The sequence below is a fragment of the Streptomyces blastmyceticus genome (assembly GCF_039521185.1).
GTDB classification, from domain to species: Bacteria; Actinomycetota; Actinomycetes; order Streptomycetales; family Streptomycetaceae; genus Streptomyces; species Streptomyces blastmyceticus.
On sequence record NZ_BAAABW010000013.1, the window covers coordinates 345,764 to 403,434 of the forward strand.

Consider the following 57,671-nt stretch of genomic DNA (forward strand, 5'->3'; position numbering starts at 1 on the left):
CGGCACCCGGCCTCATCCGACCGGAAACCGACTCCTCACCACACCAGTCATGCCCCGATCAGCAAGGTGAACCCGCGCGAAGGCTCGCAGAACGCCCACTTCAGAGGACCCGGGGAGACCAGCCACCCAAGCCTTCAAGAGCTGGCTCTGGGCGGCCCTCCCGTGCTCGCCCCCGTTCCCGCCGCACGGGTCGGCGCCCTCATCGGGTACGCACGGGTATCCACGAATGGGCAACTGCTCGACCGGTAGGTCCGCGCCCTCCACCTCGCGCGCCGTGCACGCCGTGAGAGGCGCATGCCTGCTGCAATGCGGCGCCGCCGGCGCCCTTCAAGAGTTGCTGATCCGCCCCCTGTAGCTCCTTGCTCCCTCCCTGGTCCGCACCTAGCCTTGCGAGGGTGCGCCGGAGGATATTTCGGTCAGCATCTACGTATAGAGCCGCAATTCGTTCGAGGCTCGCGCTTCCCAGCACCGCATTCGCGTGATGTTCCGCAACTGATGGCTGTCCCAGGCCGCGACCCCGTGTCGGGCTGCACGACAGCGCCGCCCTCACCCGCCGGAGGAAGAAGTCGGCATGGATGCTGAGCCCATTGCCTTGGTAGGAATCGGGTGCACGCTGCCCGGCAAAGTGCACGGGCTGGAGGACATGCACACCGTTCTGCGGGAAGGGCGGGACTGTGTCGAGGAGATCCCGCCCAGCCGGTGGGACGTGGACGCGCTCTACGACCCCGATCCCCTGGCCGCAGGCAAGACCTACGTCCGCCACGGCGGTTTCGTCGACGAAGTCGACCGTTTCGACGCGGCGTTCTTCGGGATCTCGGATGCCGAGGCGGTCCGCATGGATCCGCAGCAGCGTGTGCTCCTGCAGACCGTGTGGCACGCCCTGGAGCACGCCGGGCAGGACCCCGACGAGATCAGGGGCAGCAGCACCGGCGTCTTCGTGGCGATGATGAACAACAACAACTACGCCCTCCTCAAGCGCGACTTGGGGGGCCTCGCAAGCCTCACGGCCTACGACACGATGGCCGACGAGATGAGCATCAGCGCCGGCCGCATCGCCCACTTCCTCGACCTGAAGGGGCCGTGTCTGGCGGTCGACACCGCCTGCTCGGGGTCGCTGACCGCGCTGCACCTGGCCCGGCAGTCCATCCTCACCGGCGAGTGCGACTCGGCCATCGTCGCCGGGGTCAATCTGATCCTCGCCCCCGATGTGCACATCTCCTTCTGCAAGCTGGGGCTGTTCTCCCGCGGCGGGCAGTGCCGGGCGTTCGACGCGAAGGCGGACGGCTACGTCCGCAGTGAGGGCTGTGTGGCCGCGCTGGTGCGCCGTCAGTCGTTCGCCGAGGAGCGCGGCGACCCCATCCTGGCCAGCGTCGTCGGCACTGCGGTCAACCACGACGGGCGTACCCCCGCACTGACCGCGCCCAACGGCCGGACCCAGGAGCAGGTGATCCGCTCGGTGCTCTCGCGCACCGGTGTCGACCCCGCCCAGGTCGGCTACGTCGAGGCGCACGGGACCGGGACCCCGGTCGGGGATCCCATCGAGATGAACGCCATCGCCGGCACCTACGGCCGCGGCCGCACCGCGGAGCGCCCGCTCTACGTCGGGTCGGGGAAGAGCAACTTCGGTCACACAGAGGCCGCCGCCGGGCTCCTCGGCGTCGTCAAGGCCGCCCTGTCCCTGCACCACGAGACCATCTACCCCAGCATCCACCTCGACCGGCTGAACCCCAGGATCGACCTGACCGGTGCCGCGGTGGAGATTCCCGCGGAGCCCGTGCCCTGGCCCCGGGGGGACGTCCCGCGCCTGGCCGGCGTCAACTCCTTCGGCTACAGCGGCATCAATGCCCACGCGATCCTGCGGGAAGCACCGCAGCCGCGGCACAGCGCCGGTGACACCGTGCGGCCGCGCCCCGCCGAGCTGCTGGTGCTGTCGGCCAAGTCCCCGGAAAGCCTGGACGCTCTGGCCGGCCGCTGGGCGGAGTACCTGTCGCGCAGCGTCCAGGAGGCCCTGCCGGCGGCCGTGTTCACCGCGGCCGCCGGGCGCGCCGCGCACCGCCACCGCCTCGCGGTGACCGGGAAGGGAGCCGTCGGGATCGCGGGCGATCTGCGGCTGTGGCGGACCCGCCGGACGCCCGCGTCGGTGAGCAGCGGGCATCCGGCCCGGCCCGCCAAGACGGCCTTCGTCTTCAGCGGGCAGGGCGTGCAGTACCCGGGTATGGCCCGCGAACTGTACGGCAGTGAGCCGGTCTTCGCCGCCGCCGTCGACCGGTGCGCCGAGGTGCTCGCCGCCGAACTGCCCGTGCCGCTGCGCCGGCTGCTGTTCGAGGAGGGGCCTGCGGAGGCGCTCGACGACACGCAGCTGGCCCAGTCGGCACTGTTCGCCGTCGAGTACGCGCTCGCCGCCCAGCTGCGCTCCTGGGGAGTCGTCCCGGACGCGGTGATCGGGCACAGCATCGGCGAGATCGCCGCCGCGTGCGTCGCCGGCATGCTCTCCCTGGAGGACGCCGCCCGCTTCAGCGCGCTGCGCGGCCGGCTCATGGGCGAGCTGCCGCGCGACGGGGTGATGCTGGCCGTCACCGCGGACCTGGAGACCGTGCAGGAGTGGGTCTCCGGGCGGGAGGCCGACATCTCGGTCGCCGCAGTCAACGGCCCGCACGCCGTGGTCGTCTCGGGCCGGACGGAGGCCGTGGAGGAGGTGGCCCGCCTGGCCGGGGCCGCGGGTGTCCGGACCGCCCGGCTGCGTACGTCCCACGCCTTCCACTCGCCGCTGATGGAAGCGGTCCTGCCCGAGCTGGGCAAGGCGGCCGCCGGGCTGTGCCCGGCCGCGCCGGCGGTGCCGGTGCTCTCCAATGTGACGGGCGAGGCCCTGACCGGGGCCGAGGGGCCGGAGTACTGGAGCCAGCAGGTCCGCCGGCCGGTCCGGTTCCACGACGGGATGCGCGCGGTGGCCGCCCTGGGCGTCACCGTGGTCGTCGAGATCGGTCCGCACCCCGCCCTGCGGGCGTACATCCCCGAGGCGTTCGGCACCACGGGTGTCACGGTGGTCCCCACGCTGCTGCGCGACGGGCACGACGTGCGCAACCTCCTGGCCGCGGCGGGCGCCCTGTTCACCTCCGGTGCCGCGGTCGACCTGCCCGCGCTCTACCGGGGCCCGCGCCACCGCCGTACCCCGTCCGCCCCGCAGTACCCCTTCCGAAAGGACCGCTACTGGGTGATGCCCGAGCCGGACATTGGGCGCGGCGAGCCGGAACAGCTGTCCCCGCGCCGGGAGTTCACACCACCGGCGGCCCTGGAGGGGCCGCGGCCCGCCGCCCGGTCCGTCCACCGGCAGGAGGTGCGGCCGGGCACGCCGTGGGCGGACCACCGCATCCTCGGCTCGACGGTCTTCCCGGCCACCGGCTATCTGGACCTGGCCGTGAACGCCTACGCCTCGGTCAACGGCCACGGCTCCGCGCCGGTCGAGCTGGCCGACGTCGGCTTCGTCCGCCCGCTGCTGCTGGCCCCCGCCAGGAGCAGCGCCCTCCAGGTGGACCTGGAGGGCGACGGGCCCGCGGCGGAGGGCCGCTTCCGGTTCACCGTGGCCGGGGCGGACGGCGCGCCCCGGTACTGCCGGGGGAGGGTCGGCCCGGCCCCGCGGCAGGGCAGGTCGGGCACGCGTCCGGAGGAGCTGCGTGCGGCGATGCCCACGGCTCTCGCACCGGGGCGGCTCTACGGGCTGCTGCGGGAGGACGGCATGGAGTACGGCGCGAGTTTCTCCACCGTCCGCGAGGTGTGGCTGGACGAGGCGGGCGGCCAGGCGCTGGGCCGGATCACGGCGGCTCCCGACGGGGCGTCGCGCGTGGGCCATGAGCACCGGTTCGCCACCATGCTCGACGGCTGTCTGCACCTGACGGCCGCGGCGGCGCGTGGCGGTGCGGTCCGGGGCACCTTCATCCCGGTCGGTGTCGGCCGCATGGTGCTGTGCGGCCCGTTGCCCGACCAGGTCTGGGGCCATGTCCGGCTGCTGCGGCCCGAGGGCGGCGGGAGCGCGTTCACGGCCCGGCTGCGCGTCCTGGACGATGCCGGGAGCGTTCTCGCGGAGCTGGAGGACGTGGAGTTCCGGCGTGTCGCCTCGCTGACCGACACCTCGGCGGTCCCGGCCCCACCGGCCGGCCCCCGCTCCCGGGAGGACGGCGGCTCGCGGCAGGAGCTGCGGGAGCGCGTCGAGGCCTTGCCGGTGGGGGAGCGGCGGCAGGCGGTCATCGGCTGGCTCACCGACGAGATCGCCGACACCCTCGGGCGGATGTCGGCCGAGCTGGAGGTCGACCTCGATCATCTCGACCCCTCCCTGGCCCTGCTGGAGATCGGCCTGGACTCCCTGAGCATCACCGAACTCCAGCGGCGCATCCAGGAGAAGCTCGACTTCCGCTTCCAGGCGATGGAGGCACTGGAGTACCAGAGCATCGACGAACTGGCGGAGTACCTCCTCCAGCGGGTGATCCTGGCGGAGCCGGCCGGCGCCCGGACGGACTCCTGAAACCTCTCCCCGCCACGCCCGGCGGACCACCCGGCAGATCCCACCCAGAGGGGAAGTGCCCGCAACCGTGTTGAGCCCCGACTTCGTCAACAGCTACCTCGACAGCCATCTCGGCGAGCGCCAGGTCAACAAGATCCAGCACAGTTTCCCGTCACCGCGGTACTGGAACGAGCTGTCCGTGCCGCTCGACGAGCTCGACGAGGACCGCCGCCGACTGCGCGAAATGTACGGCAGTTCCCCGGTGTTCCTGTACATCGGCGTGCCGTACTGCATCAAGACCGACCCGGGCAAGTGCGGTTACTGCCTGTTCCCCGTCGAGGAGTTCCAGGGCAACGCCGCCCTGGAGAACTACTACGGCTACGTGGAGCGCGAAGCCGAGATGTACCGGGAGCAGATGGAGGGCACCGTCCTGACCGGGGCGTACTTCGGCGGGGGCACCTCGAACCTCTACAAGGCCCCTGTCTACCACCGGATCATGGACATGGTGCGCCGTCTCTTCCCCGAGATCTCGCGGGAGGCGGACCTCACCCTGGAGGGCATCCCCCAGCTCTTCACGCGGGAGAAGATGGAGGCGATCGCCGGCTCCGGGATGAACCGGATCAGCATGGGCGTCCAGCAGGTCAACGAACGGCTCAACAGCCTCAGCGGGCGCAAGCAGACGACCAAGCACGTCATCCAGAGCCTGGAGTGGGCCCGCGAGTTCGGCCTGTCCGTCAACGTCGACCTCATCTTCGGCTGGCCCCAGCAGACCGTGGACACCCTGCTGGAGGACCTTGAGACCCTGGTCTCCTGGGAGGTCTACGACATCACGCACTACGAGCTGAACGTCGGCGGCCCGACCGACTTCGCGCTCAACCGCTACCACGAGCTGCCCAGCACCCTGGCCAACCTGGAGCTGTACCGGGCGGGGCGGGACTTCCTGCTCGAGCACGGCTACCGACAGCTGTCGACGTACAACTTCCGCCGCCCGGGCGACCCCGCGGCCCGGGGCTTCCGCGAGGGCTACAGCACCACCCGCTTCGAACACATGGACAACCTTGGGCTCGGCTACGCGGCGATCAGCTTCTTCAACGACCCCGCGCTCGCGCCCGGCCGTTCATGGTCGTTCATCAACCACCGCAGCCTGCCCCGGTACAAGGCGGCGATCGACGAGGGCCAGTTCCCGGTCGAGCGGGGCTTTCGGCACGCCCCCGAGGACTTTCTGCTCACGGTGCTCTTCCGCAGCCTCATCAGCACGGAGATCGACCGGACCCGGTACCGCGCCGCCCTGGGCCTGGACATCTACGAGAAGTTCGCCACCGTCTGGGACGCCCTGGCCGAGCGGGGCCTCGCGGAGATCACCCCGGAGTGGATCAGGCTGGTCGGCGACGGCGCGTTCTACGCCCCCATGATCTCCTCCCTGATCGCCGAGGAGCGCTACCGCGAGCTGCGCGAGGAGGCGGCACAGCGCAAGAAGGAGGCGCGCCGACCCGCCGTGACGGGCGTGACGACGCTGCCGGTGCCCGGGGTGGGCAGTGGCGGATGACCTCCCCCTGGCGGGGCGCGGCTGCATCGTCACCGGCGGGTCGCGGGGCATCGGCGCCGCGGTGGTGCGGCTGGCGCTGGCGCAGGGCGCCGACGTCGTCTTCGGCTACCACAGCGACGAGAAACGGGCCCGCGCCCTGGCCGAGGAGCTGAGCGCCGCCCACCCCGGCCGGGCCTGCGTCCCGCTGTACGCCCAGGTCGCCGACGCCGGGGAGGCCGGGCGCTTCGCGACCGCGGCCCTGGGGCACCTGGACCGTTTCGACGTCCTCGTCAACAACGCCGGCGTCACCCGTGACACCCTGTTCGCCCGCATGGGCCCGCAGCAGTGGCACGAGGTCATCGCCACCAACCTCGACAGCATGTACACCGTCACCAAGCCGCTGCTGATGCCCCTGGTGAAGCAGCGCGGCGGCGCCATCATCAACATCAGCTCCTCGTCCGGGCTGCACGGCATTCCCGGCCAGACGGCCTACTCGGCCGCGAAGGCGGGGGTCATCGGTTTCACCAAGGCGCTGGCCAAGGAGATCGGTGCCCGGGGCGTCACCGTCAACGCCGTCGCTCCGGGGCTGATCGCCACGGACATGACGGCGGCGATACCGCAGGACAAGGCCGAGTTCCTCAAGTCCTTGATTCCCGGGCACGCGTTCGGCTCCCCCGAGGATGTGGCACACCTGGTGTGCTTCCTCGCGTCCGACCGGGCCCGCTACATCACCGGGCAGGCCATCGAGGTCTCCGGCGGCCTGGTCGTGTAGCTGTGCGGCGTACGAAGCCCTCAGCCGGTGCCCCCGTGGCCGCTGCTCACCCGGATCAGGCCCTCCTGGGCCAGGGTGGCCACCAGCACCCCGTCGCGGGTGAAGACCCGGCCCAGGACCAGTCCCCGCCCTCCGGAGGCCACCGGGCTCTCCAGGGCACAGAGCAGCCAGTCGTCCACGCGGAAGGGGTGATGGATCCATACGGTGTAGTCGACGCTCCGGCCGCTGACGTGGAACCACGAAACGCCGTGCCGGACCAGGACGGTCTCCAGCATGGTGACGTCACAGACATACACCAGCAGGCAGGCGTGGAGCAGGCGTTCGCGGTCGGCACTCGCCCCGGTCGGCAGTTCGACCTTGGCGCGCACCCACACTTGGGTTCGCGAGGACACCAGCGCCGGGTCCTTCTCCGCGTCGAAGCTCAACGGGCCGACGAAGCGCAGCTCGTACGGTTTCCCGAGAGGCTGCATCACCTCGCCGAACGCCTTGGCCAGCCGCTCCTCGTAGGCCGGCAGGCCCTTCGGGCCCGGGGCGGGCGGCATCGGGTCCTGGTGGCCCAGGCCCGGCTCGGGGCGGTGGAAGGAGGCGGTCAGGGCGAACACCTCCCGGCCGCGCTGGGTCGCGTGAACCTGCCGGGTGGCGAAGGAGGAGCTGTCCCTCACCCGCTCGACCCGGTAGTCGAAGGGCACGGCCGGCAGGGCGGGACGCAGGAAGAAACAGTGCACCGAGTGCATGGGCAGCCCGGCGGCCACCGTGCGGCCGGCTGCGGCCAGCGCCTGGGCGGCCAAGTGCCCTCCGTACACCGGGGCGGACTGCTCCAGGGGCGGGCGCCCGAGGTAATGCTCCCCGTCACCCCGGTCCGGCGCGGGGTCGGGATCGAGCAGGCCGAGCAGGTCCGGCAGTGCGCGTTCCTGGTCCATGGACCCCACTTCACCTCGGCGTCACCGCACGGGAGACAGTATCGCCACCGCGGATCCGGCCCTCAACCGAAACGACCGGAAGGAGCAGCCGAGTTGCCGACGGCAGGACGCGGGCCTGTGCGGTACCTCGGAACCACGCCTGGTGAAAAATCACTGTGAACACGACCACGCCGTACGACCGCAGGCCCGCGCCTCGGCAGACCGCTCGACCGGGGAGGTCCCGTCATGCCCGACCGCCTCAGCGCGGCGCTGTACCGTCGGCGCGCCGCCGTACTGTGGGTGAGCGCGCTCGCCCTCGTCCTGGCCGCGATCGGCGGTCTGGGCGTGGAGCACCGGCTGCTCCACGGCGGGTTCTCCGATCCCCACGCACAGTCCTCCCGTGCCGAACGTCTGGTGGCCGAGCACTTCCCCTCCGCAGGCGACGACCTGGTGCTGCTGCTGCGCGGCACGAGCCCGGTCGACTCACCGACGATGACCTCCCTCGGCACCACCCTGACCCGGCGCGCCTCGCAGGCCCCGGGTGTGCAGGCGGCCACCTCGTACTGGACGGCGGGGCGCGCGCCCTCGCTGCGCTCCCGCGACGGCTCCATCGGGCTGATGTCGCTCTCCCTGCGCGGTGATGAGGACGCCCGGGCGAAGACCGCCGAGCGGCTGGTGCCGGACCTCCGGCGGCATGCGGAGCAGCTGACGGTCATGGCGGCCGGCCCTGCGCAGGTGCAGTCCGAGATCGGCAAGCACACCACACACGACCTGCTGCTCGCCGAGGCGATCGCCACACCGATCACCCTCGTCCTCCTCCTGCTGATTTTCGGCAGCGCGGTGGCCGCCGCCCTGCCACTGGTCATCGCGCTGCTGTCGGTCCTGGTGAGCCGGGCCGTGCTCAACGCCCTGGCGGGCGCCGTGCCGATCTCGGTGTACTCGATGAACTCCACCACCGCGCTCGGGCTCGGCCTCGGCATCGACTACAGCCTGTTCATCCTCGCCCGCTTCCGGGAGGAGCTGCGCGGCGGCGCGACGGTGCAAGAAGCCCTGGGACCCACGGTGCGCAGGGCCGGACGGACGGTCGCGTTCTCCGGGCTGACGGTGGCCCTGTCCATGGCCGCCCTGCTGGTCTTCCCCCAGTTCTTCCTGCGGTCCTTCGCCTACGGCGGCATCGCGGTGGTGCTCTCCGCCGCGGCAGGGGCGGTCTTCGTCCTGCCCGCGCTGCTGGCCGTCCTGGGCCACCGGGTCAACCGCTACGACGTCCTCGCCCGGCTGCGCGGTCCGGCGCGGCGGGCCGCCTCCGGTACGGCAGGCCCGGCGGCACCCGAGAACGGCCGCTGGTACCGGTTCGCCATGGCGGTGATGCGTCGTCCGGTGCTCTACGGGGGCGGCGCGGTGGTGGTGCTGGCCGTCCTCGCGTCCCCGTTCACCCGGACTTCCCCCGGCCTGTTCGACGACCGCTCACTGCCCGCCGACTCCCAGGTGCACCGCGCCACGCAACTGCTGCGCAACCGGTTCGACGCCGACGTGCTGCGCACCGTCCCCGTGGTGGTGCAGGGCGTGGGGCGCGACCGGCCCCAGGCGCTGGAACCCTACGCCCGCGCCCTGTCCGCGGTGCGCGGCGTCCGCCAGGTCACCGCGGTGCCCGGCACCTATGCCGCCGGTCGCCAGGTCCAGGGGCCGGGCCCGGCCAGTGCCGCGCTGGTGGACGGCGACAGCGCACTGCTCTCCGTGGCCTCGTCGGCCGAGCAGGACTCGTCCGCCGCCACCCGACTCGTCGGCCGGCTGAGGAAGGTGGCACCGCCGGACGGGGCCACGGTGTCAGTGGGCGGACAGGCCGCCGAGGTCGAGGACAGCACGTCGGCCATCGCCCGGGCCACTCCGGCAGCCATCGGCATCGTCGTGGGATCCTCCCTGGTGCTGCTCTTCCTGTTCACCGGGAGCGTCCTGATGCCGGCGAAGGCCCTGGCGCTCAACACCTTCAGTCTCAGTGCCACGTTCGGGGCGATGGTGTTCGTCTTTCAGGAGGGCCACCTGTCGTTCCTCGTGGGCAGCCCGCTGCACACCGGCACCCTGGACGCGACCATCCCCATCCTGACCTTCTGCGTGGCCTTCGGCCTCTCCATGGACTACGAGGTGTTCCTCCTCTCCCGGATCCGTGAACGCTACCTGCGAACCGGCGACAACACGGAGTCGGTGGCCTTCGGCCTTCAGCACACCGGCCGGATCATCACGGCCGCGGCGGTCCTCGTCGCCGCTGTGCTGTTCGTCTTCGCCATCTCCGGGGTGACGCTGCTGAAGCTGCTCGGCGTCGGCCTCGCACTGGCGGTGGTACTGGACGCGACACTGGTCCGCGCTGTACTCGTGCCCTCTTTCATGCGGCTGGCCGGACGGGCCAACTGGTGGGCCCCCCGGGCCGCTGCGCCGTCTGCACGACCGTGTCGGGCTGCGCGAGGATGCCGGGGGCTGAGCGGTGCCGGTTCGGTGCTGACGGGCGAGGGCGAAGCTGTTCGAGGGGATGACTTCTCAGGTATGCCGGGAGAAGAAGGCGACGAACGCGATGTAGCTGATGGCGGCGGTGGCCACGAACCAGTAGTAGGGATCGCCGCTTCGTCCGGATGCCAGTTCGCCGATGAAGGCGCAGAGATTCCCCACGGTCAGCACGACGCCGGTGCCGGCCCAGGCTCGTCCTCCGATCCGGGCGAAGCGCTCGTCGGGATCTTCGGTGAGGCCCCGGTAGGTCTCGCTCCGGCGTCCGAGCAGGGCCAAGGCAAGGCTGCAGGCCGCCAGGAACCCGAATATCACCAGACCGAGAGCGAGGCTTCCGCCGGCGGTTGCGGCTGAGAGGCAGCCGACTCCGACGCCGAGGAAGAGGCGGGGGACCGTCCGCCTGGCTGTGTTACTGGTTTTCTGCTGGGCTTTGGTCGGCATGGAACATCTCCTCAACGCTGACCTTGAAGAACTTGGCCATGGACAGGGCGAGTGGCAGGGAGGGTGTGTACCGCCCGGTTTCGATGGCGTTGATCGTTTGCCGTGAGACTCCGAGGGCTGCGCCCAACTGGCCCTGGGAGAGCCCTCGTGACGACCGCAGTTCCCTGACGCTGTTTCGCACGTGTAAAGCTTACTTGTCACCCATCAGCGGCTGTCAAGCTCGCTTTACAGGAAGGGCAGGGGTCACACGGTGCCTCGGGCACCGTGTTCACCGTGCTGGTGACCAGCCGGGTATGGAAGGGCGGCCGGCCTGACGCAGAAGCAGCTCGGCGACAGGATCCCGCACTCGCAGGCCATGATCGCGGGGGGGGTGAACTCGGGAACGAGATCTCCACCGCACCAACCGGAGACCCGCCAGGAACATCCGTCTCATCGGCCCCGCGCCCGCCTTCAGCGCAGGTGCACCTGCGCTCTGTACCCGGGGCGTGGCGTCGTGGGACGCTGCGGCGATGGCCCTGGTCCGGCACCGCACCGCGAGCCTCTCGGCAGGATTCGGCGCCGTGCTGGAACTCGGCCAGCCACGCCGTGCGGGGCGTAGCCTCGGCAAGCAGCACGTCGAGAGGGGTGCGCAGGACGTTGCCGGTGGTGAAGTCCCCGAACCGTGGATCGGTGAACCCGGCCAGCTCAGGCGGGATGAGGGCCACGCTGCCGTCGTAGGCCACCCTCGGTAACGGGTCCCAGGCCAGGTCGGCATCGATGAGGGACTGACCTTTGAGGGCGGCTGGTGAATCGCAGAACCCTTCGATTTCGCGCACGCGTATCGCCGGATCGGCCCGCCAGGCATCCGCGAGGGCCGTCCTCCACTGCGCGGCCCGGGCTTGATCCGGCTGGGGCGCATGCGTATGGACGCCCTCCTGCTCCTCGACGTTGACCTCGAGGGCACCACACCCCAGATCAACGAAGAACCGGTAGGAGTTTTAAGCGCTTCAGCTGGCGAATTAGCGAGTCAGTTGGCGAGCTGAGCCTTGACATCGTCCGGCCGTCGTCCTGATCCGCCCGCTGGGGCTCACTGCTCCGGCGGCTCCTGTCGTTCCGGTTCGTCTCGCAGTAGTTCGGCCTCAGGATGCCCGAGTTCCTCAAGAATGCGCAGCGCGCGCAGGCGGTGACTCCTGGCCTCCTGGTGCCGCCCGAGGGATGCGAAGGAGCTGGCGAGGGTCCTCAGGCCGAGGCCTCGCCGAGCTGGTTGCCCACCGCCGCGTGGAGGGCCGTTGCCTCCAGACCTGCTTCGATGGCTTTGTTGAACCGTTCTGCGGAGAGGTGGGCGGCAGCCAGCCTGTCCAGCACGAGGGCCTGTCCGAAGGGGTAGGCGAGCATCCGGAAGATCGACAGCGCCTCATCGAGTGACGCGACGGCCTTCTCGGGCTGGCCCAGCCTCGAGAAGGCCAGACCCAGGTTCTCCAGCGTGTGGGCGATAAGCCATAGATCGTTGGACCGGCGGCCCTTGCTCAGCGCGGGCTGAAGGTACTCCACGGCTTCGCCGAAGCGGCGCAGGGGGATGAGTGAGGCACCGACGGCGTTCAGACATCAGCCCTCGTCCACCCGCAGACGCTGGCTCAGTTCCAGGGCCCGCATACCGTACTCGTACGATGCGGCGTACCTGCCCGAGTAATGGTTTGCCGAAGTGAGATCGCGGACGGCCACCAGTTGGGCGCGTTCGTCCTGCAGGGCTTCGGCGACGGCCAGCGCCCGTTCGCTGACTGTCACCCAGTCCACCGTGGGGCGGCTGAGCTGGAAAAAGGACCTGAGGGCCGCGGGCAGCTTCCAGGCGATCGACGGGTCTCCACTCTCGGCCGCCTGCTCACACGCCGCGCGCAGATTCTCGAACTCGTCCTCGCACCAGGCGACGGCCGTCGCACGTGAATTGACGGACACCATGCGGTCGGCCGGCGGAAGCTCATCCTCGGCGATCGTGAACGGGGCCTCGCCGCGCCGTGTGCCGAGGGTGACGCCGACCTGATATCCCGTCACAAGGTAGAAGCGGAAGAGGCGGCGAAGTGCCTGGGCGCGCTCCTCCTCGGTGTCCTCGGCCCAGCCGCACTCGCGCGCGTAGTCCCGGATCAGATCGTGAAAGCGGTAGCGGTTGTTGGCGGCGATCTCCAGGAGGTTCGCGCTGACGAGGCCCGACAGGATACGCAGTGTCTTCGGTACCGACTGGTCGATCAGGGCGTCGGCGCCCTTGAGGCTGATGTCCGACCCGAGCGGAAGGCCCAGCAGGCGGAAGGCGCGGGCCGGGCCGGGAGCAAGATTGCGGTAGGACCAGGAGAAGGCCGCACGGATAGCGGAAGTCTCATCGTCGTCGTAGGTCGCCAGAGCATCCAGTCGGCTAAGGTCCCGGCGTCAGGCATCCGGGGCCGACCGGTAAGGGCCCGGTCGACGGCGATGTGCAGTTCGTGGCTGGTGGTGCAGGCCGTACCGTTCCCGGGGTTCGGTCGGTCACCAGTTCTCCCTACCGGCTGTGCTCCGGCTTCGCAATCATGGCCGCATTGCCACGACCGAGGGAGCACCATGAGCAGCGACGACCTTCCCCACCAGCCGCCCGCCCCGCCGCAACCGGCCCTGGGGCCCGAGCGTCGGCCGGGGTTGTGGGAACGCCTCAAGCGGGCGTGGCGCGGGGAGGACGACTGACCGTGCCCGGTGTGCGGCCCGCGCCCGGACGTGCGGAAGTTCCGGCCTCAAGCGCTTGATGTCCCTTCTCGTGAGATCTTCCCTCTGTCTCACTTGACCTTGTTCGGTTGGCGCACTGGGAACAAGGTCAAGTGAGACAGCCCAGGTCAGCGCGCTGCCGATCGACGGGCATCGCACGCGGAAACGCAGTTGGCCGACAGTGTCAAGTGAGATGACGGGGCGTCAGAATCTCACCGCACTTTGTCTCTCCGCAGGTCAGCGCGTAGCGCGGAGGTAAGACCGAACGAGAAGGGACACCAGTCCGGTCGGCGTGCGGGTGAACAGTTCCACGCCGAATTCCCGTTCCAGGCCGCGGATCTGCTGGGATACCGACAGTTGCGCGACGTGCAGCAGCTCCGCCGCCGTCACCGAGCCTTCCTCGGCAACGACCAGGGCGTATTCGAACTGACGAGGCTCATCGGCTTCCGTTCCCTCCCTGCGATGGATCGCGGTCCACCCCGTTGCACCGTTCGCCACTACAACCACGTCGGCCTGTTGCCCGAGCCCGGGCGCGATGTGTCCGTGTGGTGCGTCGGCCTGGCCGTCGCGGAGGCTGTCGTGTGCCGGCGCCGGGCGGGGCATCCGTCAGGGCGGGTTCTGTGAGCGGGCCATCGGCAGCGACCAGGCAGAGATTGAAGATCAAGCAGGGAGATCGAACTGCTCAAGCCACTCTTCTGGGTAAGCCCCCGCTCCTCCGGCGGGAACGGAGGCCCAGGGCCGGTTCATCCTCCGACAGCGTGGTCACCCACTCGCTGTAAGCCATGTGGGTGCCGATCTGCACTGGCTCAGCCGGGTTCCTCTCTGATGGGGCCCGTCAGCGCGCTGCACAACGGAGGTGACGCGATGCGGACGGTGCCACCGTGGCAGTCGGATGTGGAGACGTCGGGGCTGCCGGACGCCTGTGCGGGGGAAGAAGAGGTCCATGAACGAGGTGACCGCGTGTTATGTGGAGCAGTGTCGCAAAGACGGGCGTGGGCTGGGCCAGGCAGTGGCCGAGGCCAGGCTGCCGGTGTCCTTGCGTGATGCACGGCTGCTGGCCCGGCCGCTGTTCATCGAGGAATCGGTACTTCGGGCGACAGCGGATGACCTGCTGTCCTTGTTCGACATCCTGGCCTCGCTGCCCGACCGCCTCTTCGACGGCGATGTCGAGGCGTACTGGGCGGCGTTGGGCGGCGAGCCGCGTCTCGCCCCTTTGCTGCGGTGTTTTTCGTCGGGGCGGCCGACGGCCCGGTTCGGCCGGGCGGACCTCTACCGCGACGGGCATGGCTTTTCCCTGCTGGAGTTCAACGTCGGCGGGGGAGTGGGCGGGATCGAGCTGGGCGAACTGGTGCGCCCGCTTTTGGCGGTGGAGTCCTTCGCCCGGTTCGCCGAGCAGCACTCGCTGGGCCACGTGCGCACCGGTGAGGAGGTTGCGAAGACGCTGCGGGCTGTGGCGCCACGCCCGTCCCCCGTGGTGGCACTGGTGTTCGCCCCGGGGGCTCTCGCTCGTTACCGGCGGCCGCTGGCCCCCACCGTCGAGGTGCTGCGGGGCCACGGGCTGGAGGTGGTCCTCGGCGAGCTCGGCGACGTACGGGGCAGCGGTGGGCGCCTGCTCGTCGGACCTGCCCGGGTCGACGTGGTGCTGCGCCACTTCGCTGTCGACGACACAGTCGGGTACGAAGACCGCCTCGATACGATCATGCGTGCCCACTGGGCGGGGAACGCGACCCTGTGGACCGGTCTGGAGAGCACCCTGCTCTCCAACAAGGGCGCCCTCGCGCTGCTGTCGGATCCGAGGTGCGACGCCGTGCTCTCCGCGCGGGAGCGTCGGCTGACGGACCGCATCCTGCCGTGGACCAGGCTGCTGACCACAGCACTGGTCGACCGGTGTGTTGCCGAGCGCGAGCACCTTGTCCTCAAGCCGTGCCGGGGATTCGCGGGCGCGGGAATCGTCGCAGGGTGGGCCTGTTCGGAGCAGCAGTGGGCCGACGCCCTGCGCCGCCACGCCGGTCAGGGACACACCGTCCAGCGGAGGATCGTCCCCTGCGTGGAGCCGGTGGTCGATCCCGAGACGGGAGCGACCGAGGACTGGGTGCCCGTATGGGGCCTGTTCGTCACCCCGTACGGGTATGGGGGCAACGCCGTCCGTGCACAGCCCGCCACGGGCAGCGGCATCATCGGATACAGCACGGACACCGCCACCCGGGCCACCGTCGCGTTCAGCTGTCGTGCCGCCGATCACTCGGTCCCGCCGGTCTCCGCTGTGGTGGCCCCATGAAGAAGGCTGGGGTGCCCCGCCCAGTACGGGGCGCGCAGGGCGGTCTTGTCCACCTTGCCGATGGGCGTCAGCGGCAACGCGTCGACGAACTCGAAACTCTCGGGGAGGAAGACAGGGCGCTCCAGCTCGGCCAGCACGCACCTGCGCAGCTCGTCGGGGTGGACACGGGCCCCGGGGGCGGTGACGACGACGGCGTGCACGGCCTGGCCGTAGAGTGCGTGAGGGACCGGGATCACCGCAGCAGCCCGCACCGCAGGGTGGCTGGTGAGAGCGTTCTCCACCAGCGGGGAGTACACGGTGGACCCCGCCTCCCCGGTAATGATCACGTCATTGCGGCGGTCCATGAGGTAGAAGTAGCCCTCCTCGTCCCGGTACCCCAGGTCGCCGGTGCGCAGCCAGCCGTCCGGGTGGAACGCGGCGGCGGTGGCCTGAGGCTGATTGAGGTAGCGCTCCATGACACGGGGCCCCCTGGCGCAGATCTCCCCGACCTGTCCCGGCGACAGGGGCAGCCCTTGTTCGTCGCGGACACTTGCTTCCATGTCGGGGAAGGGGAGCCCGACCGAACGCAACAGCCTGCCTCCGTCGACGACGTGGTCGGGTGAGCCCAGCGCGGTGATGCCGAACGCCTCGGTCATGCCATAGAGCTGCCACAGCACCGGCCCGAACCGGTCGAGGGCCTGCTGAGCCCGGTCCGGAGTGATCGGGCTGGCCCCGTACATGATCCGACGCAGCCGCGAGCAGTCCACGTCGGCCAGCGCGGGGTGGTCGAGCAGCCGGTACAACGTCGGGGGCATCAGCATCATCGCTGTGATCCGCTCGTATGCCAGCGCCTCGACCACGGCCTCCGGTGTGAAGTGGTCCAGCAGCACGATTGTGCTGCCCTGGGCCAGGCTGGTCAGCGCGTACAGGCCCCCGACATGGGCGATCTGACTGGTCACCAGCAGTCGTACCGGCTCGGACAGGAACGGATGGGCCAGGATCGTCCGATACAGGCGGTGCCGGTGCAGGATGCACTTGGTCAGCCCCGTGGTCCCTCCGGAGCACAGCACGCTTTCCACCTGCTCAGCCCCCACCCACCCCGAGTCGGCGACCGAGCGCGCCTGCCGGGCAGCGGTCATCAGGTCCTGCGCCGGCCCCCCGGACCCCAGCGACCACAACCGCGCCCCGGCAAACGCGGCCGTCACCGCTTCCGCGCACGGTTCCGAGATCCGATCGTCCACGATCAGTACGTCGGCGGGAGCGTTCGCCGCGATGCTCGCGTACTCGGCAGGTCCCCGGTCCGCGGGCATCGGCAGAAACCGTGCCCCCACCAGATGCGCGGCGAAGGGCACGCACACCGCCTCAGCCCGATTGCCACTGGCCAGCGCCACCGTGGCTCCCGGCTCCACACCGAGCGACCGGAACACCGTGGCAATGCGCCGGATCGTCTCTCCCAATTCTCCATAGGTCATGCGGTGATCCCCGTGAACCACAGCCTCACGGGTCCCATAACGGGGGAATTCCTCATCCACCAACCAGGCGGCATAGCTGAGCCCTGTCACATCGCCTGAGAGGCCTATGGACCGCCCCTTTCCCATCGACTGAATTCACCGTGCTTCCAACGTCAACGTGTCTCACGTATGACTCGGGGGAGAAGGCCCGACTTTCGGGTTCTGTCGTCAGGGTCACTCAGGCGGGTGATGCGGCATCAGCTGACGGCCGTGGATGGCCCGGGCGCCGGGCCGGGCGACTGCCCTCCGCGTCCCTGCCAGGGGCCTCCGGTCACCGCCGGCCCGGGCTGTCGAACTGTGCATCGATGTGTCCGACGCGGACGGTGACTCGGCTCGGGTCGACCGCTGTCACGGGGGCACCAGCCTGACCGGCGACGTCTCACCGGCAACGGCCTGATACGGACCGCACACCAAGGGGGTCGGAGACCGGAGCTGCCCTGACAGGCGTTGATGACCATGCCGCTGCTGGATGCTGTACCACGCATCCGCGGGCTGCGCGGCCGGCCCCGCCACTGGCCTCGGAAGAATCAAGGCGTGCCGCGTCGCCTACGCGAGTACTTCAAGGCCGAGTCCGCCAGCCGGCGGTCCCGACGTGTGACGGGGGCACCCAGCGGGCAGAAACCTGGCCCACTGCTGGGGGTGCCCCTCGGTGACCGGTCGGCGTCGTTGTCGGCTACGAAGGGAAGGACGAACTGATCGTGTCGAGCATGCGGAGACGGTCTGCTGAGTCGGTTCCGGGAGCAGCGCCCTGGAAGATGATGCGTTGGCCCGGGTCGTCGGACACCCGCAGGCTTTCTTCGTGCAATTCGAGGGGTCCGACGAGGGGGTGGTGGTAGTGGCGTGTGGAGTGTCCGCATTCGGCGACGGGCTGGGTGGCCCATATGCGGGCGAACTCGGGGCTTTTGATGCTGAGTTCGCCGACGAGGTCGGCAAGCATGGGGTCGTCGGGCATGTCGCCGGTGGCCATGCGCAGGTAGGCGGCGGTGTGGACGGCCTCGGTGTGCCAGTTCGGCATCAGGTCGGCCATGGCCGGGTCCAGGAACATCAGCTTGGCCAGGTTGGTCGGCCGGCCCGGGGTGAGGCCGTAGAGGGCATAGCCGAGCCGGTTGGCGCCGAGCAGGTCGAAGTAGCGGCCCACGACGATCGCCGCCTGGTCGATGGTGCTCTCCACCAGCGCGAGCACGGACGGGCGTAGATGTTCGGGGCCGTAGGGGTGGCGTGTCTGCCGGGCCTGGGCGGGGCGGGCGAGGCGGAGCAGGTGGGCCCGCTCGTCCACAGTCAGGTGAAGCGCGGTGCCCAGCGCTTGGAGCACGGAGTCCGACACCTGGTGGCTCTCGCCCTGTTCCAGGCGCGTGTAGTAGTTCACGCTGATGCCGGCCAGGCGGGCCACCTCGTCGCGGCGCAGTCCCGGCACTCGGCGCGGCATCCCGTACGTCGGCACGCCGCTGTCCTCGGGGGCCAGCGCGGCGCGACGGGCCCGTAGGAACTCGCCCAACTCCTCAGCCATGCCCTCATTGTCGCCCCACGGGCCGACGCGCTGCCACCCCCTGCCATGGGTACCCAGCGCAGGGGCACGCGCGAGGGGAGAAACGGTGTCAGCGTGGAGGAATGAGCGAACACAAGACCATTGCAGTGGTGGGCGCGACCGGTGCGCAGGGCGGCGGCCTGGTGCGCGCGATCCTCGACGCCCCCGACAGCGGTTTCACGGTCCGGGCCCTCACACGGGACGCCGACTCCCCGAAGGCGCGTGCGCTGGCCGAACGCGGTGCGGAGGTGGTCCGGGCCGACCTCGACGACGAGGCTTCGGTGCACCGGGCCTTCGCGGGCGCCTACGGCGCGTTCGTGGTCACCAACTTCTGGGCGCCGCTGACACCGGAGCAGGAAGCGGCCCGCGACCGTGCCCGGATGGAGATCGACCAGGCCCACGTCGCCGCCCGTGCCGCGAAGGCGAACGGCCTGCGGCACGTGGTGTGGTCCACCCTGGAGGACACCCGGCCGTACTTCGCCCACCTCGGCCGTACGGTGCCGGCGCCGCTCGGCGCGTACGCGGTGCCGCACTTCGACGCCAAAGCGGAGGCCAATGCCGCCTTCACGACGCTCGGCGTGCCGACGACCTTCCTGCAGACCACCTTCTACTACGAGGCGTTCGCCCAAGGGCAGGGCCCGCACCGCGACGCCGACGGCAAACTCGTCCTGGCCACTCCCATGGCGGCCAACCCGCTGGCCATGATCGCCGCCGATGACATCGGCCGCACCGCACTGGGCGTTCTGCGACGAGGAGTGGAGTTCGTCGGCCGCACCGTCAGCATCGCCGGTGAGCATGCCACGGGCGATGAACTGGCGGCCAAGTTCACCGAGCTCCTCGGCGAGCAGGTGACCTACCGGCCGCAGACCTACGCACAGGCGCGCGCCGCCGGATACCCGAGCGCGGTGGAGGTGGCGAACATGTTCGAGTTCTACTCCGAGGCGTCCGCCTACTTCACCGGCGCGCGCGACATGGACCTGGTGCGTCGGCTCAACCCGAGCCTGGAGCCGCTGGACGGCTGGCTGGCGCGGCACCGTGCCGAGGTCGTGGAGGCGATCTGAGATGAAGTTCGGTGTGCACAGTCTGATGACCGACGAGGGTGTTCGCCCGGACCGGCTGGCCAAGGCGTTGGAGGAACGCGGATTTGACGCGATGTTCGTCCCCGAGCACACGCATATCCCGGTGCACTCGGTGGTCGAATTTCCGCAGGGCGGCCCGCCGCCCCGGTCGCTCCTGCGGATCTACGACCCGTTCGTCGCGCTGTCGATGGCCGCGGCGGTCACCGAGAAGCTGCTGCTGGGCACCGGCATCGCCATCCTGCCGCAGCGGGACGTGTTCCAGACGGCGAAGGAGGCGGCCAGCCTCGACCGGCTGTCGGGCGGCCGGTTCCTGTTCGGCGTCGGCGCGGGCTGGCACACCGACGAGATGCGCGACCACGGAGTCGACCCCCGCACACGCGGTGCCCGTCTTACCGAACAGCTGGCCGCGCTCAAGGAGATCTGGACCGAGGACGAAGCCGAGTTCCACGGCGGGCACATCGACTTCGCCCCGGTCTACTCCTGGCCCAAGCCCCTGCGTACGCCCCCGATCTACCACGGCGGCGAGGGGCCCCGCGTGCTGGCCAGGGTACGGACGTACGGCGATGTGTGGATGCCCACGGCCGTCGCGGACCCCGCCGACGTCCCGGCGCAACTGGCCGCCGCCGACGGCGTACCGGTGTCGGTCTACAACGTCCCGGGAGACGACGAGCGCCTCATCGACGCCTACGTGGAAGCCGGCGTCGAACGGCTGACCCTCTTTCTCGACGAACTTCCCGAAGACCGGATCCTCACCAGACTGGACAACCTGACGAAGCTGATCGGGCGCTACCCCGACTGACCGTGAGGCCCACCGCTCAAGGACACCGACAGGCAGGACAGCAGGTGACGCAGGAACAGGGCACTGTCGGCGATCTTTACACGTCCTGGTGAGGCATCTGAATGGGGTGTAGCTCGCCTTGAGGGAGGTCAGTGTGTGGCCTCCGGGTCTGCTGCAGGTTCGGGTGACATGTACGGTCACGCAGCTTGTAGGGCCGGTGTGGTCATGACGGTTTCGAATTCGACGGGGGTCAGTCGGCCAAGTGACGTCTGTCTGCGGCGTCGATGGTAGGTCTTCTCCATCCAGGTCACGATCGCGATCCGCAGTTCCTGACGGGTGGCCCAGGTCCGGCGGGCCGGGACTGCGACCCGCGGACGCTCGGATTTCGCGCGCTCAACGACTCGTCAGGTGCACTGCGCGATCTGTGCGCCGCTGCCGGGCTTCCATCCGCGCGGGTGGCAAGGACACTGATCTGCCCTCCGGGTACGGGGCTGTGGCATCTGTCCAGTCATGTTCCGGTCACCTCTACCTGTCCATCGGGCAGGTAGAGCGCCTTGCTCGGCAGACTGGTTCCGGCAGCGGGGAAGCTGCCGAGCTCGTACAGGTCCGCACCAAAGATCCGTTGCTCGGGCCGGTTCATGAGACGAAAGTGCGTGGAGTCGCTGAGCACGGCCGACACCAGTTGCTGGGCAATGCGGCTGTTGTCGAGGAGGACGTAGTGCGCTCTCGCTGCGTGCATCTGCTGTGCGAGTTCGTCCGCGGTCGTGGGGTTCCCCAGGACAGTGGTGCGGCGCTGGAGCCGTGAGCCGATCAGTGGATGCACGAAGGGTTGTACGTGGCTCTGAAGCAGCGCGATGACGGAGCCATCAGGGACCTCCGCCAGCGCGTCGTAGCCGAACCAGGGCCAGATCCTGGCAGCGGCATCAGGGTGTTCAGCCAGGTCGATGACAGTGTGCAAGGGGGTGAATGGCTGGCCGTCGGGGCCATGCACGGTCGGATCCTGCTGCGTGGTGATCGGCAACGCCGACTGTCCCCACCAGGATGAAAGCGCCAGGAGCCCGGCTGCGGACGCTCTGACACCTACGGCCAGCAGCCGTGGCAGACGCCCACCAGCACGGGGCCGCGACAGACGGGTAAGAGCATAGGCGGCCAGTGGCAGGAGCGTACCGACGCTGATCAGGACATACCGAGCCCACCACGAAGCGGGGCTGACGGCCATCCCCAGCACCGCAGCAAAGCCCAGAACGCGCCCGGGCCCCCGCCGACGCGGGCTGTGCAACCAGAGGACCAGGCCGACCAGAGCGCCCGGCAGGATCAGCAGCAGCCATGTGGGCCCCAGGCCGCCGAGGCGGATGTCGTAGCCGACGTAGTGGGTCCGCAGGCCGTCTGCCCATGAGGTCCAGGTCTGCGAGAGCCTTCCGGCACCGCGGAGCGCCATCGGCACGTTGTGGCCGATCACAAGTTCTTCCACCGAACCACGGCCCGGGAATCCCAGCAGGCTCACGGGGTAGAAGGGGCTTCCGTACGCGATCCAGGTCCGCAGATACCACCACGAGCCGACCGCCAGCACAGGCAGAGCCCATACGACAACGACTCTCCCGGGGAGACCTCTGTGGAGGGCCTTGCGGTTCTGCAGCCGCAGGAGCTGGGGGAGAATCGCGAGTGCGACCAAAGGCAGGATGATGAGGTTGCTGGTTTTGGAGCCGATCGCGAGTCCGGTCGCCAACCCGGTCGCTGCCGTGCGCAGCAGAATCTGCTTTCGAGGTCTTACCGCCAGTGCGGCCTCGCTCAGTCCGGCCGCCAGGCTGAGCGCCCCCAGATCGAGTGAGGCGGAACTGGCGTCCACGTAAAGGGTGTTGGCCTGCGCAAACACCGCAGGAGTGAGCAGGAACGCGCACCCGGCCAGGAGGGCATGGCTTCGGCGGGCACCCAGCTGGCGGGCCAGTGAGAGGACGCTCAACCCTCCGAGCAGGTAGCAGGGCAACTGCGCCAGCGGGGCGTACTGGACGGAGTGCAGGTAGACCGACGGCCAGGCCGCGACCAGTTCGACACCCATCGGATAGGTGTCAGCCCAGAGATTCTCAGGGGTGTGCACGAGCCGACCGGCCTGGACCCATTTGTCGGGTCCGACCAGGTGGTACATCAGTCCGTCGTAGTCTGCGGCGGGCAGGTGCAGCGAGAGCCAGGCCCGCAGCCCGTACACCGCTGCCGCGACCAGGAACACCAGTGCTGTCACGGGGTGACGCCAGGTGTGACGGGCGGTGAAGCTCATGCAAGCGCGGAGCAGCCGGAGGTTGGCTCGCACGCGGCACGACATCCGGGATCGGCCTGGGGCCCATGCCAGGCCCCAGCACAGCACCGCGTATACAGCTGCCCCCACCGCGAGGGGGACTGGACGATAGCTGCTGAACAGGCCGCCGACGCCGAGGCTGACGAGAGTGAAGCCGGCGAGTGCACCGGTAACGAGCAGCACCGGAAGATCATGTGTGCGTACGGGGGCCTTCGCCGCGAGGATGGCGCAGGCGCCGAGACCGACGAAGGCGATGCTCATCGCCAGCAGCCACACGTTCAGAGTTCTCGCCTCCAGGGTTCAGTAGTGGCCGGGTGCGTCACACCCCGGCCACTGCACAGCCGTAGAGTGCCGCCCAGATCAAACCGATCACCATCAGCGGCCGGTCACCGAGGACCACGTCCTCCGGGGACCCGGCGGTCGCGCGGTCGGTGAACACCGCATATCGGAGCACGGACAGGACAAACGGAACGATCGACAGCTGGCGCCACGGGAGTGTGGCCGCGAGGGCTGGACGCGCGAACGTGGAACCGTCCAGTGCCCACAGACAGTAGCCCGCCAGAGTCAGGCCGGCCGCGAGCTGCCAGACGAAGCGCAGATAGCCGGCGGTGTAGGTGACGAGCAACGCGCGGGTGGCGCCTCCTTGATCCCGTGTCGACCTGCTCTCGGAGTAACGCTTCGACGCGACGATGAAGAGAGCCCCGAAACCCGCCGTGATCAGGAACCAGCGCGAGATCGGGATACCGATGGCCAGACCACCGATCATGGCGCGCATCAGGAATCCAGCGGCCACCAGCACGAGGTCGACCACCAGCTGGTGCTTGAGGACTGTGCAGTAGGCGACCTGCAGTACGAGATACACACCAATAACCAGCGTGGCCGGCGCATTGCAGAACTCCGCTGCACCTGCCATCGCTGCGGTGGCGAGCAGCGCACTCGTGGCGCACGCCACCGGCGGCCTTACGATTCCGGACGCGATGGGACGGTGGCATTTGCGCGGGTGCGCGCGATCGGCCTCGGCGTCCATCACGTCGTTGAAGAGGTAGACGGCTGCGGCAGCGCCGGTGAACAGAACGAAGACGACACCCAGTTGTCCGGCTTCCGCCAGGGAGCCGAGCCGCCCTGCGGCCACCGGCGCCGCGAGCACCAAGACGTTCTTCACCCACTGGCGAGGCCGGGCAGCGCGCAGAAGACCTGCGGCCAGCTGGAGATAGCGACATGAGACGGGCGCCCGGGTGATGACCTGCGTTTGCAGTGTCTCAGGCGCTGTCTCGACGGGCTGGTCAGAGGTTGCCGGCAGACTCCGCAGGTTCTCAGAACCCGTTGTTGCATTGATCAGTTCGCCTGTCGGCCGAACGGGGGTGCCCGGTGTCATCTCGGTCGGGTGATCTTCCGGCGGCCCGGGCATGAGGGCAGAACCTCCTGAACAGCACGTGGGGGCGAAGCCACCCGAGCAACAGGAGGCCGATTGTCGCAGTTGCGCGCGCTGGAGTCTGCAGAGTCCAACTCGGCGGCCCTATCGTGTGATCGCCTCGCTCGCGCGTACGGCGGCGCTGATCGGGTGCCGCGGTAGCCGTCGGAAACTTCGGGTGCGGGGATGTCCGCCGCCGGTCCGGGGAACGCGGAAGCGGTTCATATCCTCGGGCATGGGCTCGCTGTCCGGCGGTGACCACCACAACCGGGTGGTGAAGGGCACCCCTGACAATGACGCTGAGATGGGACGCGCAGCTGGCCCGCGGGATAGGTCGTTCCGGTTGTCGTGGGGCGGGGCGATCTGACCGGCTGGGAGCAGGCTCGTCTCGAGCTGCACCTGCCGGAGAAGGCGGGGCGGAGCGGTCGTTGGAGGAGCCACCGCAGGGCCATCAACGGGATCCTGTTCCGACTGCGGACCGGGACTTCGTGGCGGGACCTGCCGACGCGGTATGGGAAGCAAAAAACGGCTCACGACCGGCATCACCGCTGGTCAGCGGACGGAACGTGGGACGGAGCTCTGCGTGGGGCCCAGGCAGATACTGATACGGAAGGCTGGATCGTCTGGAGCATGGTGAGCGTGGACTCGACCTCCTGCTGTGCTGTGCCGATGGTGTCAGTGCATGGGGAGCAGTGGCCGCTGGCAGCGGTAGGGGCGAGGTTCTGTACATCGGCGGCCCAGGTGGCCGCGTGCGGCTGACGGTGGACCAGGCCGTATGACCAGACGGCGAGCGCGTCGCATGCTTCTTGCCGGACACACTCCACCAGCGGTTGTCCCGGCAGACCCGCCACGCGGTCCGGTCCGCCATGGCGGACCCGGCGCCGCGTGCTTCGTCGGCCAGGAAGCGGTAACCGAACTCCGGGTCGTCACGGTGGTGGGCGTCGAACAACGCGTTCGCGCGATACGCCTCCTCCTCGACCACGGCGTCGGCCACCGGCTTGTCGAGCCAGCAATAGCAGGGCTGTCCGGCGAGCTTCAGGACCCGGCACGTCACCGTGCACCTGGGAGATCAATGTCGACTCCACCGTCCGTCGGGGTCCACCAGCGCGCCGCCGGGGCGAGGAAAGACATCCGATGCAGCCATGCGCGAAGATGACAGCCCGGGCTGATCGGGCGAGCTGCTGTACCTGGCTCCCGGTGGTGCCTGGCCGGCAGGAAGTCTGCTTTCTCGGCCTGGTCGCTGCCCTGGTTGTTTTGGGCCCGTAACTGGCATGTGGCCCAGACCTGCCGACGGAAGGTCACCGGTCCCCGCTCCTCGTACGCCCGGCTGACTCCTGCCCGTCGGCTCGTCGTAGGCCCTCCCTGCCAGCGTGCACGCGTTCCGCCACCCCTCCGGCCGCGAGGACGGAACCACCCGCCCCACCAGACCATCTGTTTGATCAACGGGGATCTCGGCAAGGCGCACCGCGCACACGCAAGGGCATCAAAGGGGCGGAATCGGCATGGCCATCGGCAGGCGCACACTTCTGGCAGCGGGTACCGGACTGGCGGCGACCGCCGCCTGGGGCATCACGACCACGACGAGCAGAGCGGGTACAGCGGGGGCAGCCGCGAAAAAGGCCGGCAACAGCGACTGGACCGCCCTGGGCAAGGGCCTCTCCGGCGGCCTCGTACGTCCCGACGACGCTGACTACACCGCTGCCCGTCGGCTCTACAACACCCGCTTCGACGCGCTGCGCCCGGCCGCGATCGCGTACGTCGCCGGCACCCCGGACATCGCCGCGGCTCTGACGTTCGCCCGCCGCTTCTCCATACCCGTTTCCATACGGAACGGCGGTCACAGCTACGCCGGGTGGTCCAGCGGCAACGGCCGACTTGTCATCGACGTCTCGCGGCTGAAGAGCGTCCGCACCCCGTCGGCGTCCACCGCCGTCATCGGCGCCGGCGCCAAACTCATCGACGTCTACACCGGCCTTGCCGCGCACGGCGTGACCATCCCGGCGGGTTCTTGTCCCACCGTCGGCGTCTCCGGGCTCACTCTGGGCGGCGGGCACGGCATCCTCTCCCGTGCCTACGGCCTCACCTGCGACAGCCTCACCGGCGCCACCGTCGTCACCGCCGACGGCAGGAGAGTCGACTGCGACGCCGCCCGCAACCCCGAGCTGTTCTGGGCCCTGCGCGGTGCGGGCAACGGCAACTTCGGTGTCGTCACCGAACTCCGCTTCCGCACCCACGCCGTGGGCGAAGGGACGACCGGTTACCTCTCGTTCCCCTGGTCCAAGGCCGCGGCCGTCGTGCAGGCGTGGCAGGAGTGGGGGCCGAGCCGGCCGGACGAGATCTGGTCCGCGTGCGACCTGTCCGCCGCGGCAGGCGGCACCCCCCGAATATCCGTCGCCGCGTTCTCGATCGGCTCGCAGCAGGACCTCGAGAACGCCTACGACGAACTGACCGGCAAAGTGGCCAAAGCAAGCGGCGGCAGCGCAGGCATCGGGGCTGTCAGCCTGCGGCGCCACTCCTACCTCGACACCGTCCGCGCCTACGCCGGCTGCGGTCAGAAGTCCGCCGAGCAGTGCCACCTCCCCGGTAAGACACCCGGCCGCGAGCCCTCGGGACAACTGGAGCGTGAGACGTACGCGGCCCGCTCGGACTTCTTCGACCGCCCGCTGGACGCGGCAGGCACCCGGGCCCTGCTCGACCAGCTGGAACGCTTCGGGCGGGGAGTCAAGGGCGGTGGTGCCTCGGTGCAGCTGACGGCCCTGGGCGGCGCGGTCAACCGCGTACAGCCCCTGGCGACGGCCTTCGTCCACCGGCGCCACCGCGTGCTGGCGCAGTACCTGACGTCGTGGGCGGCGGGCGGGACGGGCCAGGCGCAGACCGCCTGGCTCGAGGGCATGCACGCAGCCATGCGCGGCCACGCCTCGGGAGCCGCGTATCAGAACTACACGGACCCGGGCCTGAAGGACTGGCGCACCGCGTACTACGGGGACGCGGCCGGCCGACTGGCGAAGCTGAAGCAGCAGTACGACCCCCAGCGCGTCTTCGACTTCCCCCAGGCGCTGTGATGCCTGCCCCTGGAACCGGGTGGCTCTGGTCGGCGTGGCGGTTTTCGCCGGTCTCGGGCCGGATCTCGTTCGTGGCTCGCGACCTGGCGTAGAGCCTGTCAGCGGCCGGTTGAAAATCCCCGGTGATGGTCAGATCGTCTCCCCACTGTGGCCACTTTGGTTCCCCGCTGGTGGCCACTCCGTCTACGCAGCGTGATCAACGGCGCCGATTGCCCCGCCAAGGCAGGACCGGTGGCGGGTCGCTGAGCCCCCGGGCAGGCTGTTTGGGGATTGGCGACTTGCCATCGTCACCGTCCCAGCGGCGACCGTACTGATCCGGGAGGCTTCCCCAGCCCAGTACGGAACCGGATTGGTGGGCGCCTTTCCGAACTCTTCCAGTGGATCGACGCGTGTCCTGTCGCAATGAAGATTGCGCAGCCTTATCGAAGTCCGAGCGAAGTCGTAGCCCGATGCACTGGTGGATCGCCTCTCCACGTGAGTACCGAGAGGTAGTTCAGGCCGCCGGGTGGATGGCTTCCGTACGGTTGCGGGTGAGGAGTAGTTCCCACACGAGGTCGGCGAGCTCGTCGGGGTCGACGGAGGGCAGTGTGACGGCGAGGCCCGTATCGCTGGATGTCAGGGCCTGGTGTGTTTCGCTGTGGCCGATCACTGCGCGTACGGCCAGAGTGCCCGCGTACACACCGCGGTCTGCCACCTCGTCGTGGAGCGTGTGGATGTAGTTCCGGCAGGCTGCCATCGCCGGTACCGGGCCGGACAGACCGGCCGAGGGCGCCACGACCGAGTAGCCGAAGCCGACGAGAATGCCTCCGTCGCCGCGCTCCAGCATCTCCGGCAGCACCGCGTGCACCAGTTCGACAGGAGTCAGGAAGTACAGGTTCACCCAGTCCCGCAGCATCGCGGCATCCAGTTCGGCGGCGGGGACCAGGGGCGCCAGGCTCAGCGGCGCGTACTGCACCACGTCGATTCGCCCGAATCGCTCGCGGATCGCCGCGACCGGTGCGGAGATGTCCTCGGTACGGCTCAGGTCCGCGGCGAACGCTGCCGCCTCGATACCTTCCGCCTCCAGCGCCTCGACGAGGGCGTCCAGAGCCTCCCGGCGGCGGGCGACCAGCGCCACCCGGTAGCCCTCGCGGCCGAAGCGGCGGGCTACCGAGCTGCCCAGTCCGGTGCCGGCGCCGAACACAGCGATCGTCTTGTCCACAGCACGCTCCTCGATGAACCCACGGCCAAGGCCCGTCACTCAATACTCGGTGAGACAACCCTGCCAAGCATCAAGACCAGTGAGCATGCTCAACCTTTCCTGAGACGGGACACCAGCGGGCACAAGCGTGATCGATAGCTTCCGCGAGCTGGCCGAAGGAGTGGGCCCGCGCGGCAGCGAAGATTCGCCCTGGTCTGGGCCACAGGTCCGTCCCGTGCCCGGAGACCAACTCGACACGGACGGACAACCATGTGCGCGCCATGCCGACTTGCCCCCGGACCAGATGCCAGGCCACGAGTGAGACTACAGAACGTGAGCAACGGGTGGGGAATCAAGCCGTCCGTACGCGGGGAATCCCTGATGGCCGCCCACAAGAGCCCGTATGCGGCCGGGCCGCAGTTCCATACGCTTGTTGGGAAGCGTGCCGCGGCAGTATGCGTTCTTCCGTCGGCAGTCGAGGATGTCCTCGGCGTACCAGCAGATTTTTCGTCTGTTGGTGGTACACGGCTTCCCCCGCTTGTGACCTGCGCTAACGGGCGGAATTGCCCGATGCGAAGCCGAGTTGGTCCGCACCTGGTCCGGATCTTGGTGTGTGGTGCCAGCAGGGGAGCTTCCCGCGGTGCTGCATGGCACAGGTAGGCGATAGCGTCTCGTGCGGTCCAGGTCAGGGCCTTGTGGTCCAGGAGCGTCAATGCTGTTGGTGAGACACGTGTGATACCGCGTGAGAGGTGAGGAACCCCCGTCGGCTGCCTTGCTCCGGTGGGGGTTCTGCGTGTGGCGGTGGGTCGCGCGGGGGCGAGAGCTCGCCGCGGCCACCGGCAAGACGTTGGGGCGCCCGGCCGTGACGACATGTGGTCAGTGCTCGGCCGCCGCTGGTCACGTGGATAGCCGCGACACGGCTTCGCCGAAGCGGTACCCGGGCACTGAGATCGCCCCGGCTGATGCGGCGCGCCACGGTGTCGGTGTGGTGCAGCCGGCGCGTCACCCGCGAAACCGCGATACCCCCGACGAGCAGGGCACAGCCGATCGCCAGGACCGAGGAGGTGACGATTGCCTTGTCGAGACTGGCGATGGTCTGCGCACTACTGCTGTAGTCGCTCCGGGTCGCCAGCACCTTGCCGTCTGCGAGGGTTGCGGCACACGAAGCCTGCTGAGGGGATCCGCAGCCGGGTCGGCTTGGACGCCTGCATCGGCTCCGCTGACTGCCCGGTCGGCTGGGCAGCGGAGGCATCAGTGACAGAGACGTCGGGTGCCTGACCACCTCCCGGGAAACAAGCTGCCAGCCCACCGCACAGCGCAAGAGCCAATACGCTCGCGGTCACGACTCCGTGGCCACGAGCACGGCTTCGGGTCAGGACAGCGGACACGGAAACCTCCTGAAGATCACAGCCAAGTGGGGAAGACGGGGCAAGACGAGGAGGAAGGCGAGAAGAGGTCGGCCTCGTAGCCGGAGCCCACCTTGTAGATCTTGGCGGTGATGCCGCCCGCGAGCATCTTCGCTGTGACGAAGGCCTGCCCGCCCTTGGACGGCTCCTTAAGGGGTTACTTCAGCGCGCTTCGCTTCTGCCACTGGTCCCAGTTTTCCTGCCAGGCCTCGAGGCCGTTGCCGACGTCGGTCTTCTCCGTGTTCGAGGTGTTCTTGACCTCGACGGTGGAGCCGATCGACAGGAAGTCGTAGACCTTCTTGGCGTCTTCGATTCTCATGCCGAAGCAGCCGTGGCTGTTGTTCTCCACGCCGATGGACCTGTTCCAGGGCGCGGAGTGCAGGAAGGTGCCGGAAGCGGTCAGGTGGATCACCCACTGCGAGGGCAGCGACCATTGGTTGCCGTAGCCGATGGTGGACGAGTCCATGACCTCGTCCGCCGCCTTGCTCCGCACGGTGTGGATGCCACCCCGAGTGGGGGTTTCCAGGGAGCCGGCCGAGCCCTTGACGCTGCCGACCTCCTTGCCGTCCTCGTACATGGTCAGGCTGTGGCTGGGCACGTCGATGACCGCCTTGCGGTCCTTGCCTGTCGAGAAGCCGTAGTTGTAGTCGCGGGCGAACCAGCCGCCCTCGCCCGAGTCGATGCCGGCCAGCGAGCCCTTGACGCTCACCTTGGTCCCGGCGGGCCAGGGGCTCTTGGGCCGCCAGTCGATGCGGTCCTTGCCGGAGTAGTCGGTGACCCAGCCCCAGGCGCCCTCCACCGGCACCGAGGTGCCGACCTTCAGGGCCTTCTCGATCTCGGCACGCTTGTCCTTGTCGACCTGGTGGTCGAAGAGGATCGAGACGGGCATGCCGGTGCCTACGGTCTCCCCGTCGGCCGGGGTGTTGGTGAGCTTGTTGACCTTCGGGGCCTGCTGGGTGGTGAACTTCGAGGTCGTCGAGGACTCCCGGCCCTTGGCCGACCTGGCCGTGGTGTGCACGGTGTAGGTGGCCTGCGGCCTGACCTTCCCCTGCGAGGTCCACGAGGACCCATCGTCCGTCAGCTGCCCGGCGACACTCTGCCCCTTGTCGTCCTTGACGTCCACGGCAGTGAGCCTGCCGCCGTCGGCCTTGACGGAGATGGGCGAGCCGAGCGCGGCCGCCTTGCCGTCGGCGGACGGGGTGACGGTGACCTTGGCCTCCGGGCCGGCATCCGCCTTGGCCCCGCCGGAACATGCGGTCAACGCCAGGGAACCCAGAAGAGCGGGTATCAGCAGGACGGGACGACGGCCCGATCCGATGCGCACGAGTGCGACCTCCATAGCTGCAAGAAATCCGTGGCGGGCCCTGCCCTGTCACCGGAACAGACGGGTTGTGCTCCCCCCCCACCATCCGTACTGAACGGCTCCGGGCTCGTTGTGGCAGGCCCGTACAAAGACTGGTGACGCGAGCGGTGTCGCCCGGCCATGTCCTGCATCAAGTCTGTGCGCCGGAAGGGGCCGGTTTGTGCAGCGTGTGCTGCTCTTGTGCAGCGCACGCTGCACCGAGCTGGGCGCTGGCCGTGATATGGCAGGGGCTGCCGAGTGCCCTGAATCCACCTGGGCTCGGGTTCAGGCCGGGTGGGCGCCGTGCCTGCGCAGCCCGCCGGGCGGGGGACGAGGGAGGTCCTTAGGATCGCCTGCAGTTGGTGTGTTCTAACGCGGAGGCTGCGCGATGGTGGTCAGTGTGCTGGTGGTCGACGACAGCGAGATCATGCGCCGGGGCCTGGCCGAGGTGCTGGAGGCCAGCCGTGACGTGCATGTGGTCGGGCAGGCATGGGACGGGCACAGCGCCGTCGAGGCGGCCCGGCAGTTCGTGCCGGACGTCGCCCTGGTGGACATCCGGATGCCGGGTATGGACGGGCTGACCGCCACCCGCCGGCTGCGCCTGCTGCCGCGGCCCCCGTTCGTGGTCATCCTCACCATGTTCGGAGAGGACGAGTACCTGGTCGAGGCTCTGGACGCGGGGGTGAGCGGGTTCTTGCTGAAGAACACCCCGCCCGACCAGCTGGTGCGCGCGATTCTGCTGGTCGCCCAGGGCCACTCGATGGTCGATCCCGCTGTCACCGGGCGGATCATGCAGCTGGCCACGGCGCGGCGGCAGGCCGAGGCCGGCGGCCCGGAGCTGACCGGCGACGAGAGGGTGGTGCTGGCCTCGTTGGGCGAGCGGGACCGGGAGCTGCTGGTACTCATCGGCCAGGGTCAATCCAACGCACAGATCGCCGGGCAGCTCGGTGCGGGCGAGGGAACCGTGCGCGGGCAGGTCAGCCGGCTGTTGAGCCGACTGGGCCTGGACAATCGGGTTCAGGCAGCACTGTTGGCCTACCGGGCGGGACTGTCACGCTGACCGGGCGGGGCCGGCATGCCCGGGCACGAAAACCGCCAGCCGGAATCCGTCGCCGCAGGGTCCGGCCTCCGCGTACCCGCCCAGCAGCACGGCCCGCTCCCGCACCCCCAGCAGCCCGCTGCCCGAGCCGACGGCCGCCTTGAGACGGGACCCGGTGGCGGAGGTGTTGACGACCTCCAGGTGCAGCCCGTCCGCACGGCAGTCCACCACCACACGGACCTCCGATCCCGGCGCATGCTTGTTGGCGTTGGTCAGCGCCTCCTGCACCATCCGGTACAGAGCATGCTGCACCACCGTGCCCAGCGCCTGCGGATCACCGGCCACCTCCAAATCCACCCGCTGACCGTTCGCCCGTGCACGCTCCACCAGCTCCGGCAGCTGTCCGGCACCGGGCTGCGGCGCCCGCGGCGCTCCGCCCGCGGCGTGCTCCGGGGCGAGCACGCCCAAAATCTCCCGCAGCTCCTCCAACGCCGCCCGCCCCTCCGAGCCGATCAGCTCCGCCTTCTCGACGACTCGGGCATCCCCCGCGCTGGAGCCGACCGTCAAGGTCGTCGCCGTCATCACCATGTGCCCGACCCGGTGCGAGACCACATCGTGCAGCTCCCGCGCGATCTCGCGGCGCTCCTGGGCGCGCGCCTGCTCCACCAACAACTCGTGCCACCGCCGCGTGATCTCCAGCTGCCCCTGCGCGGCCCGGGCCAGCTCCTGCGCCGAGTGGGTCAGGTCCCGGCGGACCGCCACCGCATAGCCGACGATCAGCGAGCCGGTCACCAGGGCCAGGGAGTACGCCGCCCCGCGCCAGTCCCAGGCCGGTCCCCCGATCCGAGCCGCGGCCAGGTCCGCCACGCACCCGGCGACCCCGAACGCCCACAACACCCGCAACCGGTCACGGAACACCTCGCCCACCGTGAAGAGGGCCACCGCCAGCGCCAACGGCGTGAACACCAACGTGTGAGCGACCAGCAGCACCACGGCCACCAGCACCGGAAAACGCCTGCGCCACCACAACGCCAGCCCGGTCACCCCAGCCAGCCCGGCCACAAGGTATCTGGGACCGCCGGTCAGCAAGCCGTTCGACCACCAGGTGACCCAGCTGTCCGCGACGCCGGCAACCACCACAACCGCCACCAGCGCCGCGTCGACCCGACGCGGCGGCCATGCCCGCCACCACCCAACAGCCACACCAGCAGCGTAAAACGACTACCCACAGCACGCAGATCAAGGACGCCTGCCTTCGCGGCGCCTCAGTCGCACAGCGGGCATCGAACCGCTCGTGCTGCCTCACCCCCAGGAGGGGATCCCACGGTGATGAAACCCCTGTGGGTGGAGCTGCTGTCGCCGACGCAAGTCGCCGGGGTGCGGGGGTGGTTGAGAACCCGGGATCTCGTACTCAACGAGCGGAAGGCGGCGACGTGACATATGAGCGTTTCGTGACAAAGGAGAGTTTACGCGCTATATGCGGAACCTCTCGTGGTGGTTCGTTCATCCGGGAGGATGAACTCAGTCCTCTCGCCTTTGGAGCATCAGGATGTCTTACCCGCCCACGGGGACCTACCGGTCCCGGGGTCGCTTTCGTGCCTCGCGGGCCCGGCGATGGCTCATCGTCGTCGCCTCCCTCGCCGCACTCGCACTGATCGCCTGGCCGGTGATGAGCTACTACGAGATTCCCCCGTTCACGGACAAGGGTGACCCTGTCAGCTACGGCCATGCCGACGGCGCGAACGGAGGGAAGCCGGCCGATTCCAGGACACTGATGCCCACGGGCCCGGATGCCGATCTCCGCAATGCCGGGACGAGGAAGGACGGCTCGACGATCAGCGTGGTGACCCTGGACGGCCCGAAGTCCGGGTTCAAGGGCAAGGTATGGGTCTGGGCGCCCAAGGAGTACACCAGCGACCCGAAATTCGCCACCAGCGGCTTCCCCGTCCTGATCGCCCTGCCCGGCGGCCCCGGTGACCCGAGCACGGGCAACTACTGGATAGGCCCGTTCACCACCCCGGACAAGAAAACCGTCAACCTTCAGGACAGCATCTCCCAGTGGTACCAAGAGGGTGCGAGCAAGCCGTTCCTGCTGGCCATGCCCATCCTCAACCCCAAGCCGGACGACGGCGGGCTCTACTGGGACGGCAGCGACATCCCCGGCCAGGAAAAGATGGGCACCTGGCTCACCGAGGACGTCCCCGACCTGATGAAGGCCAACTTCCGTACCCTCAAGTCCCGTGACGGCTGGGCCTACATGGGCTCCTCCTCCGGAGGATTCGCGAGCCTGAAGTCCGTCCTGAAGCACCCGGACAAGTTCAAGGCCGCTGTCGCCAACGGCCCCGACATCGTTCCCGACTCCCCGCTGTGGCGCGGCCACGAGAAGGAGAAGGCGGAGAACAACCCCGAGGTGCTGGCCAGGCAACTGGCGGCCGGCAAGGGGCCGGACGTCTACCTCGCCTTCCAGTACGGCACAAAGGAGAACAAGACGATGATCGACAGCGTCAAGAAGTTCACCGACACGTACGGAAAGGGCCCGGTCCACACCAAGCTCTGGGAGATACCAGGCGGACAGCACAACGCCGGCACGTACCTCGGCAACATGCATGACCCGCTGAAGTGGATCAGCGGCCAGATGGAAGGACCCACCCCCACTCCCTGAACGACGAGACAATGACAAGTTGATGCAGTGACTGCTGCGGCCCGAGACGCTCCGCTGCTGGTCGGTGTGAGGCCGGCGGAGAGGGCGGCGTTGTTCGGATCCGCGCCCGACGGCGGACGGCTCTGGCGGATGTACGACAAGGGGGGACAAGGGCTGGATGCTCGAGTACGGCGACAGCCCCTTGGGTCGGCCGATGATGATCGACAACAACCCCGACCAGTCCCGCGTCCACCTCGTGGAGCTCGGCGAGTCCAACCCCAACCAGTACTGGCGGTTCCGCCCGGCGGGGGACGGCCTCTACACGATCGGCAGCGGCGACCGCTGCATGACCGCGGCCGACTCCCGCAAGGACGTCGCCTCGGTCGGCTGCGACGGGCGCGCCGAGCAGAAGTGGAAGCTCGTCCCGATCGCCGACAACGACAACGGCAGCGAGGAGGGCCCCGGCACAACGGGCTGTTCAAGCTCCGCTCCGCCACCGGTGACCACGACGTCGAGGTCGCGGGCGGCGCGACGACCCGGGAGACTCACCTTCTGAACGGTGACCCGTCGGCCTCGACGGCCGCGTTCGTGAAGTACGACGGCTGGTACTGGTACGCCCAGTGGTACACCACCGTCGCCCCGGGGCAAGCCGAGTCCAACGGCGGCAAGCCGCGGAAGAAGCTCGGCCCCACCGCGTAGCGAGCCGATGTGGACAGGGGTCCGGTACGACGGTGCCGGGCCCCTGCAGGGGAGGAGTGAGGCCACGCTGACCACGCACGAGGTCGTGAATGGTCGGTTTTGGAAGTCCTTCGGGGGCTGATGTGAGGTCAGGCCGAGTGGGCGGGTGGCGGCGAGGTGCAGATCGCAAGTGCGGTCCAGAGCATGCTCGGGGGAACCGTCGAGGTGACGGTGAACGGCCGGCCTGGGGCGGGGATGGCAGCGGGCAGAAGCCGGGCGGGCGCTCGTGCGAGGTGGGAATGCGCCGATCGGCAGGTAGTCCCGGTTTTCCCTGGACGGGCGAGGGAACACTCTGCATGATCAACTGGTGACCACCCCAGAGACCGTCATCGAACGCCAGCTCGCCGCCTACAACAGTCATGACCTCGAAGCCTTCGCGGCGACGTACGCCGCCGACGTCTGCATCAACCGCCGCAGCGGCGACCGCCTGCTCGGGCGCGACGCCGTGCGGGATGCGTACGCCGACATGTTCGCCGAAGGCCGCTGCCGGGCCGAGATCGTCGGCCGGCTCACCGAGGGCGACTGGGTGGTGGACCACGAGATCGCCCACGGCATCACGGATGCCCCTCTCCGTGTGCTGGTCGCTTACCGGGTCCGCGACGGCCTGATCGACCACGTCGACTTCCTCGGCTGACTGCCGGACCTCCCTGATCAGGGCGCCCTTGAGCGCGTCGCGGACGACGTGCGGCGCAGGGTGCCGGACCGTCCTGAACGATCTTTCTGGGACTGGCTGTTGTCCTCCATGCCTGTGGCCCGAGCTGTCTTGACCGTCTCCGAGTGCCGTCGGGCCAGCTTGACCCGGTCGTGTCCGGCCGGGTCACGTTGACCGTTTCTGGCCGCGCCCCGGTCGCGAAGGCTGTCCCGGCAGCAGTGGAGGTGACCAGGGCGGGGCCGGCCCTGTTTCCCGGAGTCCCGGACTCCGATGCCTCGGATGCCTCGGATGCGAGTGTGGCCGGTGCAGGGGAGGTCGACGGCCCCGACGGAGAGGTTGGGGCGTGAATTGCCTGTCATATGCGGGTAGTTCAGGGAATTCTCAGACTTTCCGCGTACGGTTCCTCCCATGTCGCCCGTGCCGCGGCCGCGCCGCGCCATTCAGTTCGTGGGTCTCGCTGCTCTCGCGGGGGTCCTCGTCGCCGGTTTCGCTCTGCCCGTCGTGGGTCCCCTGGGGGCGTACGCCAAGACCACGGTGGGGGACTTCAACGACCTGCCGGCCGCCCTGAAGACCTCGGCCCTCGCCCAGTCCACCCGTATCTACGACGCCGACGGCGGCCTGATAGCCACCGCCTACTCCCGCGACCGCACCGTCGTGCCCGGCGACCGGATCGCCCCCGTGATGCGCAGGGCCATCGTCGATATCGAGGACCACCGCTTCTACCAGCACGGTGCCCTCGACCTCAAGGGGCTGGTCCGGGCCCTGCACACCGACGCAGGCAGCGGCCGCATCGCCCAGGGCGCCTCCACCTTGACCCAGCAGTACGTGAAGAACGTCCTCGTCGAGGCGGCAGGGGACGACGCCGGGGCCGTGCGGCAGGCCCAGCGCCAGACCCTCGACCGCAAGATCCGGGAGCTGCGGTACGCGATGACGCTGGAGAAGAAGCTCTCCAAGGACGAGATCCTCACCGGCTACCTCAACATCGCCTTCTTCGGCGAGCAGGCGTACGGCGTGGAGGCGGCGGCAGAGCGGTACTTCAGCGTGCACGCAGCCGACCTCTCACTTCCTCAGGCCGCGCTCCTGGCCGGACTCGTCCAGTCGCCGACGGCCTACGACCCGGTCACCTCCCCCCGCCTCGCCAAGGAACGACGCGACACGGTACTGCGGGCCATGGCCGGCTACGGCACCATCACCCGGGAGCAGTCCCGGCAGGCGATCGCCACACCGCTCGGGCTGCACGTCAGCGCCCCGCGGCAGGGCTGCGCCACGGCGTCCGACGGCGCCGGGTTCTTCTGCGACTACGTACGCCAGGTGGTCCTGGGCGACCCGGCGTTCGGCAGGACGGCCGCCCAGCGCCAGGCCCTGTGGCGGCAGGGCGGCCTGGAGATCCACACCACGCTCGTCCCCAAGGCGCAGCAGGCGCTGCGGCGTTCGGTCACCTCGCATGTGCTCACCACCGACCGGGCCGCCGCCGCGATGGCCGTGGTCCAGCCGGGCACCGGGCGGATCGTGGCGATGGGGCAGAGCCGCGAATACGGCGTGGGATCCCACCAGACGCAGATCGACCTGTCGGTCGGCACCCGTATGGGCGGCGGGCTGGGGTTCCCGACCGGCTCGGTCTTCAAGCCCGTCGTGGCGGCCGCGGCGCTGGAGAACGATATCGGGCCGTCCCGGAAGTACCCGGCCCCGTACACCATGGCGTGGCCGGCGATGACCGACTGCGCGGGGAGGAAGTACCCCGAGGCGGGGGAGGTGCACAACGACAGCCCGTCGCTGGTCGGCCCGTTCGCCATGCCGGAGGCGATGGCCAAGTCAGTCAACACCTATTTCGCCCAGTTGGAGGCCGACACCGGTCTGTGCGCGGTGGCGACGACGGCCGCCAAGCTCGGGATCACCGCCCAGGCGGACGGCAGCCGGCTCCAGGTGGTGCCGTCCCTCACTCTCGGCACCAACGACCTCACCCCGCTCGATGTGGCCGACGTCTACGCGACGTTTGCCGCCCACGGCACCACCTGTTCCCCCGTGGCCGTCACCTCGGTCAAGGCACCGGACGGGCACGAGCTGTCCGTCCCGCAGGCCGACTGCCACCGGGCGCTGTCCGCCGATGTCGCCGACACGGTCACCGGGATGCTCAAGGGCGTCGTCGAGGACGGCACCGGGCGGCCCGCGGGGCTGAGCGGGCGCGACAGCGCCGGCAAGACGGGCACCACGGATTCCAGCGAACAGGTCTGGTTCGCCGGATACACCCCCGAGCTGTCCGGCGCCGTGGTCGTCGGCGACGCTGAACACCCCCGGGACCTGGACGGACAGAGCATCGGTGGCAGCGTCGTGGGCCAGGCATTCGGCGGCACCCTGGCCGGGCCCATCTGGCGCGACGCGATCGAAGGGGCACTCGACGGACAGCCCGCGGGCAAGCTCGCCTCCGGCGGGTAGGCGGCACCGGCTGCCGCCGGGCTTGCGGGGTTTCGCTCGCGCCGCCAGGTCCGCGGTGCCGGTCGTGAGGTCGTCCGCGCCGAGAATCACGTGGGGCGCGGGCTCTGCTTCTGAGCGCCGCTGCTAACGTCCCTGACTGACTACTGTCAGGCACGGACTGCTGCAAGTTCGCTGCGCATCCGGTGTCGGTGGCGTAGCGGTGACTCGCCCACCTCGCGTTTGAACGCGTTGCTGAAGGCGCTCTCCGAGGTGTAGCCCAGTTCGGCGGCCAGCGACCGAACGGGGATGTCGCTGTCGCGCAGGGCCCGCCGGGCGAGCAGCATCCGCCAGCGGTTGAGGTAGGCGAGCGGCGGCACGCCCGCGACGGCACGGAAGCGTTCGGCGAACGTCGTGCGTGACATGGCCGCCTCGTGTGCCAGTTCCTCGAGGCCCCAGTGCCTTCCAGGTTCGGCGTGCATGAGGCGTAGCGCGGGCCGCAGTCGCTGGTCGGTGAGCACCCGCAGCCAGCCCGGGGGCAGTTCGGCCTGGTCGACGTACGCGCGCAGCATCTCCAGCAGCAGGAGTTGCGCGTGTTGCTGGATCGCGAAGGTCGAGCCCATCCGGTTCCCGGTCACCTCGTCGAACAGCTGGTGCAGCCTGGCGTGCAGGGCGCCTGCGGCGTCGGCCGCCGCCCGGATGTGCCCCAATGGCGGGAGCGTCTCCAGCAGCAGTGCGTCACCGGCCGGGTTGAGTTCGACACGACCGCCGATGAGCAGGTCGTCCACACCACTGTCGTCGCCGGCGAGGCGGGCGGTGGGCACGCCGATCTCGGGCAGAATCTCGCGGCGCGGCCCGTCGCCGGCGCCGCTCTCGACGTGCAGCCACGTGCGGCGGTTGAGGATCGCGATGTCGCCGGGCTCGAGCTCGATCGGCCCGTCGACGCCGTCGGTGGACAGCCGGGCCCGGCCGCGCACCATGATGAGGAACTTCAGCGGGTGGGCGGCGGACGGCTGCAACGGGTAAGCGGCGGGCACACGGGTCACCCAGGGGCCCCGCCCCGCGATACCGCTGGACAGCACCCCGCGGACCTCGACGAGGTCCAGCGCCTCGGACAGTTGGTCATCGGCCATATCCGAACTCTCGCGCAAGAAACACGGATCATCAATCATTCACAGTACGAACGTCCGTGCATAGCGTGAAGGCATGGCTCACAAGCAGCACCTGTCGGCTTGGTCTTCCCCTTGGCGTCCACGGCCGACGACGTCTAGGGGGGTGTCGACCTGTCCGGCGTCAGCGACGTCGTCGACCTGCGGCCTCACGGTTGGGGTGGAGGGCCGCCGTTCGCTGGGACGGCGCGCAGGATTCGGTTGCTGATCTGATGTGGTTGGCGGACCTGTGTCTGGGTGAGCCGGTCAATGACGGGCCGGTTGACGGCGCCGACGTGACCGGGGTGGCATCGACAACCTTGTCCAGATCGGCGTGACGTGCCCAGTCAAGCGAAGCTGCTCACCTTCAACTCGTCAGGATATCCACGTGGAACTCACGAAGCACACGCACTCCACCGTCGTTCTCACCAAGGGCGACTCCACCCTCGTGATCGACCCGGGGGCGTACACGCCCGACTCGGCAGAGCTCGTCGCCAGCACGACGGCCGTGCTCATCACGCACGACCACCCTGACCACTTCGACGCCGGCATCCTGAAGGCAGCTCTCGATGCTCAGCCGCCGCTACACGTGTGGGCCCCCTCAAACGTCGCGACCGAGCTCGGCGTGCACGACGGTCGTGTCGTGGCGGTTTTTGCCGGCGACAGCTTCGAAGCCGCAGGACTCCACGTGGCCGTCTTCGGCGAGCACCACGCGGCCGTCCACGCTGACCTCCCGCTCATGACCAACGTCGCCTACCTGATCGACGGCACCGTCTACCACCCCGGCGACTCCTACGTCGTGCCTGACGTCGCGGTCCAGACGCTGCTCGTGCCGGCGAGCGGCCCGTGGACCAGTCTCGGCAAGGGTATCGACTTCGTGCGGGCCGTGAAGCCGTCGCGTTCTGTCCGGATCCACGACCTCACGTTGAGCGAAGGTGAGGGTGCCTCGTTCGCGCGGTTCATCGGTGACCTGACCGGGGTGCCGCTGATGTCCCTTGAGGTTGGCGAGAGTGTCACGGTCTGAGATTCGGGCTCAGCCCGCCACGCGTCCAGGGCGGGCGTGACGGCGGACCTCGGTGTCGGCCGCGGGATGTGCCCCCCGTCAGTCCAGCCGCCAGGCTGGTTGCCCACGAGTACAGACTGCTGTACCTGAGCTGTCGCGTTCGCGGGATCGCAGGCGAGCCCACCGCGTTCGCAGTGCCAACTCACGACAGGAAGCTCCTTCGAGCAGGGAGCAGAGCACGTCGTGCGGCCATGGCAACCGTGGCATCCCAGTTAACCCCCCTCTCGACGCGCTTGACGAAGCAACCGCCCACATTGCCGCGATCAACGAATGGCCCTCCGCCTTCGATACACAAGCTCCAATCCGGGAAGGATGAACACATGGCTGGTCCGCTGAGCCTGCCCGAGGAATTCGCGCTGCTCTCCCTCGCCGACACCGGCAAGACGATCGACTCCGGCCAGGCCACGGGCGGCTGCGCCGTGGCCGAACTCGGTGAACTTGCGCTGCGCGGCAAACTGCTGCTCCGGCAGCGCGTGCACAAGGTGTTCGGCTGGAACGCGATTCGCCAGATCACCCACGTGATTGAGCTGGTCGACCGCACTCCTGTTGGTCTGGCCTGGGCCGACGAGCTGCTGGCCGAGTTGGCGAACGAGCCCGGGGCGGTGTCGCTGACCAAGTTGTTGCGGCGTCGGTACCGGTGGCGCAACGCGTTCCACTGGCATCGTGACGCGCTCGTCGCGCAGGGTCTGGTCCGGCACGTGCCACGGCGCGGGCTGTTCCGGCAGGCGCGGTATATCCCGGACCCGACCGTACGGAACAGGTTGATCGAGGAGGTCCGCCTGGCCACCGAGATTCTCCGGGACACCGGTGAGGGACGCCGGCTGGACGTGCACACGAAGTTCCTGTCCGACATGGTGATCCGCGGCGAGCTGGCCAAGGACCTGGGGGTTGTCAAGGGCCGTGGTTGGCGGGTGAACGTGATGTTCCTGGACGGGTTGCTGAACAGGGAGCTGTGGTCCGCACGCCGGCGCGCGCAGAACCGGGCTGCCGGGGTCGGGGCGCTGGACTCCATACCCGAGCCGCTGCGGTACACCAGCGAGGCGCTCGCCGACCTTGTGCCCAAGCGATCTCGCAACCGAGGGGACGCTGCCGACGGTGACTAGCCTCGCCGTTTCACTTGGGTACGGCTGGCTTTGGGCGGAAACGCGAAAGTGGCTTCCTGATCTGGGACGATGAACCTTGCTGAGGGGTTCTGTCGGTCCAGGCGGAGGGCGCTTTCTACGTGCAGGCTATCGGGTTGCGTCCCAAGGTCCATGTCAGTGCCGATGGGTCGGGGGTGGTCGGGCATGCCGGGGCACGGTTGCTGGCGGATCTCGCTGATGCCACTGGGCTGACCGCCGCGTACTCCGCCGCTCTCAGGTCGCTTCGGCCGCGCAGGACCGGGCATGATCCGGGCCGGGTCGCCACCGACCTGGCGGTGATGCTCGCCGACACCGAGGAGACTGCACTCGCTTCGCTGCGAGCGGCCCGCAGTTCAGCCCAGGAAGTCGCCTGGATACAGGCCGCCGAGACCGGCGACGGCATACCTGCTGCCCGGGCCGGCGGACGAGAGCTTCCCGGCCTGGTTCTGGACCTCGACGCCACGCTGGTGACCTGCCACTCCGGTCGAACACGCCGACCTCGTGCAACCGTCCCAGCCGATGCCAGCAGGTCTGCCCCGAGCCGGACCCCAACTCCGGCGGGAGGAGTTGCCAGCTGATGTCCTGGTAGAGCACGTACAGGATGCCCTGTAGGCACAGCCGGTCGGACACCGGCCGTGGCCCCGGAGCCCGCTCGGGGCCACGGCGGCAGCAACGGTTCGACCACTGCCCACAGTTCGTCGTCCACGATCCACGGCCGCTTCCTCACACCTCATGAACAGCCGGAACACCGCCTACGTCACGGCTGACCAGCCACGATCACAAGATCCTGTTACGAGCTCTTATGAGAAGACCACGAGCATTCGCACCAGGCCGATCCCGCCGGTCAGTGGTGACAGTGCTTTGCCGATGACGGCACCGACTGCTCGGGGGCGGTCCGCCACTCGCATGGCACATCCCTCAGTGGGCGAGGTAGTCAGCAAGTCACCGGCGGAGAGCGCGCCATATTGGGCATCAGCCCTGACATAGACCTGGCCAGCAAGTGCGAGCGTCACCTGATGTGAACTGCCCGTTTCCCCCTGCATGACGCAGCCCGGAGCAAGTCCCCCAGCGCCCGACACCACCCCGGTCGCGCGTGTGTCGTACTCGCCCCTGCACGGGGCGAGGAGGCCATCCTCCTCGATAACGAGCACTGTCCCCGGTTCAGCATCCCCCTGTGCATCGAACGACTCCGCGAAATCGGAGCCCCCGGTATGGATTCGACCGGTGACATCTACATCCCCGAGGAAGCGCCCGGCCGGAGTGCCACCGGTCTGACTCGCACCCCAGACGCCGTCAAGGCCCTCGAGAAGACCGTTGACGACTACATGCCCGTCGAAATGACCGGCCTCACCGTTCTCGCTCTTGCCGTAGATACCGGCACCTTCGGCGCTGTGACCCACAACCCCTGCGCCGTCGGACTTGTCCTCTCCCCACACCGCCGCGGCTCCCGACTTGCCAGGAGCCCAGGTCTCCCCGTAGACCCCGTGCCAGGTCTGGCTTTTGCCGATCACTCCTGGACCACCCGTGGTGCCTTCGCCCATGACTCCGGCACCGCCTGTCGTGCTTTGTGTACTTCCGTACACACCCATCCAAGTCGTGCTCTCACCGATCACTCCGGTAGCCATGCTCGTGCCTATCACCGCGGCTTGCGACTCACTTTCAGAGCTGACGACAGGATCGTCGTTGAATTCAGGCATGGGAACTCCCCATGGAGAGGCGGGTTTGAGGTTTGAGGATTCACGAAAAGCAACGGACGTCGGCGCCTGCCAAGGCGGATCCCTACTCACTCGAACGTACGACTTGTAGGGGATGGCTGCAACATTGGGCAGCGCCTCGACCACCGGGTCCTACATGACGGTCCAACTCCCTCAAGGGCTCGTGGATGGGTCACTCTCCAGGCGCAGCCACTGGATGGCGGCGAGCGGGGCCGTCTTGTCCTCACGATCCAGTCGGCCACCACCGGCCTTTTACTGCCGGCCCCGGATCAACGGTTCCGGAGTGATCCAACCACTTCGAAGATCATTTCGTTAGGAGTTCTTAGCGTCGCGAGGTGTCTGCTCGCGCACCGCGCACATCACCGGCCACGGGTCCGCGAACACCCCCTGCAGGAAGTCGTCCGAGTACACCGACACAGCCAGCACCCCGGCCGTGGGACGCGCGGCGTCGACCAGGACGTGCATCGACGGCCCGCGCAGCCACGTCTGCACCAGGGTGCTGCCGCACTTCGAGCAGTACGGCATCGAGAGGTCGAGTCCTCGCCGCCTGCGCACCCTGGCGCCCTCGCTCGCCCGCCGTACGGAACGGCTTTTTCCTCACCCGGGCGCGCCTGCGCCCAACTCGCCTCGCCATCAAGCCCATTGAACATCAGTGGGACGTCGGGCATGGGCGGGTTGCCCGTCGCCCCGTCACCCGCCGACGGGCAACCCGTAGGGACCGCTATCGGGGTCCTTGTGCCAGGTGAACTGCCGGTCGGGCAGGACGGTCATGCCGAAGTCGTACAACGACGGCGCGCCCTGCTGTGCCCAGTGGTCGAGGACTCGCTCTGCTTCGTCGGCCAGGCGCCGCGGGCCCCCCTGATGGGCGATGGCTGCGCCACCTCCGCCCGGGGTGATGGTGGCCCAGGAGGAGCGGCCGTCGTGGAGGAAGGCGGTGACGGTTCCGTTGTCGTCGGTCCGGGTGAAGACCTCGACGTCGGGGAGGCAGACGCGCAGGATGAACAGCACGTTGCCGTCGCGCAGCCGCTCCGGGGCGAAGGTGACGGCGCGTTCGTCCTCGGCGGGCCGGTCGCCGCGGACCTGCCGCCAGCCCCGGCGGGCGTCGGCGGTGGTGCGGCTGGGCATGAATGCGGCCAGGCCCTGCATCCACCCGGTCGCCGACTTGCCGTCATCGGCGACGGTGAGCGCGACGTGTCCGAGCCGCCCCCAGGGGGTGACGATCCGTCCGCCCGGACGCGTCTGCTCGATCCACGTCCACGGCGCGGACTCGACCGCGTAGGTGGACACCACTCGGTCGTACGGCGCATTGTCGGGCCAGCCGAGCCCGCCGTCGCCGGTCTGTACAGCTACCCCGGCGCCCAGGGCTTCCAGCCGGTCCTGGGCTGCGGAGGCGAGGACGGGGTCCACCTCCACGGTGGTGACCAGGCCGGGGCCGGTCCGCCAGGCCAGCAGGGCGGCGTTGTATCCCTGGCCGGCGCCGAGTTCGAGGACACGGTGGCCGGGCTCCGGCATGAGGGAGTCGAGCATGTCCGCGATGATTGCCTGACAGGACAGACTGGAACTCGGTACGCCGTTGGTGACCTGGGTGATGGTCGGGTCGTCGGGTCCCGCGTAGACCTCGGCCGCCCACTGTCTTGGGTCGGCGTCCAGGTCAACAGGCAAGTAGGTGTAGCCGTCCCAGTGCCAGAGCCGGTCAGGGGCGAAGAGGTGGCGGGGCCGGTCCGCGATGGCCTCCCTGATCCATGGCGAATCCGCGGGCCAGGCCCTGCGTTCCTCCATCGCCGCCGCCAAGCGGACACGCCGTTCCTCGCAGTGGAGCACGCGGCCTCTACTTCCTGCGGGTGCCGGACGGGGGCGGCGGGGGAACCTGCCCGTCGCCATTGCCTGGTGGCGGGTTTCCCTTGCCCAGATCCGGGTCGGGCTTGCGATGATCACCCATCGGAGCCTCCTTCGATCGCACCGTCGACGAACTCCAGGATGGCGCGCCCGGTGACGCACCATCCTGTGAATGCCGGGTAATGGCCGGAACGAGGGGCGCCGACGGAGAGGGATGTCGCAACGCGACCTGGCCCTCAGCATCGACAAGTCGGAGTCGTGGGTGGGCCAGGTTGAGCGCGGGGTTCTGCCTCTGGACAGCCTTGCGACTGCCGAGACGGTGGCCGGGGCTTTGGGGATGGCCTCGGTCTTCATGCTTGCGCTCGATAAGCGATGGCCGCAAACCGATATCCGTGGAGGGCAGGGGGTGGAACAGTTAGGCCCTGTGGAGAGGCGGACGTTCATGCGCGGGGCCGTCGCGGTTCCGCTCGCGGGGAAGCTCGCGGCCGTCGAGCCGGGGCGCATCGCGTATGCGGCGAAGACCACGGCCGTTGACCCGGCGACGGCGCAGCAGTTGGGGATGGTGAGCGCCGCCTACCGCCGCGGCTACCAGACGATGCCCGCTCCGGCGCTGCTGAACGCTGCCCGGTCGCACTTCCAGCTCCTCGCATCGCTCCAGCCCGAGCGGCAGTCCGGCGAGGTGCAGCAGGGGCTGTTGTCGCAGATGGGGCAGATGGCTGCCCTGGCCGGCGCGGTCGCGTTCCTCGATCTCGGTGCCCGCGAGGACGGCAAGGCCTGCACGGCCACCGGCCTTCAGCTTGCCAAGGCATCCGGCGACCAAGACCTCTTCGCTCTGTGTTGGGCAGGACGAGCGTTCCAGACTGCGTACGAGGGCGACTGCGAGGGCGGGATGGACTGCTCGCTCGCTGCCGTCGATCACGCCAAGGGCGCGTCAGCCAGGATGCGGGCCTGGTGCGCTGCGGTGGCCTCCGAGATGCACGCCTCCACCGGCGACGAGAAGAATTGCCGAGAGTTCCTCGATAATGCCCGCGAGCACATCAACTCGCCGATGGACGACGACCGGTGGCGAGGCATCGGCTGGTTCGACGCGGCGAAGCTCGACGCCTACGAGGGCGGCGACCTGGTCCGCCTCGGACAGCACGAGACCGCGCTCGCCCGCCTCGCCACCGCCCTCGCACACCTCGATCCGTCGATGCGCCGCCACAGGGCCACCGCGCACGCGGACCGCGCCGACGCCTACACCACCGCCGGCCACCCCGAGGCGGCCATCGACGACGCCCACACCTCTCTGGCCCTCCTGGAGCAGGTGCACCACGACGAGACGCTGCGCCGCATCACTGTCGTGCACGCCCGTCTCCGACCGATGCGTCTGCCCGGAACACGGTCCCTTACCGAACACCTGACGGACGTCCGCCACAGCATGGAGACCGCGTGCCGCAGCACCGCTTGGGCCTGATCCTTGACTTCGGCGGCGTCCTCACCACCCCGGTACCGGACTGCGCCCGCGCGTTCGCCCGGCGCGAGGGCCTTCCCGAGGGTGAGTTCCTTCACGCGTTCGCCGTCGACCCGGTGGGCAAGGCCCTGTACGCGGACCTGGAGTGCGGAGCGATCACCCAAACAGAGTGGAACACCGCCATGGCAGCCCGTCTCGGTCTGGCGGACGCGCAGAACCTGCTCGGTCGTGTGCTGGCCGACCTGCACCCCGCGCCGCGCATGATCCGAGCGGCGCAAGGCGCACGCCGGGTCGGCGTGAGGGTGGGCATCCTTTCCAACAGCCTCGGGACCAGCCCATGCGACCCGTACAAGGGCTACGACCTGCACGAGATGTATGACGCGGTGCTGGTCTCCGAACATGCCGCCCGAACAACCGGGCAGTCCGTAGCTGTCGGTGTCAATCTCGGTCTGGTGGCGTAGCTGGACGCATTCCCAGGCAGGCAGGCGTTGCGCCGGACCTGGCGCCAACGCTGCCCTGCCTGGCGGCGTTCCCGGCCTCGGATTTCAGCGGGAGAGGAGGTCTCGAAGCGCCTTGGCGATGTCGGCAGGGGCTTCTTCGGCCATGAAGTGGCCGCAGGTGACGGTAGTGTGCCGCAGATCCGGTGCCCAGGCGCTCCACAGTGCTGCCGCGTCGAAGCCGAGGGCAGCGCCCCAGTCCTGTTGGAGCACGGTGACCGGCATCCGTAGACGGTTGCCGGCGTCCTGGTCGGCCTGGTCGTGGGCGACGTCGATGCCGGCAGAGGCGCGGTAGTCGGCCACGATCGAGGGCACCGCGTCTCGGCAGGCGTCCAGGTAGACGGCACGGACGTCGGCGGGAATCGTCTGCGGGTCGTTGGTCCAGATGTCGAGGAAGTGGCCGAAGAAGGCGTCCGGGCTGGCGGTGATCATCTGCTCGGGCAGGCCCGGGGGCTGGGCCATCAGGTAGAGGTGGAAGCCGACAGCAGCAGTGACACCGCGCATCACCTCCCACATGTCTACCGTCGGGAGCACATCGAGGCAGGCCAGATGAGTGATCGTCTCGGGGTGGTCGAGCCCGGCGCGGAAGGCGACCAGAGCGCCGCGGTCGTGTCCGGCCAGCGCGAAGCGCTCATGCCCCAGCGCGCGGGCCAGGGCGACGATGTCCGCGGCCATGGTGCGCTTGGCGTAGACGTTGCCATCGGTCTCGACGGGCTTGTCGCTCGCGCCGTAGCCGCGCAGGTCGGGGCAGATCACGGTGTGGTCGGCCGCGAGGTCGGCGGCGACATGCCGCCACATCAGGTGGGTCTGCGGGAATCCGTGCAGCAGCACGATCGGACTGCCCGAGCCGGAGACGGCCGCGTTAAGGCACACGCCGTCCGCGACGGGGACGCGTTGGTAGGTGAAGCCGGCGATGTCAGGCGTCATGGTTTCGCCCTTCCTTCCATAGGTGACCAGGTGCTTCACAGCCTGCTGGGGGCGGATGAGCATCGAATGAGCGCGTTACCGTAACCAGGGGCGATGCCAGGAAAGGAGTGTTCGAAGATGCAGGTCGCGTTCGGGGTGCTGGGGCCGGTGGTGGCCTGGGACGGTGCCGGAGGCGCGATCGCCTTGAAAGGGCCGCGGCACCGCGCCGTGCTGGCCCGGCTGATCATCGCCCGCCGCCGCGTCGTCCCGGTCACGCGCCTGGTCGAGGACCTGTGGGAGGACCCGCCCGCTGACGCGGTGGGCGCGGTGCGCACCTTCGTGGCCGCGCTGCGCCGCGCACTGGAACCGCAGCGCCCGCCTCGCACTCCGGCCCGGCTGCTGGTCACCGAGGGCCCGGGGTACGCGCTGCACGCGGAGCCGGACGCGGTGGACGCCTGGCGTTTCGAGCAGGCGGTGGCCGCCGCCGCGACCCTGCCGCCCCAGCCTGCGCTCGCCCGGCTGGAGGAGGCACTGGGATGGTGGCGCGGGCCTGCCTACGCCGACTTCACCGAGGAGATCTGGGCCCGTGCGGAGCGCTCCCGCCTGGGCGAACTGCGGCTGCACGCCGTCGAGCGCGGGGCCGAGGCCCGGCTGGCCCTGGGACTTGCCGCCGAGGCCGTGCCGGACCTGGACGCGCACGTGGCGGAGCACCCCTGGCGTGAGGACGCCTGGCGACTGCTGGCCCTCGCGCTGTACCGCACCGGCCGCCAGGGCGACGCGCTCGCCGTGCTGCGCCGGGCACGAACGCTCCTCATCGAGCAACTGGGGGTGGATCCGGGCCCGGGTCTGCGCCGCCTGGAGGCGGACATCCTCGACCAGGCCGCCCACCTCGAGCCCGCGTCCGGGGCAATGGGTCCGGCGGGGCGGGTGTGGGCGCAGGCGGCAGCCGCCTACGACCGCACCGTGGCATCCGGCGCCCGGGCGCGACTGGAGTCGACGGTGGGCCTGCTGCGCAATCTCGCGGTGACCGGAGGCGGGGGCCTTCAGGCCGCCCGCCAGCACCGCTTGGCGGCCATCACGGCGGCGGAGGAACTGGGCGACGCGGAACTCACCGCCCGCGTGATCGGCGCCTACGACGTCCCGGCGATCTGGACCCGGGTCGACGATCCGCAGCAGGCCGCGTGCGTCGTGGCGGCGGCCGAGCGCACCCTGGCCGCCCTCAGACCGGGTGCGCACCCGACGGCGCGAGCCCGCCTCCTGGCCACGATCGCCCTCGAGACACGCGGCACCCGCTCAGCGCTCGGGCCCCATGCCGCCCGGCAGGCAGAACAGATCGCCCGCCGCCTGGACGACCCCGCCCTGCTGGCGTTCGCCCTTAACGGTGTGTTCATGCAGACCTTCCACCGAGCGGGCCTGGCCCCGCGCCGGGACGAGATCGGCGCCGAGCTCGTCGACCTGTCCGCCCGACAAGGCATGGCCACCTACGAAGTGCTCGGACACCTCATCCGGCTCCAGGCCCGAAGCGCGCTCGCGGACTTCGCCGCAGCCGACGGGCACGCGGCCTGCGCAGACCGCTTGGCCGAGCGCCACGAGCTGCCGCTGGTCGGCGTGTTCACCCATTGGTATCGGGCGCTGCGGCTCGCCGAGAGCGGCGGGACATCGATTGCAGAGGCGGAGGCGACCTACCAGGACGCCGCAGCGCAACTGAACGGAGCCGGCATGCCCGGACTGGAACGTGGGCTATTGCCGCTCGCCCTGCTGTCCCTGCGCCTGCGGCACGCACAGCCCGCCCAGGCCGACGAACGCACCGACTGGGGACCCTTTGAGCCTTGGACCCGCCCCCTGGTGCTGCTGGCCCAAGACCGCGGCGGTGAGGTCACGGCAGCCCTGCGCCAGCTCCCGGAACCGCCCCGCGACCTGATGTTCGAAGCCCTATGGTGCCTTGCCGCACGAGCGGCGATCGCCGTCGGCGACCGGAAGACGATGGAGCGCGCCTTCACGGAGCTCACCCCCGCAACGGCGGAGCTGGCCGGGGCAGGCAGCGGCCTGCTCACCCTGGGCCCAGTCGCGAAGCACCTCGACGACCTCGCTACTGCTCTCCAGCATCCTCGGTGAGCAGATCGCACCACTCGTCCGGGACCCATGACGCCAAACTCAACCGCCGAGGCGCCGTGTGTGTCCTGACTCCTTGCCCTCCGCGACGACAACATGCCGCGACCACCGCACAGGGCGAGCCTGGCAGGTGGCCAACTCCCCGAGTCCTTTTAGCGCTGTGACCGCATAGATCCACCGGGGTCTTGTGGTCTGCGGGTGTGTGAGTCCGCTGTTCCCCGGTTTCGGCTGGTCGCAGGGCTGAACGACCTCGTTTGCGTGGTTGTAATCGACTTGCTGTCGTTCCGGCGGGCGGGCAAGGTCTGGATCATGCTTGAACTGTGCACTTTGGAATCAGACGACTGGCCCCTTTGGCGGGAGTTGCGGCTGGCGGCGTTTGCTGAGGCGCCCTATGCGTTCGGATCGACGCTGGCGGAGTGGCAGGGTCCGGGCGATCGGGAGGAACGCTGGCGTGCGCGTCTGTCGATTCCCGGCGCGCACGATCTCGTCGCGCTCCTCGACGGCCTTCCGGTGGGCATGGTCAGCGGAGTGCCGGGCGAGGAAGTAGGGAACGTGGAGTTGATCTCGATGTGGGTCAGCCCCGGGGTTCGGGGCCAGGGCGTGGGTGACTACCTGATCGAAGAGGTCGAGCGGTGGGGGACGGAGCGCGGTGCCACGACGCTGCGGTTGTCCGTGATGCCGGACAACCACCAGGCGGCCGCGCTCTATGAGCGGCACGGTTTCACGGACACGGGTGAGCCAGGCGACCTTCTGCTCGACGGCGTTGGCAGGGAGCGGGTCATGGCGAAGAGCCTGGCTGTCGTCTGATCTCCGCACCTGGGCACGGCGGGGTCTCCCACTTGGTCAGGCTACGGCGGCGAGAGGGCGGCCGCCCCGGCGGATGCCCTTCGCTGTGGGCCCGGGCGCGTTCGCGGCGCTGGGCAGCCAGGGCGTCGGGGTGCCGGGCGTTCGGCATGGACGAGAAGACCGCGATTCGCTATGCGAACTCTGCTCGCGCACTCCTGGGACAGGCCGCTGAACAGCCACGACATTGAAACCCGCTCGACCTGGGCGGCCCTGTCAAGAGATCATGGGTGGATGCCGTCGACCGAATCACTAGCACGTGACCTGCAAAACCTCGCCGCTCTTTGGAGCATCGGCGGGATCCGCGCAATCAAAGTCGTCGACGCCGCTTGCAACGCGCTCATAGCCGGACTCGACAGCCCCACATTGAGGACCCTGGCCGCCTGCACCCGAGCCGAGGCAGGCTACGACGTTCCCGAGCTCCTTCCGAAGGCTCTCAGCGAGCTGGGGCTCGACTTCTACCCGTACGACAGCGATGCTGGCAGGGAAGCTGCCGCACGCGCGCTCGCAGGCCAGATGCTGGCTGGTGAGATGACGCCCCGGGAGCTCGCTTTCCACATTCATCAGAACTTTGGCCATGAACTGCCACTGGCTGAACGACTCGCCGAACTTGACGACGAGTACGACATCCTCGAGTACGGCGACAGAACAGCGGAACAGGTTGACGCTGAGGTTGCGGCCGAAGCCCGCCGCCTTGCAGACCACCCTCGCGTTTCACTCGAACCCACGGATACTTCGAGCTAAGACACACCGACCGACCCGTGAGTTCATGTTGAATAACCTTTAGTTCCCTGAACTCACGGACATCACGGGGTAGCCGACTGGTGAGCTCGCGTATTCAACGGTCACGAGTTCTCTGTGGGGTCCAGCCTGATGGTGACCGTAGGTGTTCCCCAGCGGCATAGCGGCTCCAGGTGTCTCCGGCTTCGGAGGCGATTCTGGTTGTGGTGACGTGGTGGTAGCCGAGGGCTTCCGCGACGACGGGTGCTGGCATCTCCAGGACGTGTTGTCGGATGGCCGCGGTGCGGCCAGCGATGGTGGGGATGCCCAGGTCGTTGATGAGGGCTGCGAGGGTGTCGGGGTGCATCGGCTGCCCGGCCCTGCGGCCGGGGAACAGCCACCGGGAGTCGCGGTTGGTCGCGGTGTTCATGTTGTCCCGGTTGTCGATCCAGTGGAGCAGGAGCCCCGCGGCTGGCTCGGGGACCGGGGATGGTGGGTCGCCGAGCCGTAGCAGCACGAGGCCGTTGTCGTTGGTGACGTCGTCGATGGTGAGCCGGACGACGCGGCTGAGCGGTTGTGCGTAGAGCAGGACGATGGTTCCGGCGATGCGGGTCCGCAGGGGAAGGCCGTGGTCGGCGAGGAGGCGGCCGAGCAGGTTCACGCGCTCGTGCTGCGTGATCGGGGACGCCCGGCGGGTTGCGGCCGTGGGCAGCTGGAAGCGCCGGGTGAGCTTGCTGGCCATGCACCACAGCAGGAAGCCCCGGATGCAGTTGCGGGCGTGTTCGTTGTGCTCGACGTGCCAGGCGTCGATGTCAGCCTGGCGGCAGGTGGTCAGGGCGATGCCGTGGTCGGTGAGCCAGTTGAGGAAGACCGTGGCGTGTTTGACCTGGTCTCCGGCGAACCGGCGGCTGGCGGGGGTGACCGGCTTCCTCTCCGCGCGGGTCCGAAGTCGTGCGAGGACTTCCCAGGTGGCGAACCGGCGGACGACCTGGGTGTGTTCGGGGTCGGTGATGGTGGCGAGGTGGCTGACGAGCCATCGTTCGAACGAGCAGATCTGCTTGTCGATGGCGGGCAGGATGCCGCAGTCCATGAGGAGCTCGCGCAGGTGGGCAGCGGCCCGCCAGGGCTGGAGCGTGTGGAATGCCTCGTGGGTGAGCTGGATGTCTCCGCGGCCGAGCCGACGCAGCAGGTCGTCGGCGGAACCGGTGCGTCCCTTGCGCATGTAGAGCCAGGTCAGGCCGGAGAGCGGGTTGTCCATGGCGAGGAGGGAGTCGGCCAGCGGGACGAGCTCGGGGCGGATGCGTCCGGAGCCGTCATCGAGGAGCTCGGCGAGCTTGTCGGCGAAGGTGCACCGGGTGCACAGATGTCGGCCGTGCAGTTTGCCCTCGAAGCCGCATCGGGAGCACTCGTAGGAGACGGTGAAGCCTGCGCAGGCCGGGCAGATGGGGGTGCGGTCGCCGGGCCGCAGGCCAGGAAGTGCCCGGTCGGTGCCGCAGCCCGGACAGCATCCGCGTACTCGCAGTGCCTTGTCGTGGCAGGTGCGGCAGACGTAGCCGTCCGGCCAGCAGGCGGCGAACCAGCCGTGGCGTCCGCAGCGGCAGCAGGTCCTCTTGTGCCAGCGTTCGAGCTGTTCAGGGGTGCAGGAGGGGCTCATGCGTCGGGCAGGATCCGGGCGGGGCGGGGCCTGAGCTTCGTGGCCGCCGTCGGCGGGGCCGGGGCGTCATCGGAGGCGGTCTTGCGGACGCCGGCGTTGACGGCGGTGGTGGTCACCAGGTCCGCCGGGGTGCAGGCAAAGATGTCGCAGAGCGCGGCCATGACCTGGAGCGAGAGCCGTTCGGGGGTGCCGGAGACGAGGCGGTGGACCTGTGAGGCGGACAGCTCGATGCCGCGGTCACGCAGCAGCGGGACAAGTGCGGTGGTGGTGAACATGTCGTGGGCTGCCATCACTTCACGAAGCTTCCACGTGTAGCTGACTTTGCGTTTCATGCCTGCTCTACCTTCCTGCGTGGGTTGCCCCAGCCATTCGTAGGGTTGCGGCACCCAGGGGAGCTGGGTGTGGCTTTCATGCCTGTGCCGTTCGTGGCTCCGGAGGCTTGGCCGCCCGGCTCCCCACGACGACTCGGCCGCCGATTGGGAAGTGCGAGAAGGTCGCTGTGTAGAGCAATGCCGGCGAGGTCGTCCGTGGTACACGAACAGGCACGATCTGTGGGGGGCACGATGAACAGCCGGATCTGGGCCGGGATCGACTGCGGCAAGACGCACCACCACTGCGTGGTCGTCGATACCGAGAGCAAGACTCTGCTGTCGCGGCGGGTGGCCAATGACGAGGAAGAACTCCTCCAGCTGCTGGGCGACGTGCTCGCCATCGCCGACGACAACACCGCAACCTGGGCCGTCGACATGACCGGAGGAGAACCAGGACTGCTGATCGCGCTGCTGGTCAACCACGGCCAGGAACTCCTCTACGTTCCCGGCCGCGTCGTCAACCGTGCCTCCGACGCCTACCGCGGCGAAGGAAAGACCGACGCGCGTGATGCCCGCGTGATCGCTGATCAGGCTCGGATGCGCCGCGACCTTCAGCCGGTCCGCGCCGGTGACGAGGCGGCCATCGAGCTGAAGCTGCTGACCGGCCACCGTATCGACCTGGTCGCCGAGCGCACCCGCATGGTCAACCGCCTCCGCTCCATCCTGACCAGCATGTTTCCTGCCTTGGAACGCGCCTTGGACCTCACCAATGTGGGGCCGCTGGTCCTGCTGGCGGGCTACCAGACTCCGGCCGCGCTGCGGCGCATGGGCCGCAACCGGCTGGTCACCTGGTTGCGTAACCGCAGGGTGCGGGGCGCCGAGTCCCTCGCCGAGGCCGCGTTCGAAGCAGCCGAGCGGCAGCACACAGCCGTCATCGGGGAGAAGGCCATTGCCACGATGGTGTGCACTCTGGCCAAGGAGGTGACAGCCCTCAACGAGAAGGTCGCCGAGATCGACAAGCTCATCAAGGGCCGGTTTCGCGAACACCGGCTTGCCGAGGTGATCTCCAGCATGCCCGGCATCGGACCCCTGCTCGGGGCGGAGTTCCTTGCCGCCATCGGCGGCGACCTGGGCTCCTTCCCCACCCCGGACAGCCTCGCGGCCTTCGCCGGCCTGGCCCCGGCACCACGCGACTCCGGCAAGACCAGTGGGAACCTTCGCAGACCTCAGAGGTATCACCGGCGCCTGCAGCGCGTCTTCTACACCTCCGCGCTCTTCAGCATCCGAAGCGATCCCAACTCCCGGCAGTTCTACGACCGGAAGAGGGCCGAAGGGAAGCGGCACATCCAGGCCGTGCTCGCCCTGGCCCGCCGACGCGTCAACGTGATCTGGGCCCTGATTCGTGACGGACGGTGCTACCAAGTCACACCTCCCGCAGCCGCCGCCGCGGCTTGACATCAGGCATTGGGAAGCCTCCCGTTCTGGCTTTCCAGGGCGGCCGCGATGGTGGCGTCCAGGTGCCGGCGCAGGGTGCGGGTGCGGAAGTCCGAGCCGACGCAGGTATAGATCGCGGTGGTGCTGGCGTGCTCATGGCCGACTTGTTCCTGGACGAACCGGGGGTCCCAGCCGTCCTCGATCAGGTGCGTGACGTAGGACCTGCGGAAGGAGTGGAAGTCCAGCCCGTCGTCCAAGCCGAGGGCCTCGCGGTAGGCGACGAAGCGGGAGTTGAGCCGTTGGCAGCCGATCCGCAAGCCTCGTTCGGACGGCCAGGCAGCCGGGTTTCCGTCCGTGCCGAGAAGAGGCCGGACCTCGGTGAACCATTCGTCCAGGACGTCGGGGGTCCAGTCGAAGACGGTCAGCACGCTGCGGCGCTTGGGCGGCGAGCCCTTCTTTGCCTTGCCGAACCGCACCTGGCACCGGCCGTACTCGCCGAACTCGGCCCCGTGCGGGTTGCGGCCGAAGTCGGCGGCGTCCAGCATGCGCGTCTCGTTGCGCCGCGTCCCGTAGGAGTACGCGGTCTTGAAGAGCGTCGCGTCACGGAAGGCGGGCAGCCAGCCCTTGCGGCCGAAGGCCCGGATGCGGGCGACCTCGTCGTCGCAGTAGGAGAAGAAGGCGTGCAACTCCGCCTTGGTGAAGGGGCGCTTCTTCGCGTCTGACTCGTTCTCCTGGACGTGCACGGCGGTGTTCCACTCGTGCACGACCTGGACGGGATGGGTGCCGAAGCGTTCTTCGCAGGTGGCGGCCCATTCGTAGAGCGGGTCGGTGGCGAAGTGGCAGAACGCGCGGACCGCTTCCGAGTAGGAGCGGATCGTCGAACGCTTCAGGTCCCGTAGCGACCGCAGGTCCCCGAGCCACTCGTCGACCATCGCCGGCGTCCACTGCCAGGGGAAGGCGTTCACGTAGGCGGTGAACGCCTTCACCGTGTTCTCCCGGCCCTCGACGGTGGAACGGGCCAGGTTCCGCACGAGCTGCTGGTTGGCGAACCCCTTCAGTATCACGGAGAAGACCTGCTCTTCGGGCCGCAGCAACGCGACCCCGTCCACCAGATGCAGCCTCGCCGCCCCCGGCACCGTCCCGAACACCACTGGCCCGCCACCCTCCGTCACTCGCACCGGATGCGAGAAAACCGCATCAGATGCGAGTGCGTGAAGATCCCGCAGGTCATCCAGCCGTACGAGTGACAACGGCTGGTAGCGACGCCCCGGTGTCCGCTACGGTCACCGTCGTCTCCGTGCAGAAGACCCCCTGGTCATCCAGGTCCGCCCACACCCGCTCGGCGGTCCTTCGCGAACCGTCGCGAGTTCGCATCCGATGCAATTGGCGGCGTTTGGATCATCGGCCGCAAAAACAACGGATATCACTGGCCTGCGCCGATGCCGGGGGCCCGGGCGGTGGTCGACTTGCCTTTGACCGGGAACCGCTGCCCGTCGGAGGAGGGCAGCGTGCCGCCGCCGAAGGTGCGGGTGAGCGGGAGGCGGTGGTGGTAGTAGTTGACCACCGCGGCGTTCGCTGCGGCCAGGGTCTCCTTGCGCAGGTACCACTCCTGGGTCCAGGCCAGGATGTCGTAGGAGATCGAGCACGCCTCCGCCATCCGTACCAGGCCCAGATTCGTCGCGTTCGCGATCAGCACGGCTGCGCTCGGTACCCAGCGGGGCCTCGGCAGCAGCGAGCCGATCGTACGCGGCGGCCTGGGCGAAATGGCGGTGGCCCACGCAGTGCGCTTGTCCTGAACGCCTTCGCGGCCGATCGAAGGCCTCCGGCAAGCTCGCCCGCCGCCCCGAACTCGACCGGGCACTCGACGCCCTGCACGCCGGCGACGAACTGGTGGTCACCAAGCTCGACCGCCTCGGCCGCTCCCTGGAGAACCTCATCGAGCTGTCCAAACGGCTGGAGGACGACGGCGTTGCCCTGGTCGTGCTCGACCAGGGCAACGACACCTCCACCGCGATCGGCCGGATGTTCTTCCAGATCCTCGGCGTCATCGCCGAGTTCGAGCACGCCCTGATGTCCGAGCGCACGATGGACGGCCTGGCCGCCGCCCGCGCCCGCGGACGCACCGGCGGGCAGAAACCAACCTGGCCTTCGCACAGCGGACCGCTCAGACGGTTCCGCAGCTGCACCACCACATGGTTCCCGGCAGCCCC

General features: G+C 69.2%; 42 protein-coding genes and 5 pseudogenes (1 of these 47 cut by a window edge). 23 read left to right on the top strand and 24 right to left on the bottom strand.

The genetic code is table 11. The features are described from left to right. The first annotated feature begins 571 nt into the window (after positions 1-571). The 3 genes from ABD269_RS11745 to fabG all read left to right on the top strand — a co-directional run bounded on the left by ABD269_RS11745 (position 572) and on the right by fabG (position 6,792). A complete protein-coding gene (locus tag ABD269_RS11745) occupies positions 572-4,516 on the top strand; it encodes a type I polyketide synthase (protein ID WP_344117740.1) in 3,945 nt (1,314 codons plus the stop codon). Positions 4,517-4,583: 67 nt separating this feature from the next. Further along, on the top strand, positions 4,584-6,041 hold the full coding sequence (locus tag ABD269_RS11750) for a coproporphyrinogen-III oxidase family protein (RefSeq protein WP_344117741.1): 1,458 nt from the start codon (positions 4,584-4,586) through the stop codon (positions 6,039-6,041). Beyond that, positions 6,031-6,792, top strand: coding sequence for a 3-oxoacyl-ACP reductase FabG (fabG, locus tag ABD269_RS11755; protein WP_344117742.1), 762 nt, complete (start codon positions 6,031-6,033; stop codon positions 6,790-6,792). Before ABD269_RS11750 ends, fabG begins: the two co-directional genes overlap by 11 nt. Before the next feature lie 20 nt (positions 6,793-6,812). Here fabG and ABD269_RS11760 read toward each other — a convergent pair whose 3' ends face one another. Continuing rightward, on the bottom strand, positions 6,813-7,712 hold the full coding sequence (locus ABD269_RS11760) for an acyl-CoA thioesterase (protein ID WP_344117743.1): 900 nt from the start codon (positions 7,710-7,712) through the stop codon (positions 6,813-6,815). 225 nt (positions 7,713-7,937) lie between these two features. Between ABD269_RS11760 and ABD269_RS11765 the strand changes: the two genes are divergently transcribed. Continuing rightward, complete coding sequence (locus ABD269_RS11765; RefSeq protein WP_344117744.1) at positions 7,938-10,538, top strand: MMPL family transporter; 2,601 nt, start codon at positions 7,938-7,940, stop codon at positions 10,536-10,538. Between the two features lie 55 nt (positions 10,539-10,593). On the opposite strand, the gene ABD269_RS11770 is transcribed toward ABD269_RS11765, so the two are convergent. The 4 genes and pseudogenes from ABD269_RS11770 to ABD269_RS11785 all read right to left on the bottom strand — a co-directional run. Then, entirely contained in the window at positions 10,594-10,806 is a 213-nt protein-coding gene (locus ABD269_RS11770) for a helix-turn-helix transcriptional regulator (protein WP_344117745.1), read from the bottom strand. Positions 10,807-11,843: 1,037 nt separating this feature from the next. Beyond that, a complete protein-coding gene (locus ABD269_RS11775; protein ID WP_344117889.1) occupies positions 11,844-12,206 on the bottom strand; it encodes a tetratricopeptide repeat protein in 363 nt (120 codons plus the stop codon). A gap of 3 nt (positions 12,207-12,209) precedes the next feature. Next, a complete protein-coding gene (locus ABD269_RS11780) occupies positions 12,210-12,653 on the bottom strand; it encodes a hypothetical protein (protein WP_344117746.1) in 444 nt (147 codons plus the stop codon). 924 nt (positions 12,654-13,577) lie between these two features. Then, positions 13,578-13,796: pseudogene (locus tag ABD269_RS11785) on the bottom strand (helix-turn-helix domain-containing protein); the annotation flags it as partial. A 475-nt stretch (positions 13,797-14,271) separates the two neighbouring features. On the opposite strand from ABD269_RS11785, the gene ABD269_RS11790 reads away from it, so the two are divergent. Beyond that, on the top strand, positions 14,272-15,606 hold the full coding sequence (locus ABD269_RS11790; RefSeq protein ID WP_344117747.1) for a hypothetical protein: 1,335 nt from the start codon (positions 14,272-14,274) through the stop codon (positions 15,604-15,606). On the opposite strand, the gene ABD269_RS11795 is transcribed toward ABD269_RS11790, so the two are convergent. Continuing rightward, positions 15,567-17,183 carry an AMP-binding protein gene (locus tag ABD269_RS11795; protein WP_344117748.1) on the bottom strand — a complete coding sequence of 539 codons (1,617 nt, stop codon included), beginning with the start codon at positions 17,181-17,183 and terminating at the stop codon, positions 15,567-15,569. The two genes, ABD269_RS11790 and ABD269_RS11795, sit on opposite strands and share 40 nt — an antisense overlap. A gap of 586 nt (positions 17,184-17,769) precedes the next feature. Further along, on the bottom strand, positions 17,770-18,603 hold the full coding sequence (locus ABD269_RS11800) for a helix-turn-helix transcriptional regulator (RefSeq protein WP_344117749.1): 834 nt from the start codon (positions 18,601-18,603) through the stop codon (positions 17,770-17,772). 101 nt (positions 18,604-18,704) lie between these two features. Between ABD269_RS11800 and ABD269_RS11805 the strand changes: the two genes are divergently transcribed. Both ABD269_RS11805 and ABD269_RS11810 read left to right on the top strand, forming a co-directional pair. Beyond that, on the top strand, positions 18,705-19,682 hold the full coding sequence (locus tag ABD269_RS11805) for an NmrA/HSCARG family protein (protein ID WP_344117750.1): 978 nt from the start codon (positions 18,705-18,707) through the stop codon (positions 19,680-19,682). A gap of 1 nt (position 19,683) precedes the next feature. After that, the gene (locus ABD269_RS11810) at positions 19,684-20,499 is read left to right on the top strand and encodes an LLM class F420-dependent oxidoreductase (protein WP_344117752.1); all 816 of its coding nucleotides are present in this window, start codon (positions 19,684-19,686) and stop codon (positions 20,497-20,499) included. 176 nt (positions 20,500-20,675) lie between these two features. On the opposite strand, the pseudogene ABD269_RS11815 reads toward ABD269_RS11810, so the two are convergent. From ABD269_RS11815 to ABD269_RS11825, 3 genes and pseudogenes are all read right to left on the bottom strand, one after another. After that, positions 20,676-20,831 (bottom strand): annotated as a pseudogene (locus tag ABD269_RS11815) (IS3 family transposase); the annotation flags it as partial. A 155-nt stretch (positions 20,832-20,986) separates the two neighbouring features. Continuing rightward, the gene (locus ABD269_RS11820) at positions 20,987-23,044 is read right to left on the bottom strand and encodes a hypothetical protein (RefSeq protein ID WP_344117753.1); all 2,058 of its coding nucleotides are present in this window, start codon (positions 23,042-23,044) and stop codon (positions 20,987-20,989) included. A 43-nt stretch (positions 23,045-23,087) separates the two neighbouring features. Then, on the bottom strand, positions 23,088-24,176 hold the full coding sequence (locus ABD269_RS11825; protein ID WP_344117754.1) for a decaprenyl-phosphate phosphoribosyltransferase: 1,089 nt from the start codon (positions 24,174-24,176) through the stop codon (positions 23,088-23,090). Positions 24,177-24,527: 351 nt separating this feature from the next. Here ABD269_RS11825 and ABD269_RS11830 point away from each other — a divergent pair. Both ABD269_RS11830 and ABD269_RS11835 read left to right on the top strand, forming a co-directional pair. Further along, a pseudogene (locus ABD269_RS11830) lies at positions 24,528-24,842 on the top strand (transposase); the annotation flags it as partial. A gap of 845 nt (positions 24,843-25,687) precedes the next feature. Continuing rightward, entirely contained in the window at positions 25,688-27,241 is a 1,554-nt protein-coding gene (locus ABD269_RS11835; RefSeq protein ID WP_344117890.1) for an FAD-binding oxidoreductase, read from the top strand. 493 nt (positions 27,242-27,734) lie between these two features. Here ABD269_RS11835 and ABD269_RS11840 read toward each other — a convergent pair whose 3' ends face one another. Both ABD269_RS11840 and ABD269_RS11850 read right to left on the bottom strand, forming a co-directional pair. Beyond that, positions 27,735-28,442 (bottom strand): SDR family NAD(P)-dependent oxidoreductase, encoded by a 708-nt coding sequence (locus ABD269_RS11840; protein WP_344117755.1) that lies wholly within the window; start codon positions 28,440-28,442, stop codon positions 27,735-27,737. 1,542 nt (positions 28,443-29,984) lie between these two features. Next, positions 29,985-31,151: a L,D-transpeptidase gene (locus ABD269_RS11850; RefSeq protein ID WP_344117756.1), complete on the bottom strand. Its 1,167-nt coding sequence runs from the start codon at positions 31,149-31,151 to the stop codon at positions 29,985-29,987. Between the two features lie 406 nt (positions 31,152-31,557). On the opposite strand from ABD269_RS11850, the gene ABD269_RS11855 reads away from it, so the two are divergent. Beyond that, positions 31,558-32,229 (top strand): response regulator, encoded by a 672-nt coding sequence (locus ABD269_RS11855; protein ID WP_344117757.1) that lies wholly within the window; start codon positions 31,558-31,560, stop codon positions 32,227-32,229. On the opposite strand, the gene ABD269_RS11860 is transcribed toward ABD269_RS11855, so the two are convergent. After that, complete coding sequence (locus tag ABD269_RS11860) at positions 32,221-33,411, bottom strand: sensor histidine kinase (RefSeq protein ID WP_344117758.1); 1,191 nt, start codon at positions 33,409-33,411, stop codon at positions 32,221-32,223. The genes ABD269_RS11855 and ABD269_RS11860 overlap by 9 nt on opposite strands. A 346-nt stretch (positions 33,412-33,757) precedes the next feature. Between ABD269_RS11860 and ABD269_RS11865 the strand changes: the two genes are divergently transcribed. From ABD269_RS11865 to ABD269_RS11880, 4 genes are all read left to right on the top strand, one after another. Further along, the gene (locus ABD269_RS11865) at positions 33,758-34,870 is read left to right on the top strand and encodes an alpha/beta hydrolase (protein ID WP_344117759.1); all 1,113 of its coding nucleotides are present in this window, start codon (positions 33,758-33,760) and stop codon (positions 34,868-34,870) included. A gap of 157 nt (positions 34,871-35,027) precedes the next feature. Beyond that, positions 35,028-35,405: an RICIN domain-containing protein gene (locus ABD269_RS11870; protein ID WP_344117760.1), complete on the top strand. Its 378-nt coding sequence runs from the start codon at positions 35,028-35,030 to the stop codon at positions 35,403-35,405. A gap of 489 nt (positions 35,406-35,894) precedes the next feature. Further along, entirely contained in the window at positions 35,895-36,221 is a 327-nt protein-coding gene (locus tag ABD269_RS11875) for a nuclear transport factor 2 family protein (RefSeq protein WP_344117761.1), read from the top strand. 426 nt (positions 36,222-36,647) lie between these two features. Beyond that, positions 36,648-38,672 carry a transglycosylase domain-containing protein gene (locus ABD269_RS11880; protein WP_344117763.1) on the top strand — a complete coding sequence of 675 codons (2,025 nt, stop codon included), beginning with the start codon at positions 36,648-36,650 and terminating at the stop codon, positions 38,670-38,672. Positions 38,673-38,818: 146 nt separating this feature from the next. Here ABD269_RS11880 and ABD269_RS11885 read toward each other — a convergent pair whose 3' ends face one another. Beyond that, a complete protein-coding gene (locus tag ABD269_RS11885; protein WP_344117764.1) occupies positions 38,819-39,781 on the bottom strand; it encodes an AraC family transcriptional regulator in 963 nt (320 codons plus the stop codon). Positions 39,782-40,184: 403 nt separating this feature from the next. On the opposite strand from ABD269_RS11885, the gene ABD269_RS11890 reads away from it, so the two are divergent. Next, positions 40,185-40,820 (top strand): MBL fold metallo-hydrolase, encoded by a 636-nt coding sequence (locus tag ABD269_RS11890; RefSeq protein ID WP_344117765.1) that lies wholly within the window; start codon positions 40,185-40,187, stop codon positions 40,818-40,820. Between the two features lie 359 nt (positions 40,821-41,179). Then, positions 41,180-41,962, top strand: coding sequence for a GPP34 family phosphoprotein (locus ABD269_RS11895; protein ID WP_344117766.1), 783 nt, complete (start codon positions 41,180-41,182; stop codon positions 41,960-41,962). A 252-nt stretch (positions 41,963-42,214) separates the two neighbouring features. Here the strand turns inward: ABD269_RS11895 and ABD269_RS35350 are convergent. The 4 genes and pseudogenes from ABD269_RS35350 to ABD269_RS11915 form a co-directional block, all read right to left on the bottom strand. Beyond that, positions 42,215-42,619: pseudogene (locus ABD269_RS35350) on the bottom strand (transposase); the annotation flags it as partial. A gap of 161 nt (positions 42,620-42,780) precedes the next feature. Then, positions 42,781-43,677: a hypothetical protein gene (locus ABD269_RS11905; RefSeq protein ID WP_344117767.1), complete on the bottom strand. Its 897-nt coding sequence runs from the start codon at positions 43,675-43,677 to the stop codon at positions 42,781-42,783. A 330-nt stretch (positions 43,678-44,007) separates the two neighbouring features. Beyond that, positions 44,008-44,250 (bottom strand): hypothetical protein, encoded by a 243-nt coding sequence (locus ABD269_RS11910; protein ID WP_344117768.1) that lies wholly within the window; start codon positions 44,248-44,250, stop codon positions 44,008-44,010. Positions 44,251-44,385: 135 nt separating this feature from the next. Next, a complete protein-coding gene (locus ABD269_RS11915; protein ID WP_344117769.1) occupies positions 44,386-45,516 on the bottom strand; it encodes a methyltransferase domain-containing protein in 1,131 nt (376 codons plus the stop codon). 229 nt (positions 45,517-45,745) lie between these two features. Between ABD269_RS11915 and ABD269_RS11920 the strand changes: the two genes are divergently transcribed. Continuing rightward, entirely contained in the window at positions 45,746-46,987 is a 1,242-nt protein-coding gene (locus ABD269_RS11920) for an NsdA family TPR-like regulatory protein (protein WP_486387801.1), read from the top strand. Continuing rightward, on the top strand, positions 46,963-47,445 hold the full coding sequence (locus tag ABD269_RS11925) for an HAD family hydrolase (RefSeq protein WP_344117772.1): 483 nt from the start codon (positions 46,963-46,965) through the stop codon (positions 47,443-47,445). Before ABD269_RS11920 ends, ABD269_RS11925 begins: the two co-directional genes overlap by 25 nt. 84 nt (positions 47,446-47,529) lie before the next feature. On the opposite strand, the gene ABD269_RS11930 is transcribed toward ABD269_RS11925, so the two are convergent. Beyond that, entirely contained in the window at positions 47,530-48,408 is an 879-nt protein-coding gene (locus tag ABD269_RS11930) for an alpha/beta fold hydrolase (RefSeq protein ID WP_344117773.1), read from the bottom strand. A gap of 117 nt (positions 48,409-48,525) precedes the next feature. On the opposite strand from ABD269_RS11930, the gene ABD269_RS11935 reads away from it, so the two are divergent. Next, the gene (locus tag ABD269_RS11935) at positions 48,526-50,502 is read left to right on the top strand and encodes an AfsR/SARP family transcriptional regulator (RefSeq protein ID WP_344117774.1); all 1,977 of its coding nucleotides are present in this window, start codon (positions 48,526-48,528) and stop codon (positions 50,500-50,502) included. A gap of 306 nt (positions 50,503-50,808) precedes the next feature. Next, entirely contained in the window at positions 50,809-51,306 is a 498-nt protein-coding gene (locus ABD269_RS11940; RefSeq protein ID WP_344117891.1) for a GNAT family N-acetyltransferase, read from the top strand. Between the two features lie 36 nt (positions 51,307-51,342). Here ABD269_RS11940 and ABD269_RS35355 read toward each other — a convergent pair. Continuing rightward, a pseudogene (locus ABD269_RS35355) lies at positions 51,343-51,448 on the bottom strand (integrase); the annotation flags it as partial. A 128-nt stretch (positions 51,449-51,576) separates the two neighbouring features. Here ABD269_RS35355 and ABD269_RS11945 point away from each other — a divergent pair. Next, positions 51,577-52,086, top strand: a complete 510-nt coding sequence (locus tag ABD269_RS11945; protein ID WP_344117775.1) for a hypothetical protein — start codon at positions 51,577-51,579, stop codon at positions 52,084-52,086. A gap of 94 nt (positions 52,087-52,180) precedes the next feature. Here the strand turns inward: ABD269_RS11945 and ABD269_RS11950 are convergent, their stop codons facing one another. Then, positions 52,181-53,716 (bottom strand): hypothetical protein, encoded by a 1,536-nt coding sequence (locus ABD269_RS11950; RefSeq protein ID WP_344117776.1) that lies wholly within the window; start codon positions 53,714-53,716, stop codon positions 52,181-52,183. Next, positions 53,713-54,048 (bottom strand): helix-turn-helix domain-containing protein, encoded by a 336-nt coding sequence (locus ABD269_RS11955; RefSeq protein ID WP_344117777.1) that lies wholly within the window; start codon positions 54,046-54,048, stop codon positions 53,713-53,715. Before ABD269_RS11955 ends, ABD269_RS11950 begins: the two co-directional genes overlap by 4 nt. Positions 54,049-54,279: 231 nt before the next feature. On the opposite strand from ABD269_RS11955, the gene ABD269_RS11960 reads away from it, so the two are divergent. Then, positions 54,280-55,482, top strand: a complete 1,203-nt coding sequence (locus tag ABD269_RS11960; RefSeq protein WP_344117778.1) for an IS110 family RNA-guided transposase — start codon at positions 54,280-54,282, stop codon at positions 55,480-55,482. A gap of 2 nt (positions 55,483-55,484) precedes the next feature. On the opposite strand, the gene ABD269_RS11965 is transcribed toward ABD269_RS11960, so the two are convergent. Both ABD269_RS11965 and ABD269_RS11970 read right to left on the bottom strand, forming a co-directional pair. Next, positions 55,485-56,612, bottom strand: a complete 1,128-nt coding sequence (locus tag ABD269_RS11965) for a tyrosine-type recombinase/integrase (RefSeq protein WP_344117779.1) — start codon at positions 56,610-56,612, stop codon at positions 55,485-55,487. 272 nt (positions 56,613-56,884) lie between these two features. Continuing rightward, entirely contained in the window at positions 56,885-57,157 is a 273-nt protein-coding gene (locus ABD269_RS11970; protein ID WP_344117780.1) for a Tn3 family transposase, read from the bottom strand. A 2-nt stretch (positions 57,158-57,159) separates the two neighbouring features. Between ABD269_RS11970 and ABD269_RS11975 the strand changes: the two genes are divergently transcribed. Continuing rightward, positions 57,160-57,671: the 5' portion of a recombinase family protein gene (locus ABD269_RS11975; protein WP_344117893.1), read on the top strand. The gene runs 49 nt beyond the window's last position; only the first 512 of its 561 coding nucleotides appear in the window; it begins with the start codon at positions 57,160-57,162; its stop codon lies beyond the right edge, outside the window.

What these genes read in the sequence shown, in the direction of transcription:
- ABD269_RS11745 (WP_344117740.1), top strand. Translation starts at nt 572, where the DNA reads ATGGATGCTGAGCCCATTGCCTTGGTAGGAATCGGGTGCACGCTGCCC.
- ABD269_RS11760 (WP_344117743.1), bottom strand. Translation starts at nt 7,712, where the DNA reads ATGGACCAGGAACGCGCACTGCCGGACCTGCTCGGCCTGCTCGATCCC.
- ABD269_RS11765 (WP_344117744.1), top strand. Translation starts at nt 7,938, where the DNA reads ATGCCCGACCGCCTCAGCGCGGCGCTGTACCGTCGGCGCGCCGCCGTA.
- ABD269_RS11790 (WP_344117747.1), top strand. Translation starts at nt 14,272, where the DNA reads ATGAACGAGGTGACCGCGTGTTATGTGGAGCAGTGTCGCAAAGACGGG.
- ABD269_RS11795 (WP_344117748.1), bottom strand. Translation starts at nt 17,183, where the DNA reads ATGGGAAAGGGGCGGTCCATAGGCCTCTCAGGCGATGTGACAGGGCTC.
- ABD269_RS11800 (WP_344117749.1), bottom strand. Translation starts at nt 18,603, where the DNA reads ATGGCTGAGGAGTTGGGCGAGTTCCTACGGGCCCGTCGCGCCGCGCTG.
- ABD269_RS11805 (WP_344117750.1), top strand. Translation starts at nt 18,705, where the DNA reads ATGAGCGAACACAAGACCATTGCAGTGGTGGGCGCGACCGGTGCGCAG.
- ABD269_RS11810 (WP_344117752.1), top strand. Translation starts at nt 19,684, where the DNA reads ATGAAGTTCGGTGTGCACAGTCTGATGACCGACGAGGGTGTTCGCCCG.
- ABD269_RS11825 (WP_344117754.1), bottom strand. Translation starts at nt 24,176, where the DNA reads ATGCCCGGGCCGCCGGAAGATCACCCGACCGAGATGACACCGGGCACC.
- ABD269_RS11855 (WP_344117757.1), top strand. Translation starts at nt 31,558, where the DNA reads ATGGTGGTCAGTGTGCTGGTGGTCGACGACAGCGAGATCATGCGCCGG.
- ABD269_RS11865 (WP_344117759.1), top strand. Translation starts at nt 33,758, where the DNA reads ATGTCTTACCCGCCCACGGGGACCTACCGGTCCCGGGGTCGCTTTCGT.
- ABD269_RS11870 (WP_344117760.1), top strand. Translation starts at nt 35,028, where the DNA reads ATGCTCGAGTACGGCGACAGCCCCTTGGGTCGGCCGATGATGATCGAC.
- ABD269_RS11880 (WP_344117763.1), top strand. Translation starts at nt 36,648, where the DNA reads ATGTCGCCCGTGCCGCGGCCGCGCCGCGCCATTCAGTTCGTGGGTCTC.
- ABD269_RS11885 (WP_344117764.1), bottom strand. Translation starts at nt 39,781, where the DNA reads ATGGCCGATGACCAACTGTCCGAGGCGCTGGACCTCGTCGAGGTCCGC.
- ABD269_RS11895 (WP_344117766.1), top strand. Translation starts at nt 41,180, where the DNA reads ATGGCTGGTCCGCTGAGCCTGCCCGAGGAATTCGCGCTGCTCTCCCTC.
- ABD269_RS11905 (WP_344117767.1), bottom strand. Translation starts at nt 43,677, where the DNA reads ATGCCTGAATTCAACGACGATCCTGTCGTCAGCTCTGAAAGTGAGTCG.
- ABD269_RS11920 (WP_486387801.1), top strand. Translation starts at nt 45,746, where the DNA reads ATGTCGCAACGCGACCTGGCCCTCAGCATCGACAAGTCGGAGTCGTGG.
- ABD269_RS11930 (WP_344117773.1), bottom strand. Translation starts at nt 48,408, where the DNA reads ATGACGCCTGACATCGCCGGCTTCACCTACCAACGCGTCCCCGTCGCG.
- ABD269_RS11935 (WP_344117774.1), top strand. Translation starts at nt 48,526, where the DNA reads ATGCAGGTCGCGTTCGGGGTGCTGGGGCCGGTGGTGGCCTGGGACGGT.
- ABD269_RS11940 (WP_344117891.1), top strand. Translation starts at nt 50,809, where the DNA reads ATGCTTGAACTGTGCACTTTGGAATCAGACGACTGGCCCCTTTGGCGG.
- ABD269_RS11945 (WP_344117775.1), top strand. Translation starts at nt 51,577, where the DNA reads ATGCCGTCGACCGAATCACTAGCACGTGACCTGCAAAACCTCGCCGCT.
- ABD269_RS11950 (WP_344117776.1), bottom strand. Translation starts at nt 53,716, where the DNA reads ATGAGCCCCTCCTGCACCCCTGAACAGCTCGAACGCTGGCACAAGAGG.
- ABD269_RS11955 (WP_344117777.1), bottom strand. Translation starts at nt 54,048, where the DNA reads ATGAAACGCAAAGTCAGCTACACGTGGAAGCTTCGTGAAGTGATGGCA.
- ABD269_RS11960 (WP_344117778.1), top strand. Translation starts at nt 54,280, where the DNA reads ATGAACAGCCGGATCTGGGCCGGGATCGACTGCGGCAAGACGCACCAC.